At 73.0% G+C, this 57,325-nt stretch carries 47 protein-coding genes, 2 pseudogenes and 1 riboswitch (1 of these 50 cut by a window edge); of the genes and pseudogenes, 18 read left to right on the plus strand and 31 right to left on the minus strand.

From position 1 onward, the window contains the following. Positions 1-112 precede the first annotated feature (112 nt). Complete coding sequence (locus V6U89_RS10820; protein ID WP_334570723.1) at positions 113-1,177, minus strand: hypothetical protein; 1,065 nt, start codon at positions 1,175-1,177, stop codon at positions 113-115. Between the two features lie 105 nt (positions 1,178-1,282). Beyond that, positions 1,283-1,486 (minus strand): cold-shock protein, encoded by a 204-nt coding sequence (locus tag V6U89_RS10825; RefSeq protein WP_088960044.1) that lies wholly within the window; start codon positions 1,484-1,486, stop codon positions 1,283-1,285. A gap of 221 nt (positions 1,487-1,707) precedes the next feature. Here V6U89_RS10825 and V6U89_RS10830 point away from each other — a divergent pair, with 221 nt between their 5' ends. Further along, the gene (locus V6U89_RS10830) at positions 1,708-2,238 is read left to right on the plus strand and encodes a GNAT family N-acetyltransferase (RefSeq protein ID WP_334570724.1); all 531 of its coding nucleotides are present in this window, start codon (positions 1,708-1,710) and stop codon (positions 2,236-2,238) included. A 187-nt stretch (positions 2,239-2,425) separates the two neighbouring features. On the opposite strand, the gene paaN is transcribed toward V6U89_RS10830, so the two are convergent. From paaN to thrC, 3 genes are all read right to left on the minus strand, one after another. After that, entirely contained in the window at positions 2,426-4,099 is a 1,674-nt protein-coding gene (gene paaN / locus V6U89_RS10835; RefSeq protein WP_334570725.1) for a phenylacetic acid degradation protein PaaN, read from the minus strand. A gap of 67 nt (positions 4,100-4,166) precedes the next feature. Beyond that, entirely contained in the window at positions 4,167-5,186 is a 1,020-nt protein-coding gene (locus tag V6U89_RS10840) for a GNAT family N-acetyltransferase (RefSeq protein WP_334570726.1), read from the minus strand. 472 nt (positions 5,187-5,658) lie between these two features. Beyond that, positions 5,659-6,948, minus strand: a complete 1,290-nt coding sequence (gene thrC, locus V6U89_RS10845) for a threonine synthase (RefSeq protein WP_334570728.1) — start codon at positions 6,946-6,948, stop codon at positions 5,659-5,661. Between the two features lie 10 nt (positions 6,949-6,958). Continuing rightward, a riboswitch (SAM riboswitch) is annotated at positions 6,959-7,091 on the minus strand. 135 nt (positions 7,092-7,226) lie between these two features. On the opposite strand from thrC, the gene V6U89_RS10850 reads away from it, so the two are divergent. Further along, entirely contained in the window at positions 7,227-7,928 is a 702-nt protein-coding gene (locus tag V6U89_RS10850) for a hypothetical protein (protein ID WP_334570729.1), read from the plus strand. A gap of 54 nt (positions 7,929-7,982) precedes the next feature. Here the strand turns inward: V6U89_RS10850 and V6U89_RS10855 are convergent, their stop codons facing one another. The 3 genes from V6U89_RS10855 to V6U89_RS10865 all read right to left on the minus strand — a co-directional run bounded on the left by V6U89_RS10855 (position 7,983) and on the right by V6U89_RS10865 (position 12,329). Next, positions 7,983-8,432 (minus strand): DoxX family protein, encoded by a 450-nt coding sequence (locus V6U89_RS10855; RefSeq protein ID WP_334570730.1) that lies wholly within the window; start codon positions 8,430-8,432, stop codon positions 7,983-7,985. Between the two features lie 121 nt (positions 8,433-8,553). Then, positions 8,554-9,462, minus strand: coding sequence for an ABC transporter permease (locus V6U89_RS10860; RefSeq protein WP_334570731.1), 909 nt, complete (start codon positions 9,460-9,462; stop codon positions 8,554-8,556). Then, positions 9,462-12,329 (minus strand): alpha/beta fold hydrolase, encoded by a 2,868-nt coding sequence (locus V6U89_RS10865; RefSeq protein WP_334570732.1) that lies wholly within the window; start codon positions 12,327-12,329, stop codon positions 9,462-9,464. The genes V6U89_RS10860 and V6U89_RS10865 overlap by 1 nt, the downstream gene beginning before the upstream one ends. A 379-nt stretch (positions 12,330-12,708) precedes the next feature. On the opposite strand from V6U89_RS10865, the gene V6U89_RS10870 reads away from it, so the two are divergent. The 8 genes and pseudogenes from V6U89_RS10870 to V6U89_RS10900 all read left to right on the plus strand — a co-directional run. Beyond that, complete coding sequence (locus V6U89_RS10870; protein WP_334570733.1) at positions 12,709-13,911, plus strand: hypothetical protein; 1,203 nt, start codon at positions 12,709-12,711, stop codon at positions 13,909-13,911. Further along, the gene (locus V6U89_RS10875; protein WP_334570734.1) at positions 13,898-16,666 is read left to right on the plus strand and encodes a sensor histidine kinase; all 2,769 of its coding nucleotides are present in this window, start codon (positions 13,898-13,900) and stop codon (positions 16,664-16,666) included. The genes V6U89_RS10870 and V6U89_RS10875 overlap by 14 nt, the downstream gene beginning before the upstream one ends. Beyond that, positions 16,663-17,133 (plus strand): roadblock/LC7 domain-containing protein, encoded by a 471-nt coding sequence (locus V6U89_RS10880; protein WP_154941519.1) that lies wholly within the window; start codon positions 16,663-16,665, stop codon positions 17,131-17,133. Before V6U89_RS10875 ends, V6U89_RS10880 begins: the two co-directional genes overlap by 4 nt. Next, on the plus strand, positions 17,130-17,618 hold the full coding sequence (locus tag V6U89_RS10885) for a DUF742 domain-containing protein (RefSeq protein WP_334570735.1): 489 nt from the start codon (positions 17,130-17,132) through the stop codon (positions 17,616-17,618). Before V6U89_RS10880 ends, V6U89_RS10885 begins: the two co-directional genes overlap by 4 nt. Further along, positions 17,596-18,339, plus strand: a complete 744-nt coding sequence (locus V6U89_RS10890; RefSeq protein WP_334570736.1) for a GTP-binding protein — start codon at positions 17,596-17,598, stop codon at positions 18,337-18,339. Before V6U89_RS10885 ends, V6U89_RS10890 begins: the two co-directional genes overlap by 23 nt. Before the next feature lie 45 nt (positions 18,340-18,384). Beyond that, positions 18,385-18,897, plus strand: coding sequence for a hypothetical protein (locus V6U89_RS10895; RefSeq protein WP_334570737.1), 513 nt, complete (start codon positions 18,385-18,387; stop codon positions 18,895-18,897). Between the two features lie 46 nt (positions 18,898-18,943). Next, positions 18,944-19,570 (plus strand): annotated as a pseudogene (locus V6U89_RS30175) (AAA family ATPase); the annotation flags it as partial. A 156-nt stretch (positions 19,571-19,726) separates the two neighbouring features. Then, positions 19,727-21,292: pseudogene (locus V6U89_RS10900) on the plus strand (AAA family ATPase); the annotation flags it as partial. Positions 21,293-21,429: 137 nt separating this feature from the next. Here V6U89_RS10900 and V6U89_RS10905 read toward each other — a convergent pair. From V6U89_RS10905 to V6U89_RS10980, 16 genes are all read right to left on the minus strand, one after another. Beyond that, entirely contained in the window at positions 21,430-21,798 is a 369-nt protein-coding gene (locus tag V6U89_RS10905) for a gas vesicle protein K (protein ID WP_334570740.1), read from the minus strand. Next, a complete protein-coding gene (locus V6U89_RS10910) occupies positions 21,795-22,055 on the minus strand; it encodes a gas vesicle protein (protein WP_334570741.1) in 261 nt (86 codons plus the stop codon). Before V6U89_RS10910 ends, V6U89_RS10905 begins: the two co-directional genes overlap by 4 nt. Further along, positions 22,049-22,867, minus strand: coding sequence for a GvpL/GvpF family gas vesicle protein (locus tag V6U89_RS10915; RefSeq protein ID WP_334570742.1), 819 nt, complete (start codon positions 22,865-22,867; stop codon positions 22,049-22,051). The genes V6U89_RS10910 and V6U89_RS10915 overlap by 7 nt, the downstream gene beginning before the upstream one ends. Then, a complete protein-coding gene (gvpJ, locus tag V6U89_RS10920; protein WP_154941509.1) occupies positions 22,851-23,219 on the minus strand; it encodes a gas vesicle protein GvpJ in 369 nt (122 codons plus the stop codon). Before gvpJ (V6U89_RS10920) ends, V6U89_RS10915 begins: the two co-directional genes overlap by 17 nt. A gap of 1 nt (position 23,220) precedes the next feature. Then, positions 23,221-23,571, minus strand: a complete 351-nt coding sequence (locus V6U89_RS10925; RefSeq protein ID WP_334570743.1) for a gas vesicle protein GvpO — start codon at positions 23,569-23,571, stop codon at positions 23,221-23,223. A gap of 5 nt (positions 23,572-23,576) precedes the next feature. Next, positions 23,577-23,951, minus strand: coding sequence for a gas vesicle protein GvpG (locus V6U89_RS10930; protein ID WP_334570744.1), 375 nt, complete (start codon positions 23,949-23,951; stop codon positions 23,577-23,579). A 3-nt stretch (positions 23,952-23,954) separates the two neighbouring features. Further along, positions 23,955-24,731 (minus strand): GvpL/GvpF family gas vesicle protein, encoded by a 777-nt coding sequence (locus V6U89_RS10935; RefSeq protein WP_334570745.1) that lies wholly within the window; start codon positions 24,729-24,731, stop codon positions 23,955-23,957. A 1-nt stretch (position 24,732) separates the two neighbouring features. Beyond that, on the minus strand, positions 24,733-25,164 hold the full coding sequence (gene gvpJ, locus V6U89_RS10940; protein WP_247656775.1) for a gas vesicle protein GvpJ: 432 nt from the start codon (positions 25,162-25,164) through the stop codon (positions 24,733-24,735). Further along, entirely contained in the window at positions 25,161-26,369 is a 1,209-nt protein-coding gene (locus tag V6U89_RS10945) for an SRPBCC family protein (protein ID WP_334570747.1), read from the minus strand. Before V6U89_RS10945 ends, gvpJ (V6U89_RS10940) begins: the two co-directional genes overlap by 4 nt. 2 nt (positions 26,370-26,371) lie before the next feature. After that, a complete protein-coding gene (locus V6U89_RS10950; protein ID WP_334570749.1) occupies positions 26,372-26,797 on the minus strand; it encodes a hypothetical protein in 426 nt (141 codons plus the stop codon). Positions 26,798-27,084: 287 nt separating this feature from the next. After that, positions 27,085-27,594, minus strand: coding sequence for a GNAT family N-acetyltransferase (locus tag V6U89_RS10955; RefSeq protein ID WP_334570750.1), 510 nt, complete (start codon positions 27,592-27,594; stop codon positions 27,085-27,087). A gap of 153 nt (positions 27,595-27,747) precedes the next feature. Further along, the gene (locus tag V6U89_RS10960) at positions 27,748-28,647 is read right to left on the minus strand and encodes a hypothetical protein (RefSeq protein WP_442933906.1); all 900 of its coding nucleotides are present in this window, start codon (positions 28,645-28,647) and stop codon (positions 27,748-27,750) included. 90 nt (positions 28,648-28,737) lie between these two features. Next, positions 28,738-29,202, minus strand: a complete 465-nt coding sequence (locus V6U89_RS10965) for a DUF3263 domain-containing protein (RefSeq protein ID WP_334570751.1) — start codon at positions 29,200-29,202, stop codon at positions 28,738-28,740. Between the two features lie 135 nt (positions 29,203-29,337). Further along, entirely contained in the window at positions 29,338-30,360 is a 1,023-nt protein-coding gene (locus tag V6U89_RS10970) for an ABC transporter permease subunit (RefSeq protein ID WP_334570752.1), read from the minus strand. Beyond that, complete coding sequence (locus V6U89_RS10975) at positions 30,357-31,367, minus strand: ATP-binding cassette domain-containing protein (RefSeq protein WP_255541338.1); 1,011 nt, start codon at positions 31,365-31,367, stop codon at positions 30,357-30,359. The genes V6U89_RS10970 and V6U89_RS10975 overlap by 4 nt, the downstream gene beginning before the upstream one ends. A 121-nt stretch (positions 31,368-31,488) precedes the next feature. Continuing rightward, positions 31,489-32,274, minus strand: coding sequence for a DeoR/GlpR family DNA-binding transcription regulator (locus V6U89_RS10980; RefSeq protein WP_334570753.1), 786 nt, complete (start codon positions 32,272-32,274; stop codon positions 31,489-31,491). Positions 32,275-32,473: 199 nt separating this feature from the next. Between V6U89_RS10980 and V6U89_RS10985 the strand changes: the two genes are divergently transcribed. Genes V6U89_RS10985 through nagA form a run of 3 tightly spaced genes read left to right on the plus strand, consistent with a single transcriptional unit; the run spans position 32,474 to position 35,441 of the window. Then, positions 32,474-33,403 (plus strand): SIS domain-containing protein, encoded by a 930-nt coding sequence (locus V6U89_RS10985; RefSeq protein WP_334570754.1) that lies wholly within the window; start codon positions 32,474-32,476, stop codon positions 33,401-33,403. Then, positions 33,400-34,329: an ROK family protein gene (locus V6U89_RS10990; protein WP_334570755.1), complete on the plus strand. Its 930-nt coding sequence runs from the start codon at positions 33,400-33,402 to the stop codon at positions 34,327-34,329. Before V6U89_RS10985 ends, V6U89_RS10990 begins: the two co-directional genes overlap by 4 nt. 2 nt (positions 34,330-34,331) lie before the next feature. Beyond that, positions 34,332-35,441 (plus strand): N-acetylglucosamine-6-phosphate deacetylase, encoded by a 1,110-nt coding sequence (nagA, locus tag V6U89_RS10995; RefSeq protein WP_334570756.1) that lies wholly within the window; start codon positions 34,332-34,334, stop codon positions 35,439-35,441. A 351-nt stretch (positions 35,442-35,792) separates the two neighbouring features. On the opposite strand, the gene V6U89_RS11000 is transcribed toward nagA, so the two are convergent. Beyond that, positions 35,793-37,004 (minus strand): DUF4032 domain-containing protein, encoded by a 1,212-nt coding sequence (locus tag V6U89_RS11000; protein WP_334570757.1) that lies wholly within the window; start codon positions 37,002-37,004, stop codon positions 35,793-35,795. Between the two features lie 110 nt (positions 37,005-37,114). Here V6U89_RS11000 and V6U89_RS11005 point away from each other — a divergent pair, with 110 nt between their 5' ends. Together V6U89_RS11005 and V6U89_RS11010 are read left to right on the plus strand one after the other, a co-directional pair. Then, the gene (locus V6U89_RS11005; RefSeq protein ID WP_334570758.1) at positions 37,115-37,882 is read left to right on the plus strand and encodes a phosphatase PAP2 family protein; all 768 of its coding nucleotides are present in this window, start codon (positions 37,115-37,117) and stop codon (positions 37,880-37,882) included. A gap of 10 nt (positions 37,883-37,892) precedes the next feature. Further along, a complete protein-coding gene (locus V6U89_RS11010) occupies positions 37,893-39,164 on the plus strand; it encodes an APC family permease (protein ID WP_334570759.1) in 1,272 nt (423 codons plus the stop codon). On the opposite strand, the gene V6U89_RS11015 is transcribed toward V6U89_RS11010, so the two are convergent. From V6U89_RS11015 to V6U89_RS11040, 6 genes are all read right to left on the minus strand, one after another. Further along, entirely contained in the window at positions 39,124-39,477 is a 354-nt protein-coding gene (locus V6U89_RS11015) for a hypothetical protein (RefSeq protein ID WP_334570760.1), read from the minus strand. The genes V6U89_RS11010 and V6U89_RS11015 overlap by 41 nt on opposite strands. Further along, positions 39,474-39,947 carry a hypothetical protein gene (locus tag V6U89_RS11020; RefSeq protein ID WP_334570761.1) on the minus strand — a complete coding sequence of 158 codons (474 nt, stop codon included), beginning with the start codon at positions 39,945-39,947 and terminating at the stop codon, positions 39,474-39,476. Before V6U89_RS11020 ends, V6U89_RS11015 begins: the two co-directional genes overlap by 4 nt. 141 nt (positions 39,948-40,088) lie before the next feature. After that, on the minus strand, positions 40,089-40,661 hold the full coding sequence (locus V6U89_RS11025; RefSeq protein ID WP_334570763.1) for a hypothetical protein: 573 nt from the start codon (positions 40,659-40,661) through the stop codon (positions 40,089-40,091). Between the two features lie 88 nt (positions 40,662-40,749). Then, entirely contained in the window at positions 40,750-52,326 is an 11,577-nt protein-coding gene (locus V6U89_RS11030) for a LamG-like jellyroll fold domain-containing protein (protein ID WP_334570764.1), read from the minus strand. A 117-nt stretch (positions 52,327-52,443) separates the two neighbouring features. Continuing rightward, positions 52,444-52,908 carry a hypothetical protein gene (locus V6U89_RS11035; protein ID WP_334570765.1) on the minus strand — a complete coding sequence of 155 codons (465 nt, stop codon included), beginning with the start codon at positions 52,906-52,908 and terminating at the stop codon, positions 52,444-52,446. Between the two features lie 127 nt (positions 52,909-53,035). Then, on the minus strand, positions 53,036-54,853 hold the full coding sequence (locus tag V6U89_RS11040) for a potassium channel family protein (protein ID WP_334570766.1): 1,818 nt from the start codon (positions 54,851-54,853) through the stop codon (positions 53,036-53,038). A gap of 87 nt (positions 54,854-54,940) precedes the next feature. Here V6U89_RS11040 and V6U89_RS11045 point away from each other — a divergent pair, with 87 nt between their 5' ends. The 3 genes from V6U89_RS11045 to V6U89_RS11055 form a co-directional block, all read left to right on the plus strand. After that, complete coding sequence (locus V6U89_RS11045; protein ID WP_088960012.1) at positions 54,941-55,432, plus strand: MSMEG_6728 family protein; 492 nt, start codon at positions 54,941-54,943, stop codon at positions 55,430-55,432. Positions 55,433-55,471: 39 nt separating this feature from the next. Continuing rightward, positions 55,472-56,998: an FAD-dependent oxidoreductase gene (locus tag V6U89_RS11050; RefSeq protein ID WP_334570768.1), complete on the plus strand. Its 1,527-nt coding sequence runs from the start codon at positions 55,472-55,474 to the stop codon at positions 56,996-56,998. Positions 56,999-57,091: 93 nt separating this feature from the next. Then, positions 57,092-57,325 carry the 5' portion of a hypothetical protein gene (locus tag V6U89_RS11055; protein WP_334570769.1) on the plus strand. It continues 762 nt past the right edge of the window, so 234 of the gene's 996 nt are visible here — the first part of the coding sequence; it begins with the start codon at positions 57,092-57,094; the stop codon falls past the right edge of the window.

Below are 57,325 nucleotides of genomic sequence, written 5' to 3' on the forward strand. Positions count from 1 at the left end.
AGCAGGCGGACAAGTCCGGCCGAAGGCACAAAGGCCAGTCAGACGATGGGTCACGCCCGCTACTGCCAGCTATCAGCTCACCACCACTGAGCCGACCCCGCCATGCTCACAGTCAGCCGAGTTCCGCCGCCAGTCGCGCGGCGTTCACCGGCCCCTCGTGGGCCCGCTGCTCGGCGTACGTCACGATCAGCCCGACGAGCTGGACCAGGTAGACCGGGACGACCAGCACCGCGGTCAGCGTGACCACCACGACGGCGCCCACCGCGGTGCCCGGCGCCGCGAACGGGTCGGCGCCCAGCGGCGCGGTGCCGACGGCCTCCAGCACCGCGCCGACCACGGTCCCGGCGACGACCGCCGCCGCCACCAGCGCGATCCGGGCCGGCACCATGCCGAGCCGGCTGCGGAAAAGGTGGAAGGAACGCCCGATCGGGTTCTGCCGCTCGAAGAGGTAGACCGGGCCGGCCAGGGCGAGCGCGAAGGCGAGGTAGACGCCGGGTATCACGCAGAAGCAGAAACCAACCGTGACGAGCAGACCGACCAGCAGGGTCCAGCCGAACAGACCGGGCGCCCGGCGCAGGCCGTAGCGCAGCGCACCGCCGAGGTCGGCCGGCTCGCCGGCCGCCTGCCGGGTGACCACCCAGGTGCCGGCCGCCCAGCCCACGCTCTGGAACAGGTAGAGCAGCAGGATGGCAACCAGCGTCGTGCCGCCGAAGGTCAGCAGGTCGCCCAGGAAGCCCTCGGGCAGCGAGCCGTCGGCCGGCACCGGCTCCGCGGTCTGGTCCAGCCCGAGCGAGATGATCGACAGCACCGCGGCGGGGAGCGCCTGGGTGAGCAGCATGATCGGCAGCAGCGTGCGCCAGCCGCGCCGCAGCGCGCCGGCGCACCGGGTGAACCAGCCGTCGATACCCGCGTGCGGTGGGTTCACCAGCGGGTCGGCCGGGTCCCATCCGCCGGCGGCCGGCCAGCCGTACGGAAGCTGCCCGGCGTACGGCGGGTAGCCGGCGTACGGCGGGTGGACCGGCGGGAAGCCGGCGTACGGGTCGGAGCTGGGCGGGTAGCCGCCGGTGGGCGGGAAGACCCAACCCGGGTACGGGCCGGCGGGCCCGACCGGGCCGCCCGGCGCGGGCGGGTCCACGGGATCGGGTCCGGGCGGACCCGACGGGGACTGGTCGGACATGAGCGCTCCTCAGCGACGGCTGGATCGGCTCACGATCTTCCCTGGTGCCCGCCCGCGCCGCTGCCCCCTGGGGGGGCCGGCCGACGAGCGAAACCCGGACGCCACTCAGGCGATGACGCGCACCCGCTCGGCCTGCGGGCCCTTCTGGCCCTGGGCGATGTCGAACTCCACCCGCTGCCCGTCGTCCAGCGCCTTGTAGCCGTCCATCTCGATGGCGGAGAAGTGGACGAAGACGTCCTGGCCGCCGTCGACGGCGATGAAGCCGTAGCCCTTCTCGGCGTTGAACCACTTCACGGTGCCCTGTGCCACGGTGCACTTCCTCACTCTGCGCGGCGTTCCACGACCCCGGGGCCGGCGGAGCGGCACCGGAGGACCACCGCTTCGGCGATCGGTGAGGGCCGCTGAATCGGTGACCGAAATCGCACGCTACACGAGGCGTGACGGCGGCGCACGACCACAAATCGGGCATATTCCGGGTGCTCCACGGACCGCCGTCCATTGGCGACGGTCGCTGCGGTATGCATGCGGACATGACACCTGCCCCGGCCCGCCCGGAAGCCCGGAGAGCCACGGTCCGCCGGGTACGCCCCGAGGACGCCGCCCGGATGCGGGCGCTGCGGCTGGAGATGCTCGCGGACGCGCCGCTGGCGTTCCTGGAGACCGTCGCCCAGGCCGCCGCCCGCCCGCACGCCGACTACGCGGCCCGGATCGCGGCCGTCTCCCGGGGCGACCACACCGCGCAGTTCGTCGCCGACCCCGGTGGCCGGCTCGTCGGCCACGCCGGCGGCATCGCCTCCCCCGACGAGCCGGGCCTGACCGTCGTCTACGCCGTCTACGTGACCCCCACCTGGCGGGGCAGCGGCCTGTTGGCCGACCTGATCGACGGGGTGGCCGCCTGGTCCCGCGCGGCCGGTCGCCCGGAACTGCTGCTGGAAGTGGTGGTCGGCAACGACCGCGCCTACCGCGCCTACCAGCGGCTGGGCTTCACCGACACCGGCGTGCGCGTCCCGCACCCCACCGTCCCCGCCATGCGCGAACTCCAGATGCGCCGCCCTGCCTGACCTCCCGCCACGGACACCCCGCACCGGCCGGAGCCCCACCAGGCCAGCACCCCGATGGAGGCGGCGCCCCTCCCAGGGACAGCGGACATGGCAGGCCGGGGGGAGCCACCCGCGGAAGGATCAAGCCTGACCGCCTGGAGCGGGTGGGCTCCCCCCGGAAACCCCGACCTGGACGAACGGCGAAGACCTAGACGTGCCGCCGACTCTGCACGATCCGGAACCGGTTAGCCACGTACGCCCCATCGGTCAGCGCCGCGTTCGCGGCCGGGTTGGCGCCGCTGCCGTGGAAGTCCGAGAACGCGGCCGACTGGTTCACGAAGACCCCGCCGGTCAGGTTGCAGGACAGGTGCACGCCGACGTCGACCGCGGCGGCCTCGGTCGCGTCCAGCACGGCCTCGTCGGTGGAGTAGACGCCGGCGGTCAGCGCGCCCTTCTCCCCCACCGTCGCGCGCATGATCTCCAGGCTGTGCGCGGTGGAGTCGGTGGCGATGACGAAGGAGATCGGCCCGAACCACTCGCGGCCGTAGGTCGCGGTGTCGTCGGCGGCCAGCTTGACGATGGTCGGCGTCCGCACCACCGCGCCGGGCAGCGCCGGGTGCTCGACGGTACGCGACTCCAGCACCGGCTCGCCGACCTTGGTCACCTCGTCGAGCCGCTCCAGCACCCCGTCGTTGACGATGGCGCCGGTGAGCTCGACCCCGCGCGCCGGATCGGCGGTGAGCTTGGCGACCGCGCCGGCGATGCCGGCGGCCACCTCGTCGAAGCTCTTGTGCCCCTGGTCGGTCTCGATGCCGCCGGCCGGAATGAGGATGTTCTGCGAGGTGGTGCACATCTGGCCGCTGTACAGGGTCAGCGTGAAGCCGAGGTTGCGGCACATCCCGACGAAGTCGTCGGTGGAGTCGATGACCACCGTGTTCAGGCCGGCCTTCTCGGTGTAGACGGCCGCCTGCCGGGCGTTCGCCTCCAGCCAGTCGCCGTACTCGGTGGAGCCGGTGAAGTCGACGATCTTCACGGCGGGGTGCAGCGCCAGGGTGGAGGCGAGCTTCTCGCCCGGCCCCTCGGGGGCGAGCAGCACCAGGTTGGGGTCGAAGCCGGCCTCGGCCAGCACCTCGCGGGCGTACCGGACGGTGATGGCCAGCGGCAGCACCGCGCGCGGGTGCGGCTTGACGACCACCGGGTTGCCGGTGACCAGCGAGGCGAAGAGACCCGGATACGAGTTCCAGGTGGGGAAGGTGTTGCAGCCGATCACCAGCGCCACGCCCCGGGGCACCACGTGGAACGTCTTGGTCATCCGCAGCGGGTCGCCCTTGCCGGCCGCCTTCTCCCAGCCGGCCGTCCCCGGGTGCCGGGTCATCTCGGCGTACGCGTAGGCGAGCGCCTCCAGCGCGCGGTCCAGCGCGTGCGCGCCGCCGGCCTGGAAGGCCATCACGAACGCCTGGCCGCTGGTGAACTGCACCGCGTTGGCGAGCTCGAAGATGTGCTTGTGCAGCCGGTCGAGGATCTCCAGGCAGACGCCCACCCGGGTCTGCGGGCCGGCGTCGCGCCAGGCCGGCAGGGCGGCCGAGGCGGCGGCGACCAGCTCGTCGGCGCCGGCGTGCGGGTAGCGCACGTTCAGCTCCAGCCCGAAGGGGCTGGTCTCGGTGGCGACCCGGTCGCCCGAGCCGGGCTGGTCGAGGGGGAAGTCGCCCTTCAGGTACGCCTCGAAGGCGGCCTTACCGTCGGCGGCGGCGGTCTCGCCGTACACGCGGGGGCTGGGTGACTCGGGATAGGCGGACCAGTATCCCCGCTCCGTGATGGCGGTCAGCGCACGGTTCAGGGTGTCGGCGTGCCTGTCGTACAGGGGGTGCGGGGTCTCCGTCATGCCCGCCATCATGCAACAGGTCGGTCCCAGATCAGTAGAGCAGTGTCACAAGTGGGATCGTCACCGGTCAGAGCGTCAGCTGCCACTCCGTCGAGGCGTCGACCGGCCGGAAGCCGAGCTGCTCGTTGATCCGGATCATGTGCCCGTTCTCCGCCGCGTTGAAGGTGTCGATCGCGCGCAGCGCCGGCTCGTACGCCAGGGCGTGCCCCAGGTTCTCGATCTTGGTGAGCAGGCCCAGCCGGTGGCCGCGGTGGGCCGGGTCGACGATGGTGATCTGCTGCCAGGCGTGCCAGTCCGCGCTGGCGCCGAGGCTGAGCATGCTCCAGGCGACCAGCCGGCCGGAGCGCTCGTCGACCGCCGCGACGTGGTAGCGGCGGCTGCCCCGGAGGTCGAGCGCCCGCTCGACGCCCCGGATCCGGTCCGCGTCGACCCGCTCCTGCTCCCACTCCAGGTCGCCCAGGGGCGCGTCGGTCATCAGCCGGCCCTCCAGGTAGGCGACGTCGTCGACGTACTCCTGGGGGGTGGCCTGCTGCCAGCGGACCGTGCGGTAGCCGGCGGCCGCGCTCCGGGCGCCGGCCAGCAGGGTGTCCAACGCGGACCGGTCGAGGGTGGTGGTGTCCAGCCGGCGGCGCACCGCCGCCAGCGCGGGGCGGGCGCCGACCACGGCGGCGAAGGCCGCTCCGGCGGGGTCGCGCGCGGGGCCGTCCGGCAGGGCCGAGACGACCTCCCCCACCACCCGCTTGCGCCCCGCGTCGCGCAGCAGCCGCACCCCGTGCTCGTGCAGCGCCCGGCCGACGCCCCGCCGCCGGTACGCCGGATGCACCACCAGCTCGGCGGCGGCGTTGTCGGTGTTGTCCAGTTGCGGCAGCTCGAGGCGGAGCCAGCCGGCCGGCACCCCGTCGAGCCGGGCCAGCGCCCAGTGCACGACGAGGCCCGGCATCGGGTGCCGGACCAGCGCCTCGAAGCGCCGCCGGCAGTACGGCGGGAGGTCCGGCGCGTCCGCGTCGGTGACCGCCGCCCCGATCCGGTACGCCGCGTCGACGCCGGTCTGGTCGGTCGGCTCCAGCGGCGTGAGGGAGATGCCCATGCCGGTGAGCCTGCGGCCCGGAAAGCGAACGGGCCAGCGATTTTCTCGCTGGCCCGTTCGAACGTTGGTCGGGAGGGACGTCCACACAACGCCTCCGGCGTTGGGTCGTAAGAACTCAAAGTCTCCGGCGGATCGCCCTCCCGCACGGAGCATCTTGCGCCGTCCGGTTCCTGTCGTCAAGTCCTTGTCGGCGGGTTTTCCACACTCACAGCGAAAAGCCAGTTACCCGGCGGATCGACCCGATCCCCCGTCCGGGCGATCCGCCCTCCCCCGCCCGGCCGACCTCGCCCCGCTCCGACCGCGCCGCCACCGCCCGCCGCCCCCCTCGGTTTGCGGCGTGTCGCGGTGTCCCGGCGGCGGGAGGGCGCGACACGCCGCAAACGGGGTCACCCCGCCGGCCGACACCCCGTGGGTGGCGCGCTCGATCAAGCGGGCCGACCGGCGGGCGCCGAAGGCGGCGGGGCGGCGGGCGTCAGGCGAGGAGGCCGGCGTCGCGGGCGGCGCGCAGCGAGGGCTTGATCCGGTGGGTCGGGCCGACCTGACCGGCGACCGCGTCGATGGTCTTCAGTCCCTCGCCGGTGTTGAACACGACGGTCTCCGCGGTCGGGTCGAGCCGGCCGGACTCGACCAGCTTGCGCAGCACCGCCACGGTCACCCCGCCGGCCGTCTCGGCGAACACCCCGGTGGTCCGGGCGAGCAGCCGGATGCCGGCCCGGATCTCCTCGTCGTCCACGTACTCCATCCAGCCGCCGGTGCGGCGCACCGCCTCCAGCGCGTAGAGGCCGGCGGCCGGGTCGCCGATGTTCAGCGACTTGGCGATGCCGGTCGGCTTGACCGGGACGATGGTGTCGCTGTCGCCGTGCAGCGCGACCGCGATCGGGTTGCAGCCGGCGGACTGGGCGCCGAAGACCTTCCAGCCACCGGCCGGCGCCTCGACCAGGCCGATCTCGACCAGCTCGGAGAACGCCTTGTCGATCTTGGTGAGCAGCTCGCCGCTGGCCATCGGGATGACCACCTGGGCCGGGATCCGCCAGCCGAGCTGCTCGGCCACCTCGTAGCCGAGGGTCTTGGAGCCCTCCGCGTAGTACGGGCGGACGTTGACGTTGACGAACGCGGTGTCCTCGAACTCGTCGGTCTCCACCAGCTCGCCGCAGAGCCGGTTCACGTCGTCGTACGACCCGTCGATGGCGACCAGTTCGCCGCCGTAGACGGCGGTGGTGACCACCTTGCCCTGCTCCAGGTCGCCGGGGATGAAGACCACCGAGGGCACGCCGGCCCGGGCCGCGTGGGCGGCGACCGAGTTGGCCAGGTTGCCGGTGGAGGCGCAGGCGAACCGGGTGAAGCCGAGCGCGCGGGCGGCGGTCAGCGCCACCGAGACCACCCGGTCCTTGAACGAGTGGGTCGGGTTGGCGCTGTCGTCCTTGACCCAGAGCGGCCCGGTGATGCCCAGCTCGGCGGCCAGGTGCGGGGCGGCGACCAGCGGGGTCAGCCCCGGGTCGAGCGTCACCCGGGTGGCCGGGTCCTGGCCGGCGGGGAGCAGGGCGGCGTACCGCCAGATGTTCTGCGGGCCGGCCTCGATCCGCTCCCGGGTGACGGCGGCCAGGGCGGCGCTGTCGTAGTCGACCTCCAGCGGCCCGAAACACTCGTAGCAGGCGTGCTGGGCGGCGAGCGGGTAGCGCGCGGAACAGGCGCGGCAGACCAGGGCGCGGGCCGGGCTGGCGGTCGTGTCGATGCCGGGGGCGGCGGGAAGCGTCGACGTCATGTCGAGAGTCCTCTCATCTTTCCCCGCATCGCACCCTGCGGCGGGGACGGAATTGGCACCTGCCCGCGTCCGCTCGTCATCGAGCGTGCGGGTGGTTGCCGGGGCGTCGTCGGGCCGTATCCCTCAGCCCCTCTGGATGAGGTATGCAGTTGTGCCACCGAGTCTAGAAGTTCCGCGGCCCGAACCCGACCCCGGTTCCCACGCTGTGAGCGGAGGCCGTGGGCGGCGGGCGGTCAGTACGGTGCGGGCGATCCCGTCGAGAGAGGAACCTTCCGCCCATGCGCCGGACCCTGCCGAGCTTCGCGGCCGTCACGCTGGTCTGCCTGCTCACCGCGTGCGGAGGTGACACCGGGACGACCGACACCGCGTCCACCACCGTCACCCCGTCCGCGGACGCGTCCACCGCCGCGGCTCCGGCCGCCATCGCCCCCAGCGCCACGCCGACCACGGCGGCGCCGGCCGCGCCCGCGCCGGCGGAGACCCTGACAATGAAGCCGAAGCCGCCCGCCGCCCCCGCGCTGACCTGCAAGCAGCTCGCCGGTGCGCACGTCGGCAGCGCCAAGGTGCCCTACAACGGCTACCCGGACCACCTGCCGCTCACCGAGGGCCAGTGGTCCGGCGAGGACGGCGCGACCGTGCTGTTGCAGAAGCCGTGCGGGATCGGCGACCTCGACGGCGACGGGGCGGCCGACGCGGTCGGCGTGGTCGCGCTGAACGGCGGGGGCAGCGGCACCTTCTTCACCGTGCTCGTCTGGCGCAACAGCGGCGGCAAGCCGGCCTTCCGGGCGCTGGCCGATCTCGGCGACCGCACCCCGGTCCTGTCGGTCAAGGTGGCCGGGCAGCAGGCCACCGTCGTCTGGCTGACCCGCAGCGACGGCAAGAGCATGGCCGAGCTGGACATCAGGCGCACGTCGACGTACAAGCTCACGGGCCCGACGCTGGCCGAGGTGGGCCACACCGACGCGCCGTACACGCCCTGACCGCATCGCCGCCGGAGCCGTGCCGAACGGCTCCGGCGGCGGGCGGCCGGCGGGTCAGGCGGGTACGGAGTTCCGGCCCGCCGGCGCCGGGGTGGCCACGCCGGCGCGCCGTCGACCGACCAGGCGGTCGAGCGCCCAACTGCCCGGACCGAGCACGACCACCAGGGCGAACGCCCAGCAGAACAGGGCGGCGAGTTCGCCGTTGTTGTGTATCGGCAACAGGCCGTCCGGCTGATGCACGACGAAGTAGGCGTACGCCATCGAGCCGGAGGCGAGCAGCGCGGCCGGCCGGGTGAGGAGCCCGAGCAGCACCAGCGTGCCGCAGACCGCCTGGATCAGCGCCGCCCACCAACCCGGCCACTGCCCCACGGGCAGCGATTCGCCTGTGCCGCGCGCGCCACCGAGCACGCCGAAGAGCGACGACAGGCCGTGGCAGAGGAAGAGCAGGCCGATGACCATACGGAAGAGGGACAGGGCGGGTCCGTTGAACCGGTCGAGATTCATCTCGCTACCTCCGGGTGAGTGGAACGCTGCACCCAGGATCAGCCAGGAAATATCCGACCTAATGAACTTTTTGTTAACGGACGCGCCGTCTGGGCGATTTAACGCTCAGGCCACCCCGCCGTCAGCTCGTGACATCCTTTCGGGTGAACCGCCAGAAGGCGAGCCCCCAGAAGAGCGTCGCGTAGCTCACCGCCGAGATCGCACCCCCCACCACGTCGTCGGTCTGCACCGGAGTGGAGAGCAGGCCGAGCCAGGCCGTGCTGTAGTGCGTCGGCAGGAGGTTGCGCAGCCCGCCGAGGGCGGTGATCTGGTCCAGGATGCTGGAGAGGATCCAGAGCAGTACCGCACCGCCGACCGCGCCGAGCGCGGCGTCCGTGGTCACCGACAGCAGGAATGCCAGTCCCGCCACCACCAGCAGGACGACCGCCAGGTAGCCGAGCACCGCCAGCAGCCGCAGCAGCCCGTCGGTCGGCGCCAGTTCCGCGGCGACCTGGCTGCGCAGCGGCTCCCAGCCGTACCGGAGGGTGCCGGCGAGCAGGGCGGTGCCGGCCAGCAGCAGCAGGGCCAGCGCCGAGTACGCGAGCGCGACCAGCAGCTTCACCGCGAGCAGCCGGGACCGGGGCACCGGCACCGCCAGCAGGTAGCGCAGACTGCCCCAGCTCGCCTCGCTGGCCACGGTGTCCCCGCAGAACAGGGCCACCACCACGACCAGCAGGAACGACGCCGAGACGAAGATCGAGAAGAGGGTGAAGTTGAGCCCGCCCGAGGTGGCCAGGTCGACCAGGCTGCCGAACTCGTTGCGCCCGTTGTCGTCGTCGCCGCCGGAGTCGAACTGGAAGGCGATCAGGATGATCAGCGGCAGCAGCACCATGAACCCCAGCGCCAGCTGGGTGCGCCGCCGCGACGCCTGCCGGCGGAACTCGGCCGCGAACGGCAGGGTCGCCGACGGCCGGTAGCCGGCCGCCGCCCCGCCCGGGCCGACCCGGCCGACGTCGGCCGGACCCGCCGTGTCGATGGATGAGCCCGCCATCACCGGTCCCCGCTTCCCCGAGAGTTCTCGCCCACCAGGGCGAGGAACGCGTCCTCCAGGCGGCGCCGCGGCACCACCCGGTCCACCCCGATCCCGGCCCGGACCAGCTCCGCCACCACCTCACTGCGCGCGGTGCCGTTGGTGTCGACCACCAGGCCGCCGGCACCGTCGGGCAGCACCCGGACCCCCTTGAGGCCGTCCAGCACGACCCGCGCAGCGGCCGGGTCGGTCACGTCGAAGAGCACGCTCGGCGAATCGCCGACGATCTCCTCGACCGGCCCGGAGGCGACGATCCGGCCCTTGTTGACCACCACCGCGTGGGTGCAGGTCTGCTCCACCTCGGCGAGCAGGTGGCTGGAGACCAGCACCGCCCGGCCGTCGGTGGCGTACCGCTGGAGCACCCGGCGCATCTCGGCGATCTGCGGCGGGTCGAGCCCGTCGGTCGGCTCGTCCAGCACCAACAGCTCCGGCAGGCCGAGCATGGCCTGCGCGATGGCCAGCCGCTGCTTCATGCCGTGGCTGTAGTTCTTGATCCGCCGGTGCACCGAGTCGCCCAGGCCGGCGATCTCCAGCGCCTCGTCGAAGTGCGCGTCGGCGGCCGGCCGCCCGGTGGCCCGCCAGTACGCCCTCAGGTTCTCCAGCCCGGACAGGTGCGGCAGGAAGCCGGGCCCCTCGACCAGCGCGCCGATCCGGGACAGCACCGGCGAGCCCGGCACCAGCCGGTGCCCGAAGACGTAGATCTCGCCGGCGGTGGGCTGGGTCAGCCCCATCAGCACCCGCAGGGTGGTGGTCTTGCCCGCGCCGTTCGGCCCGAGCAGCCCGACCACCTGGCCGGGGTGCACCTCGAAGTCCACGTTGGAAACCGCGACGAAGCCGTCGGCGTACTCCTTGCGGAGCTGGCGGACGGCGAGCGGGACGCCCGCGTACTCCGGGTGGATCGAGCTGTCCTGGCGGCGGTGCCGGCGGCGGGCGACGGCGACGACCACGGCGAGCCCCACCGCGATCGCGGCGAGCAGCCCGACCAGCACCCAGCGCCAGACGGTGGCGGTGGTGGGGATCGGCTCGGCGTCGACCGTCGGCAGGCTGACCGGGGCGTCGCCCGCCGCCACCGTGTAGACGGTCGGCTCGGCGGGCGTGGTGTACGCCTGGTCGGAGGTGGCGACCACGACCCGCAGCCGGTGCCCGGCCTCGATCCGGCGGACGATCGCCGGCAGCGTGACGGTGACCGGCCGCGCGCCGTCGAGGCTCTTCGGCAGGCCGGTCAGCCGCACCGGGGCGACCAGTCCGTCGGGAAGCGTCGCGGCGCCGTTCGGGTCGACGTCGTAGAGCTTGACGAAGAGCACCGCCGCACCGGTCGGCGAGGCCGCCCGAAGCGCGAAGGTGGGTGACCCGGCGACGTCCACCGCGTCGGCCAGCGGGGCCGACTCGAACCGGGCGTGCTGGCCGGGAACGTCGCCGGCCACCCCGCCGAGCAGCGAGCCGAGCGCGCCGGCGAAGGGCACCGAGGAGATCGCCGCCGGGTTGCCGTTCGGCGGGTTGGCGATCGGCTGGGCCGGACCGGTGACGGCGATCTCGCGCCGGGCGTCCCCGGCGACGCCCGGGTAGTCGGCGGTGCGGTAGCCGGTGGCCACCAGCCCCCGGTCGAGGGCGTCGAAGCCGGCGATCCGGGAGAAGGTGAAGCCGTCGCCGGGAGCCGCCCCCTCGCCCTTGACGTAGTGGTCCAGCCACTGCGCGGTCAGGAACTTCACCCGGTCGGAGTCGCTGGTCGGCCCGGTGCCACCGTCGTGTCCGCCGGTGAACCAGGCCACCCGCACCGGAGTGCCGGCGGCGGCGATGCCGCGCGCGTTGGCGTCCGCCTCGGTCAGCGGGAAGAGGCTGTCCGCCTCGCCCTGCACCAGCAGGGTCGGCGCCTTGATCCGGTCGAGGACGCCGGCCGGGGAGGAGCGGCGCAGCAGGTCCACCGCCGCCTGGTCGGCCCGCCCGCTGGTGGCGATCCGCAGGTACGCCGCGCAGACGTCGGCGGCGAACCGACCGCAGGACGGGTCGGCGGCCGGTGCGGGGCCCGACCCTGGGCCGGTGCCCGGTCCCGCGCCCGGCGCCGGGCTGGCCGGTCCGGCCGAGGCGGGAGCGCCCTCCGGCTGGGCGGCCGAGGTGCCGGAGAGACCGGCCGGCCCGGAGCCCGCGTTGCCGCCGCCGCCGAAGAAGATCCCGGCCCAGCCCTTCTTGAACACGCCGTCGGTCGCCGGCCGGCCGGTGCTCTCCGGGAGGAAGGCCCGGGAGAGGTCGTTCCAGGTGATCATCGGAACGATCGCGTCGACCCGCTGGTCCTGAGCGGCCAGCAGCAGGGCCAGGCCGCCGCCGTACGAGCCGCCGACCACGCCCACCCGGGGGTCGCCGGCGGCGTCGGTGCGGATCTCCGGTCGCTCCGCGAGCCGGTCCAGCAGCCGCTGGGCGTCCCGGATCTCGTAGTCGGGGTGGTCCAGGTGGATCTCGCCGCCGCTGCGGCCGAAGCCCCGCGCGGTCCAGGTCAGCACGGCGTAGCCGCGGGTGACCAGATCCTCCGCGTCGGACCGGACCGAGTCCTTCGTACCGCCGAAGCCGTGCGCCAGCAGCACCGCCGGCACCCTGCGGTCGGCCGAGGCGCCCTCGGGCAGCCAGAGCGTGGTGTCCAGTTCGACCGGCTGGTCGCCGGCCGGTCCGGATCGGACGGTGACCAGAGCGGACTCGGTACGGAAGCCGGGCCGGTCCGGTCGGGCCGCCCAGACGGCGGCGGCGACCAGCAGCACGACGACCACCGACGCGACTGCGACCCGGCGACGGCTGGCCAGGATGCGCCGCAGCCACGCGGCCGACAGCGGTGATCTCATGTGGCTCACGGTACGGCCCGGTTCCTGAGCGTTGGCTGGGATCCTCCGTACGTCCGTCCGGTTCGTCCGATCGACGAACGGGATCGATCGACCGCGCGCCGTCCAGACCATGACCGGGGGGACGACTTCGGATCGCGTGAATTCCGATCTTCGCTCCGAAATCGACTCGGATCAGACCATGACGGCGTCCCCGACGGCACTTTCCGTGGCGATCAGCAAACGGCATGTGACATCGCTCGTAGTGACGTGAAACTGACTGAACAACCACGGCATGAGCCAGGGCCGGGTCGGTTAGTTTTCCGGTCCGGTGTACGGGACTCCATCGGCGACCCCCGACACCCGGAGGAGATCCCCCGCCGTCGCCGGAGGAGACAGACCCATGACCGTCCCCGCGCAGCGGGTCCGTCGACGGCCCTCCGGCCGCGTGCTGCCGCTGCTGCTCGTCGTGGCGATGCTGGCGCCGGTGGCCTTCCTCTTCGCGCAGCACCACCGCCTCACCGACGACGACCGGGACCTGGCGGTCCGGGAACGACTCGGCGTCGAGTACCTGCGCGCGCTCGGCCCGGTGACCGAGGCGCTGGTGGACGCCCAGTCCGCCGCGGTGGCCGGCCGTCCCGCCGGCCGCGACGCGCTGGACCGGGCCGTCCGGGACGCCGCCGGGGTCGACGTGCGCATCGGCGACGAGCTGCGCAGCCACGAGCGGTGGGCCGGCCTGCGCGCCAAGCTGGAGGCGCTGCCGGACCGGCCGCTCACCGACCCGGAGGCCGCCTTCGTCGCGTACGGGGAGGTCACCGACCTGCTGCTGGCCCTGCACCGCAAGGTGCGGGAGAGCTCCGGTCTGGTCCGCGACCCCCGACAGGACTCCTTCTTCCTCCAGGACAGCATCGGCCTGGACCTGCCGACCGCGATGGTCGCCGCCGGCCGGCTCGCCGACCTGAGCGTGCTCGGCGCCACCCGGCCGGCCGCCGAACGCCCCCGCACCCAGGGTGAACTGGCCGAACTGAGGGTCGGCGCGCTCGCCTCCGCCACCGACCTGGTCGCCGACCTGCGCGAGGCGGTGGACAGCTCGGAGAGCACCGACCTCGGCGCCAACGTGCTCACCCCGCTGGACACCTACCAGCGTGCCGTCGAGGCGCTCGCCGCCTTCTCCGTGCCGAGCGCCGGGTCGAAGACCGGGCTCGCCGACCCCGGCCAGGTCGCCGCCGCCCGGCTCAACGCGCAGTCCGCCGCCCGGCAGCTCCAGCCGGTCATCCTCGACCAGCTCGACGCGCTGCTGACCGAGCGGATCGACTCGTACGACCGGGACCGCCGGCTGGCCGCCGGGGCTGCCGCCGCGGCGCTGCTGCTCGTGCTGGTCCTCGCCGGCCTGCTGATCGCCGCGTACCGGCGGGCGCGGCGGCACGCCGCCGAGGCCCGGCGCGCGGGCGACGGCGACCCCGGCACGGTGCCCGAGCCGCAGCGCTGGGCGCCGCCGGCGGCGGAGCGGGGCATCCGCCCGGAGGACCACCGGCTGCTCCAGCCGGCCGGCTCGGGCCGCGACGGCGGATCCGGACGCTGGGGGCCCTTCGATGCTGCTCGGTAGGCTCCGGATCCGGGGAAGGCTCGCCCTGCTGGTCTTCATCCCGCTGCTCAGCACGGTCGGGCTGGCCGTACCGGTGGTGCTCGACCGGGTCGCCGCCGCCCAGCGGGCCGGCGAGACCGCCGACACCGTACGGCTGGCCAGCCGGATCGGCAGCCTGGTCCAGGACCTCCAGCAGGAACGCGTCATGTCGGTGGGGCTGCTGCTCGGCCGGGTACAGCGCAGCGAGCTGATCCAGAAGGCGGCCACGGTGGACGACCGGGTCGCCGACCTGCGCGCCGAGTACGCCGGCCGGCTCTCCGCCGAGACCACGGCCGCCCTGGACGGGGTGCACGAACTCGCCGGGCTGCGCACCCTGGTACTCACCCGGGCCGCCACCCCGAACCAGGTGATGGAGGCGTACGGGCCGATCGACATGGCCCTGATCGATTCGTTGAAGCTGCCGTCGAAGGTCGACACCAGCACCTCGGCCGGCCGGCAGGTGCTGGCGCTGGACGCGCTGCTGCGGGCCGACGAGGGGCTGGGCGCCTGCGCCACCCTGATCGTGCTGGTCAAGGCGACCAGCAACCCACGGGTGTCCGCCTCCTACATCGCCTGTATGGCCGCGCTCCAGGTGGACAACCTGCGGTTCCGCAGCCTGACCACCCCGGAGCAGTACCAGCTCGCGCTGCTGGACGACGCGGCGGTCGCCGCCCGGACGAGCCCGACCTTCCTCGTCGACAGCGTCCAGGACCCGATCGCGGCGATCCGGGACGTCCCGCTGGACGCCCTCTTCCCGTCGGTCCGTTCGATGATCACCCTCGGCCAGTTCGTGGAGAAGAAGGTCGTCGCCGACGTCATCGCCCAGACCACCGCCGACAAGCGCTGGGCGCTCACCACGGCCTGGCTGGTGGCCGGGGCGGCCGGCCTGGTCCTGCTGACCGTGGTGCTGCTCAGCGTCGCGGTGGCCCGTACGGTCGCCCGGCCGCTGACCCGACTCACCCGCTCCGCGGACCGGGTGGCCCGGGTCGCCGAGGCCGAGCTGGTGCGGGTCGCCGACGACGAGTCCGACAGCGGCCCCCCGGTACGCCTCGACCCGGTCGACGTCCGGGCCCGGGACGAGATCGGCGACCTGGCCCGCGCCTTCGAGCGGGTGCAGAGCACCGCCGCCCGGCTGGTCGAGCGCCAGGTGGCCGGCCGGCGCAACGTGGCACAGATGTTCGGCCACGTCGGACGGCGTACCCAGAACCTGGTCGGCCGGCAGATCGCGCTGATCGACCGGCTGGAGCGGCAGGAGACCGACCCGGGCCGGCTGGCGCACCTGTACCGGCTGGACCACATCTCCAGCCGGCTGCGCCGCAACGCGGGCAGCCTGGTGGTGCTCTCGGGCGCGACCGGCAGCGACGGACACGTCGCCCCGGTGCCGCTGGCCGACGCGGTACGGCTGGCGCTGGGCGAGATCGAGGACTACACCCGGGTCGACGTGCAGGTGCCGGCCGAGGTCTCCGCCACGCCCGCCATCGCCGGCGACCTGGTGCTGGCGCTGGCCGAGCTGATGGAGAACGCCACCGTCTTCTCCCCGCCGCACACCCGGGTGGTGGTCTCCGCCGAGCTGACCGGGACCGGCGCCCGGATCTGCGTGGTGGACCGGGGCATCGGCATGACCGAGGACCGGCTGGCCGAGGAGAACGCCCGGCTGACCCGCCGGGAGCGGCTGGACCTGGCCCCCACCGAGGTGCTCGGCCTCTTCGTGGTGGGCCGGCTGGCCCGCCGGCACGGCTGGACGGTGCGCCTCGCCCCGACCGCCGGTGGCGGGGTCACCGCCCGGCTGGACGTGCCGCACCCGCTGCTGGTGGTACGGCAGGCCGACCCGGCCGGCGCGACCGTGGCGCGGGCCGCCGTACCGACCCGGGACCGGCGGTCGCCGGCCGCCGCGATCGACCCGGCCCGGTCCGGCCGCGCGCTCACCGCGGCGCCGGCCGGGAGCCCGGCCGCCGCCTTCGATCCCGCGCTGCTGAGCCGGGCCACCCGCACGATGGCGGCCGGCGAATCCTGGGACGCGTTCGGCACCGGGGCGGCATCGACCGGGGGCACCGCGTTCCTGGAGATCCGGCAGCCCGACGCGGACGCCGCGGAGGGCTGGGCCGTCCCCGGCGGGTTGCCGCGACGGCGCCGGCCCGACGAGATCGCCGGCCGGCCCGCGCCGACCGGCGCGGACGTGCCGGTCGCCGGCCGGCCGCCGGCCCCCGCGCCGCAGTCGGTGGAGATGTCGCTCGCGCCGTCGCTCTTCGCGCCGCCGGCCGACCCACCGTGGGCGGAGGCGCCGCCCGCCCCGGCGGTGCCCGCGCCGTCGCTCTTCGCGCCGGCCGCCCCGCCGGCCTGGCCACCGACCGGCGGGGCCGGGGCGCCGACGGTCCGGCAGCGGGTGCCGGGGGCGACCCTGCCCCCGGCCGAGCCGGCGGTCGGTCCGGTGGACGCCACCGGCGCGGACCCGGACGCCGCCCGGACGCTGGTCGAGCAGTTCCAGTCCGGGGTACGCCGGGCCGAGCAGTCCGGCTGGGCCGACCTCGGCGCCACCCCGGACCGGCCACGGCTGAGCCGACGGGTGCCCGGGGCCAATCTGGCGGTCACCCCGCCGCAGCAGGCCCCGGTGAGCCAGCCGCCGCAGGACCCGACCGAGGTCCGGGAGCTGATCAGCCAGTTCGAGGCGGGCGTCGCCCGGGCTCTGCGTGAAGTCAACACCGACCACCGCCACGACGAAGAGGAATCATCACGGTGACCAGCCCCTTCCTGCACGACAACGTCGACCACCCGACCCACGCCGGGCCCGACCTCAGCCCGGAGGCGCGCACCTTCAACTGGCTGCTGGACTCGTTCACGTCGAGCACGGCCGGGGTCCTGGAGGCGATCGCCGTCTCCTCGGACGGGCTGCTGATGGCCATGTCGGCCATCAAGGACCGGTCCAACGCCGAGCGGCTCGCCGCCGTCGTCTCCGGCATGACGAGCCTGGCCGGCGGCGCAGCGAGCTGGTACGCCCTCGGCGGCCTGAACCGGGTGATCGTGGACATGGCCGACGGTTACCTGCTGATCAGCGCGATCAGCAGCGGCTCGGTGCTCGGTGTCGTCGCCGACCGGTCGGCCAACCTGGGCACCGTGGCGTACGAGATGACCCTCTTCGCCGGGCGGGCCGGCGGCGCCCTCAGCCCGACCCTCATCGCTGAGCTGAAGAACGCCGTTCAGCAATGACCCCGCAGGCCGCCGGCGAGGAACCGGACCCGGACCCGACGGTCCGGATCCGTCCCTACCTGCGGACGCCGGCACCGACCGGCGAAGGCGTACCGGCGACGAGGCCGGCGCCCGGGCCCGATCCGCAGGCCGAGCGGCCGGCCGGCCCGCGCCCGTTCGTGCTCACCGCCGGGCGGGTCACCGGCACCGACCCGGCGATCGGGCTGGAGACCCAGGTGACCGCACGACCGGGGGGCGGCCCGTGGACGGCCACCCCGGCGGCCCGGCTCGCCCCGGAGTCGCAGGCGATCATCGCGCTCTGCGCTGATCCGATCTCGGTCGCCGAGATCTCCGCCCGGATGCGGATGCACTTCGGCGTGGCCTGCGTGCTGGTCAGCGACCTGCGGGCCGCCGGCCACCTCGACGTGCACGTCGGCGACGTCGACGATGCCCTCGACCCCGACATCATCCTGCGAGTGATTGATGGACTCCGTGCGATCTCCTGAATGGCCGGTCGCCCCGCTGGGCGGGGTCTCCTCGAACAGCGCCTCCGCCCGCTACGGCAGCCCGGCCGGCGGTGGTCAGGACGTACCGCCCACGGCCCCGCCGCCGCCGTACCGGCCGCCGGCCGTCCCGGGCGCGGCGGGCCGGACCGCACCGGGTGGCCGGCCGCCGATCCCGGTGAAGATCCTGGTCGCCGGGGGGTTCGGCGTCGGCAAGACCACCACGGTCGGCGCGATCTCCGAGATCGCCCCGCTGACCACCGAGGCGTCGATGACCAGCGCGGGCATCGGCGTGGACGACCCGGGCGTACGGAGCACGAAGACCACCACCACGGTGGCGATGGACTTCGGCTGCGTCACCATCGACCGCAGCCTCAAGCTCTACCTGTTCGGCACGCCCGGGCAGGCCCGGTTCGGGTTCATGTGGGAGGACCTGGCCCGGGGCGCGCTCGGCGCGCTGGTGGTGGTGGACAGCGCCCGGCTGGACGACTGCTACCCGGCCATCGACTTCTTCGAGCGGGCCGGGCTGCCGTTCGTCGTCGGGGTGAACGCCTTCGACGGACGGCTGGCGCACGACCTGGGGGCGATCCGGTGGGCGCTGGCGATCGGCGACCAGGTGCCGCTGGTGCGGTTCGACGCCCGGGACCGGCTCTCGGTGCGGGACGCGCTGCTGGTCGTCCTGGACCGTGCGCTGGACCGCGCCACCCAGGAGAGGGGGACGTGAACCTCCTCGCCGGTACGACCCGTTCATCAGGAGAAGGGGGACGTGATGAGAGGTGGTCTGGACGAGACGCTGGCCCGGTTGGCCCGCCGGGAGGAGGCGCTGCGGCGCCGGGCGGGCGAGCCGGGCGAGGAGGCCGGGGAGTCGACCGTCGCCTTCGAGGCGACCGGCCACCCCGGGCGGTCGAACGGCCCGGGGTGGGCCCCGGCCGGCCGGCCGGAGGTGGCGCGGACCGACGTGGGACGGTCGACCGCCGACGGGCGCGACCCGGTGGAGGAGGTCGCCGAGGCGGTCCGCCGGGTGGTGGCCGAGCACCCCGGGTTGTCCGTCGTGGTGCGGGTGGAACACGAGGGCCGGACGTACCCGCTGCGGGTCGACTGGGCGGACACGGCGGTGACGGTCGCCGCGGAGAACACGGTTACGTCCCCGCCGCCCTGGCCGAGGCCGGTCAACACCGGGCCGGTGTGGTCGGCGGGCCGGGACGGGACCGGCGCCGACCAGGCGGCCCGGCTGGCCGAGATGATCCGCCGGGACCCGTCGCTGCTCGCCGACGACCGCTGACCGTGACGGCCCGGCGGGCCGTGTCGGAGGCCGCTACTGTCGGGCGGTGGCCGAACCGGACCTGACCCTCACCGCGAGCCTGCGGCCTGCCGCGCTGGACGCCCGACGGGGCATCGTACGGCTGCACCCGGAGGTGCTGACCGCGCTGGCGTTGCGCCCCGGTGACCCGGTGCGGCTGGCCGGCCGGCGGGTGACCGCCGGCATCGTCGCGCCCGCCGAGCCGACCGCGAGCGCCACCCTGCTCTACGCCGACGATCTGATACTGGGCAACCTCGGGCTGCGGGACGGTGGCCGGGTGACGATCGGCCCGGCGGCGGTGGTCCCCGCTCGCCGGGTGACGCTGAGCGGCCCGGTGGCGGTGGTGGCCGCGGTGTCGCCGGAGATGCTGCGGCTCGCGCTGCTGGGCAAGATGGTCACCCCCGGCGACGACGTCTCCCTGCTGCCGCAGGACGTGCTCCCGGACGCCTCGGTGCGCAGCCTGGTCGAGGCCGCGCGGCGCAGCCTCGCCAACACCGTCGGGTACGCCTGGACCAGCACCCTGCTCACCGTCGTGGCCGCCGAGCCGGACGCGGGCGCGCTGGTCACCATGGACACCGTGGTCGGCTGGGAGCACGGCCCGGCCACCCACGGCTCGCCGGGACCGGCCCGGCCCACCACCGCCCGCCTCACGCCCGGCTCGGCGCCGGGCGGCCACCCCACCACCGGGACGGGCCGGAACGGCACGGCCCACGCCCCGGGCGGGCCGCTCCGGCACCGGAGTGGCGCCGGGCTCGACGGCACCGGGCTGGACGGCGGATTGGACGGCAGCGGGACGGTCGTGGCGGACGAGGCGCCGCACGTGGACGAGCTGCCCGGGCTGCGTACCCAGGCCGAGGAGTTGACCGAGCTACTCGACCTCGGCTTCCACCACCGCGAGGTGCTGGGCCGGCTCGGCACCACCGTCTCGCTCGGCGTGCTGATCAGCGGGCCGGCCGGCTCCGGCAAGTCGGCGCTGGTCCGGGCGGTCGCCGCCGCCGTCGGCGCACGGGTGCGCCCGCTCTGGGCACCCGAGCTGGCCGCGCTGAGCAACGACGCGGCGGCCCGCCGGCTCCGCGAGGCCGCCACCGAGGTACGCGCCGGCGGGCCGGCCGTGCTCCTGGTCACCGACGTGGAGGCGCTGGCCCCGGCCGAGGAGCCCGGTCCCCTGGCCACCGTGTTCCGCCAGGCGATCGCGGAGACCGTCCGCGCGGGGGCGGCCGTGGTCTGCACCACCTCCCGCCCCGAGGCGGTCGACCCGGCGCTGCGCGCCCCGGACCTGCTCTCCCTGCGGATCACCGTCCCGCTGCCTGATCCCGCGCTGCGCCGCGAGCAGCTCACCGTGCTGACCCGGCAGGTGCCGCTGGCCGAGGACGTCCGGCTGGACGAGGTCGCCGGCCGTACCCCCGGTTTCGTCGCCGCCGACCTGGCCGCGCTGGTGCGCGAGGCCGGGGTGCGCGCGGCCCTGCGGCAGAAGGCGGTCGAACGGCCGACGGTGGCGATGGCCGATTTCACGGCGGCGCTGGAGGTGGTCCGGCCGACCACCATGGCGGCGTCCACCCTGGAGCTCGCCTCGGTCACCCTGGACGACGTCGGCGACCTGGTCGAGGTGAAGCAGAGCCTCACCGAGTCGGTGCTGTGGCCGTTGACCTATCCGGACACCTTCGCCCGGCTGGGCGTGCAGCCACCCCGGGGGGTGCTGCTCTACGGCCCGCCCGGGTGCGGCAAGACCTACCTGGTGACGGCGCTGGCCGGGTCGGGCCGGGCGAACGTGCTGTCGGTGAAGGGCGCGGAGCTGCTCTCCAAGTGGGTCGGCGAGAGCGAACGCGCCGTCCGGGAGTTGTTCCGCCGGGCCCGCGAGGCCGCGCCCACGCTGGTCTTTCTCGACGAGGTGGACGCGCTGGCCCCGGTGCGCGGGCAGGCCAGCGACGGGGGTACGACCGACCGGGTGGTCGCCGCGCTCCTCACCGAGCTGGACGGGGTGGAGGCGCTGCGCAACGTGGTGGTGGTCGCCGCGACCAACCGGCCGGACCTGGTCGACCCCGCACTGTTGCGCCCCGGCCGGCTGGAACGGCTGGTGTACGTGCCGCCGCCGGACGGTCCCGCCCGGGCGGAGATCCTGCGCGCCGCGTCCCGGACCGTGCCGCTCGCGCCGGAGGTGGACCTCGCCGCGCTCGGCGGGGAGCTGGACGGCTTCTCGGCGGCGGACTGCGCCGCGCTGGTCCGGGAGGCCGCGCTGGCCGCGATGCGCGAGTCGCTGGCCGCGTCCACGGTCACCGCCGCGCACGTGGCCACCGCCCGGAAGCGGGTGCGCCCCTCACTCGACCCGGCACAGGTGGCCTGGCTGGTCGCGTACGCGGAGAAGCAGGCGGCACGCTGACGGGCGGCTCGGCTGCGGACCACACCCCGCACGAGCGTGATACCTCAGAGGTATCAGGATGACTCTGCGGTATCACGCTCACGGTGGTGTCCGCCGCCGGAGCTGCCCCCGACGAATGGGGTGGCCGCCGGGGGGCCTCAGTCGGTGGGCAGCAGTGGGCCCAGCGGGCCAAGGTCGAGGTTGAGGTCCTCGGGGGCGAGGCCGAAGTACTCGCGCAGCTCGGTCATCTGCGCCTCCAGTGCCATCAGCGTGGCGCCCACCCGTTCGATCTGCTCCTCGCTGAGGTCGCCGAGGTCGACCCGGCGCAGCGCCTGCCGTTCCATCAGCTGCCGCAGCAGCTCGATCACGGTGAGCACGAGGCTGGCCAGCCCCCGCTCGACGGAGTCCCGGTCGACGGCGAGCCGTCGGTCCAGCGGCGTCACCCGGGGCGCCTGCCAGGCGGCCGTCTCGCCGAGGGCCGCGGCCAGGTCGGCCGCCTCGTCCCGGCGCGGCCCCGGCCGGGTCACCCGACCTCCCCGGGCAGCACCACGACACCGGACGACCCGAGCGGATCGGGCAGCTCGGGCGGGGTGAGCGCGCCGACCGACGCGACCAGCGCGCGCAGCGAGATGCGGACCAGGTCGATGTCGGCGATGGCCAGGGTGATGTCGCCGGAGATCACCACACCGGTGGCGAGCACCCGGTCGAGGAGGTCGACCAGCGCGACCGGGCGGTAGGCCAACGGGTCGTCGGCACTGCTCGGGGCGAGCGAGGTGGTCACCACGCCGACTCCCGGACGGTGTGCGCGGGCTCCTCCGGACCGTTCGCCACGAAGGAGTACGGCGGCCACGGGCCGGTCAGCTCCAGCCGGATCTCCGGGTGCCGGTCGGCGAGTTCCCGGACCAGCGCGGCGAAGCCCGCCACCCCGGCGCTCTCCACCAGGTACGCGCCGTTGAGCACCATGGCGGTCGGGGCGCCGGAGAGCCGCCGGTCCTGGGGGGCGTGCCGGCGCGCCGCCGCGGCGTACCCGGCGAGGGCGGCGTGCACCGCCGCGGCGGCCTCGCCGGCGATCCGCTGCCCCTCGTCGCGGGCGGTCAGCTCGGCCCGGCGCCGCCGCAGGTACGCCGCACCCGCCCCGCCCCCGCCGTCGGCCGCCTCGGTGCGGGGCAGGGCGCCCGGCACCACGTACCCCTTGACGCCCCACTCGCCGCGACCGGTGAGCCGGTGCAGCGTCGCGGTCAGCTCGGCCTGCCGCTCGGCGAGCATGGCGGCGACCCGGGTGTCGTCGTGGTGCACGGTGGCCAGCCGGGCCGGCACCACCGCGCCGGCCCGGCTGAGCGCGTCCACCACCGCGTGGTGCGCCCGCGCCGCGCGCTCCAGCCAGGCCAGGTCCTCCAGGTTGCGGCGCAGCGCCTCCTCGCCGTACTCGGTCAGCGGCGCGGCGCTGACCACCGCCGCCAGGCCGGCGGCCCGGACGGCCCGCACCGGCCCACCGTTCATGCCGGGGACCGCGGCCAGGGCGGCCGGGTCCGGGTCGCGGACCACACCGTGCAGCCAGGCGCCGACGGTGACCGCCGGATCAAGTGCCGTACTCATTCCACCCCTCCCTTGCGGCCGCCCGCCGGGCCACCCTGGGCCGGCGTTCCGCCTCCACCTGCTCCGGGTCGCGCGGCCCCGGCTCGACCGGCGGGCGGGCCTTCGAGCTGAGCCAAGGATCGTGCTCCCACCAGTCGATGCCGATCTGCCGGGCGGTGTCCACCGAGGCGATGACCAGCCGCAACTTCAACGTCAGCAGCTCGATGTCGAGCAGGCTGACCCGGATGTCGCCGGCGATCACGATGCCCCGGTCGAGCACCCGTTCGAGGATGTCGCCGAGGTTGGCCGGCTCGTGCCCGGCGCCCATCACCTGGCCGGTGTTCTGCACCACCGCTGGCCGCGGACTGGTCATCTCAACCCCCGTCGCCCTTGCCCCGCTGGTAGCGGCGCGTCCGCCGGTAGCCCAGCAGGCCACCCGCCATGTCGAGTTCGACCTCGTAGAGGCCGAGCAGGTCGGTGGAGGCCGGGATGCGGTGGTCCTCCACCACCTCCACCCCGACCAGCCAGCCGTCGTCGGTGGGCTGGATCGAGGTGACGCCGAGCGGGTCCTTGCCGGTCAGGCCGACGAGCTGGCGCAGCCCCTCGCGGGCCGCCTCGGCGGCCGAGACCGGCTCGTAGTCCTCGTCGTCGTACCGGTCGTCCTGCCGCACCGGCTCCTGCCGGCGCTCGCGGTCGCCGTCTCCCCGCACCCGTCCTGGGGCCATCCCGCTCACCTCCCTCGCCGTCGTTCGGGGTCGTCTCGCCGGTCCACCCGCCGTACCTGGCCCGCCGCCCTTCGACGGGCGGCGGGCCGCCGGGGCGGGCGGGCCGGCGCGGCGGTGGTGTCCGCCCCGCCGGTGGCGCTGTCCGCCCCGGCACCGCCGACGCCGGTCAACCGGTCCAGGACCCGCTGCTGTCCCCGGTCCCGTTCCTCCGGGGTGATGTCGCCGGCCTCCGCCGCCCGGTCCAGCTCCTCCAGCTCGCGCCGGATGTTGGCCGGGTCGTACTGCCGCGACTCGGCCTCCCGGGCGATCACCTTGACCACCGAGGTGAGCCCCCGCACCGGGGCGTACGGCAGGGTCAGCAGCGTCCAGAGGATGTCCACCGGTCACTCCACCAGCTGGTGCGCGCTGACGAAGTCGTACGGGGCGAGCGGCCCGAGCAGCCGCATCCGGATCAGGTCCCGACGCTGCTCGGCGAACTCCTCCAGCACCCGGACGAACTCCTCCTCCTCGTCGGCGTCGACCAGGAAGGCGACGTTCATCGCGTCCAGCTCGCTGCTCGGCGGGCGCGGCGCGTGCGCCACCGCGTACGGGGTGAGCGTGTCGATCAACGCCCGGTTCTCCGCCTCCCGGCGCAGCTCCACCCCTTGGCTGATCATCTCGCCCAGCCGGATCCGCTCTTCCCGGCTCTCCGCCTCCGGCCGGCCGCGCACCTGGTCGGCGAGCGCCGCGGCGGAGCTGTTCTCGGTCAGGAAGTCGCTGATCATCTCCTCCTCGTCGAAGCGGCCGTGCACGGTGTACTGCACCCGGTCCTCGAACTCGTCGAGGGCGGCGGCGAACCGGTCGTGGTGGGCCTCCAGCAGGTCCTCGACCGCGTCCGGCCCGGTCACCACCGTGCCGAACCGGACCGGCAGCACCGGCGCGACGGCCGCCGTCCCGTCCAGCAGCGTCTGGTACGCGGTCAGGTCGGCCGGACGGCCCATCGGCTCCTCCAACCCCACCTCGCTGACCAGCGCGGCCAGCTCGCCGTGCCGGATCGCGGCCACCTCGCCCGGCGGGTCGCCGACCCCTTCCGCGTCCGGGGTCGGCTCCACGTCGGACGGCACGATGCCGTAGATGAACAGCCCGAGCTCGCCGCCCGGCTGAGCCTGCTCGTCGGTCATCTCACCGCTCCTCGTCCCGGCGTCGGCGTGGCCGTTCCCGCTGTCGGTCCCGGCCGCGGTCGCTCAGCGAGTCCGCCACCGCACCGCTGATCTCCTGGGCCGCCTTGCCGAGGCCGGAGATCGCCTTACCCTTGGTCGCCGCACCGGCCGCATCCCCCACCAGGTCGGGCAGGCCCTTCTGGTTCTTCGGGGTGATGCTCAGCCGGTCGACCGCCTCGGCGAACCGCAGGTACGTCTCCACGCTGGCGATCACGATCCGGGCGTTGATCTCCAACAACTGGATGCCGACCACGGCGACCGAGACCTGGGCGTCGATCACCACGCCCTTGTCCAGCACCGTCTCCACCACGTCGGCGAGGTTGCTCCCGCCGGCACCGCCTCCGCCTCGTTCCAGGGCGCCACCGGCCTGTCCACCGGTCGTCGCGATAGTCACTCGCCACGCTCCTCACGGCGGCGGCGGACCACCGGGCGACGCGGGGCCTCCGGGGCACGTCGGGCCGCCGGCCGAGGGCGCTCCGGCTCCTCGCGCGCAGGCTGGGGTCGGCGGGCCCGTTCCGGTCGCCGGCGTGGCGGGGGCGGCGGCTCCTCCTCGGGTTCCGCCTCGTCGTACCCCTCGTCGTAGTCCTCGCCCTCGTCGTACTCGTCGTACTCGTCCGCCGGGGGCCGGCGGCGCTCCGGCGGTCGACGGCGGCCGCGCTCGGCGGGCCGGCGCTCCTCGCGCTCCTCCTCGGGCTCCTCCGGCTGCTCCTCGGCCTCCTCGGCCCGGCCCCGCTGCTCCTGCTCCTCGCGGGCCTCCTGCTCCTCGCGCAGCGCGGTCTCGTGGTCCTTGACCACCTGGGAGTCCTCGATCTCGCCCCGCCAGCCCTCGACGGAGTCCGGGGCGAGCACGGTGCTGGTCATCACGTGCCGGACGAAGTGCTTCAGCTCCAGCCGGACCCGTCGGCCCTGGGCGCGCCAGAGATTTCCGGTGTGCTCGAAGAGCCCCTGCGGGTGGTACTCCAGGACCACCAGGATGCGGGTCAGCTCGGGGGCCAGCTCGTGGAAGCTGACGGTGCCGTCCACCGAGCCCTTCTCACCCTTGGACCGCCAATGGATGAGCCGGTCCGGGATCTGCCGGACGATGGTCGACTCCCAGCTCCGGTGCGACCAGAAGACCTGCGCCTTCCAGGTCATCTTCTCGTCCGACTCACAGTCGGCCTGCTCGACCTTCTTCATGAAGCTCGGGAAGTCGCCGAACTGGGTCCACTGGTTGTACGCGACCCGGACCGGCACGCCGACCTCGATCGTCTCGACGATGTTGGTGACCTTGAGCTTCTTGCCGCCGCCCTTGCCACCCTTGCCGCCGCCACGGCCCAACGCCGACATCACCTTCTCCTTACCGCCGGCCAGGCCGGCCCGGATCATGGCCTTCATGGGGGATTTGCCCTCGGCTAGCTGCTGCGCGCCGGTGGCAGCGGCGATCAGGCCGGGGCCGCCGCCCTGTTTCGCGTACTCGCTGAGCCGGCCGGTGGCGCCGGTGATCCGCTCGGTGACCACCGAGACGGCCCGCTCGCCGATCGCGGACGCCAGGTCCCGCAGGTCGGCGCCGAGCTGCTCCTTCGCCCGGCTGGCCAGGGCGCCGGGAACGTTGGCCGCCATGGTCACCGCCCCCGCTTCGACGTCGCCGGGTCGGCGCCGCCCTCACCCGGCTGCGGCTGGTCGCCCAGCTCCTGCTCCTCGTCGGGCGCGGACCGCTGCCCGTCGTCGCTGCCACCCCCGCCCGACCTGCGGCGCAGGGCGTCCGCGCTGCCGCGCAGCTTGCCGCTGATGGCGTCGATGCCGCTGCCGGCGGCCGCGCCCGCGGCGGCCTTGCCGGCCGAGGCGAGCGGGCCGCCCAGCTTGCCGAGGCCCGCCAGGTGGGGGGACGAGGTCAACAGGTCAGTGCCGCGCTTGAGCAGGTGGGGATCACGGCTGGCCCGCCCGGCGGCGACGGCGGCGGCCAGGGTGAGGGCGGTACGCAACTTCTTCCGCCGGCCGAGGACGTATCCGAGGCCGACCGCGAGGCCGACCCGCATTCCGCTCTTCATCGGTTCTCCTTCACTCCCCGGTGTTCGGGACGACCCGATTCCACCGAGGGCCGGAAACCAGCACCGGGGAAATGCGCACGGCGGTCCTGCGTCGGGACGTCCCGTTGTTACGGACCCGGCCGGCAGTACCCGACCGCCCCACCGCAAAACATTTCCCGGCAATTCCTTGACCCATCACGGGGAGGAGGGGAAGGAGTCGTCCAGGCGGCGACCAAGGCCGCAAACCGGACAGTCAGAGCGCGTTGACCAGGAAGGACGCGAGATGGACCAAACTTCGCGAAGAATTGTCAGAATGCTGGCGGGGTGGCGTCGAGGCAGATTTCGGCGTGGACCTTGTCGCCATTTTCGAGCAGTTTTGCGCCGCATTTCTTCAGCACCTGGACGGCGCCGATGTTGTCCCGGGTGGTGTCCGCGACCACGGCGTGCATGCCGGCCGCGGCGGCCTCGTTGAGCAACTCGCGCAGGGCGCCGACACCGAGGCCCTGGCCGCGCGCCGAACGCCCGAGCCACATCCCGGTCTCCACCACGCCGGGCTCCTCGCAGCGGCTCATCCGCACCATGCCGACCACCTCGCCACCGGCGACGATGGCGTACATGCGGGTGCGGGTGGGACCGTCGAGCCCGGCGAAGCTGGCCCGGTGGAACTCCCGGAACGCCTCGCGACGGGCCAGCGACCAGCCGGCGGGCGCCTCGACCGGGGGCATCACATCACCCGGCTCCGCCTCGGCCACCGCTACGGAGAGCAACGGCTCCAGGTTCCGCTCGTCCAGTGGCTCCAGTCGTACCGCACCCGTCACAGTGCCGCAGTCTGCCGGTACCGCCGCCGGTCGTCCAGCCCTTTGGACCGCGAATGGCCCTCCGGTCGGAGGTACCGGCCGGTCGTCCCATCGGAGTGTTCCGCGTCACGCTCCGCTGTCGACCCAGCGCCGGCACCGGCGGGCCGTGCGGGCTCAGGTGCGGGACGGGAACTCGCAGAGCACCGCCGAGGCGTCGTCGGCGCGCTTGTGCCGGCGCAGCAGTTCGGGATGGTCGCGCTCCGCGGCGCGTACCCGGTCGATGAGCGCGCCGGGCCCCTGCGTGGTCACCAGGTCGAGCAGTCCGGCCCAGTCGAACAGGCCGAACTGCTCCACGGCACTGGACGCGCCGTCGGAGAGCAGCACCGCCCGGCGGACCGCGTCCGGGCCGCGCAGCGGCAGGGTCCCGGTGACCGCGTGGTACGCGGCGTCCGGGTCCGTCGCGGCCACCCAGTAACCGTGGGTCCGGTTCATCCGTTCCCGCTGCACCTGCACCGCCTGCCGGAACCGGGTTTCCGCGTCGATCTCCCCGGCCGGCAGTCCCGCCGCGATCCGGCGCAGGTCGGCCAGCGCGTCGTCCAGCCGGTCGTCGGAGATCACCTCGACCCGGCCGCCGACGTCGAGGACCAGCGGGCTGTCACAGAGCACCAGGTAGTCGACCTCGTCGCCGCCCTCCCGGAGCAGGCAGACGGTCGCCGACGGGGTGCCCGGGTGGTCCAGGTCGCAGGCGTCGCCGTGGTCGGCGCGGACCGCCAGCAGCGCCGCGGCGAGGCTGCTCACCAGGGTCGCCGCCGGCCGGGCGGCGACGGCCAGCCCGATCCGGGCGGCCAGGTGGCGGACGAACCACGCGGGCCCGTGCACGCACCCGGTGTCGAAGCCCTCCGGCACGGTCGCCCCGTCGAGGACGCCCACCAGCGGACCGAACCGGAACACCGCGTCCTCGTTCTCCGGGCGGCCGGGCGCCGCCACCGAGGCGGACCGCACCCGCATCGCGTACGCCTCGCCGACGGTCCGCACCGTGTGCCCCGCCGGGTGCCGCGCCTCCGGTCCCACCATCAGCCCGCTCCCCTCGCCGTCGTCCGAGCCCGGCTACCCGGCCCGGCGCACGCCATGCCCGTCCCCGCCGCCGCCTGGACGGGGAAGCGATCAGCGCCGGCGGTTGCGGGCCCGCGAGGAGCGCAGCCGACGCAGCCGCCCGACCAGCACCGGTTCGGCGGCGAGCGCGGCGGGCCGGTCCAGTAGGGCGTTGAGCAGTTGGTAGTAGCGGGTGGCGGAGAGGCCGAAGGTGTCCCGGATGGCCTGTTCCTTGGCCCCGGCGTGCTTCCACCACTGCTGTTCGAAGGCGAGAATCCGCTGCTCCCGCTCGGTGAGGGTGTCCGCCGTGCCCGGTCCGCGCTGTGCGGGCACCGGTTCGGCCGACGACCCCTCGACGTCCGGCGCGTCGTCCGCCACGGCGGCGAGGACGGCGGCGGCGTCGGCGGGCTCCGGGGCGTCCTCGACCGGCGGCGCGCTGCGCGGCGGAGGGACGACGGCCGCGGGCCGCTGGTCGGTGACGGCCTGCCCGGACGGCTCCGGCCGGTCGCTGGCGGCGGCGGACGCGTCGGCGGGCATGGTCGCTCCTCACACAGCGCGGTCGGCCGGCGACTCCTGACGCCGACCGGGGGGACCCCAGCGTAACCAGGGCCGCTGTGCGGCGCACCCGACGCGCACCGGGCCCCGCGCGGTGCGCGGGACCCGGCCGGCGGGTCAGGAGATGTCGCGCCGCCGCATCGTCCAGAGGGCCGCGCCGAGCAGCAGGACCAGCCCGCCGATCAGCAGGGTGGACGAGTGCTGCCAGGTGATGTCGAGGGTCTCCGGCTTGCACTCCCCGGAGAACGAGACGTTGTTGCAGGAGTCCCAGTCCTCCAGGGTCACCTTCTTCTGCATCCAGGCCAGCGCGTAGGTGGGCAGCAGCCACGCCTCGACGAACGTCACGTTGGCCATGCTGAGCAGGATGCCGACGCCGAACTGGCCCACCACGGCGAGCGCGATCGCACCGCCGAGCGCCATCGCGGTGTGCCGGCCCAGCGAGGCCAGCGCGAAGCCGATCGTCGCGGCGGTCAGCACCAGCAGCAGCCCGCGCAGCCCGGTGAGCGCGAAGGACTGCCACGCCCCGGACGTCGTCTTCGCGGTGGTGCCGCGGAAGGTGCCGACCAGCCAGAACCCGACGGTCCAGACCACCGCCGAGGTCAGGGCCAGGGTGAGCAGGCCGGTCAGCAGCGCCGCCAGCTTGGTCAACAGTACGGTGAGCCGCTTCGGCCGCCAGAGCAGCAGGTTCATCATCCCGCCGGTGCTCCACTCGGCCCCGACGAAGGAGGCGCCGACGACGAACCCGACCAGCGCCAGGATGGCGGTGAAGGGCACCAGCGTGTCGTCGAACGTCTTGCGGAAGTCGAAGCTGGACGGCAGGAACCACTGGGCCTGGAACGCGTCCCGCGGCGGCGGGCTGATCATCTCGCAGTCCGGCGGGAACCGGCCCTCGGTGTTGGGCGTGCCGGCCGCCTGGGCCTGCACGCAGGCCGCCTTCTCCTGCTCGGCCCAGCGGACCTGCTCCTGGTACTGCTGCTCGGCCTGGCGCTCGGCGCGGGCCCGCTCGGCCGGGCCGATCTTGTGGTTGGTCAGGAAGACGCCGGCGAGCACCGCCAGCAGCACCAGCACCCCGGCCAGGGTCATCCAGCGGGTGAAGCGCCGCTTGGTCAGCCGGCGCAGCTCCGTACGGTAGAGACTCATGCTCCCCAACCTCCTCCGGCGGCGCCGGCCTGCTCCGACCCACCGACCTTCGTGGACTGGTCGACCTGGCGGTGCTGACCGGGAACCGGTGCGGTCGCGGTCAGCTCCAGGAAGACGCTCTCCAGGTCCACCGCGACCGGCGCCAGTTCGCTGACGTACAGGTGCTGCTCGGCGAGGAGCCGGCTGACCGAGGCGGGCTTGTCCACGCCGGCCAGCATCAGGTGGTCGGGGTGCCGGGTCACCGACACGCCGGAGCGGTCCAGCAGGTCGGCGGCGGCGGCGAGGTCCTCGGCCGCCTCCAGCCGGACCCGGACCCCGCCGTGCGAGTGCGCGGCGAGCACCTGGTCGACCGGGCCGAAGGCGACCCGTCGGCCCAGCGAGATGATGGTGACCGAGTCGCAGATGAGCTGGATCTCGCCGAGGATGTGGCTGGAGAGCACCACGGTCATGCCGGATTCGGCGAGGGTGCGCATCAGCGTGCGCATCTCCCGGATGCCGCCGGGGTCGAGGCCGTTGGCCGGCTCGTCGAGGATCAGCAGCTTCGGGTTCTTGAGCAGGGCCGAGGCGACCGCCAGCCGCTGCTTCATGCCGAGCGAGTACGTCCTGACCCGCTCACCGGCCCGGTCGCGCAGGCCGACCAGCTCCAGCACCTCGTCGACCCGGTTGACCGGCACCTCGCCGGCGCCGGCGAGCAGCGACAGGGTGTCGCGCGCGGTGAAGTGCGGGAAGAACTGCGGGCTCTCGACGATCGCGCCGACCTGACCGGCCACGGTGGGCAGCGCCGCGGGCACCTCGTGCCCGAGGATGGTCATCCGGCCGCCGTCGGGCCGGATGAGGCCGAGCAGGGTCCGCAGGGTGGTCGTCTTGCCCGACCCGTTGGGGCCGAGGAAGCCGTGCACCTGGCCCGCCTCGACCCGCATGTCGAAGCCGTCCAGCGCGTTGCGGGTGCCCCGCCGGCGGCTCTTGTACGTCTTACGTAGACCTTCGATCTCCAGGACAGCCGACAAGCTGCGCCTCCCCCGATGGTTGGCTTATGACAGCGGTCACCATACTCGGTATGCCCGGGAGGGCAATACCCGGTATGCATCGGGGCGTCGAGCCGCTACCGACGGTGTATCAACGAGGGACTCAGGCGCAGATGACGTTGACCCCGGCGGCGCGGAACGCCTCCACCACGTCGGTCGACGCGCCCGAGTCGGTCACCAGCGTCTCCACCCGGTCCACCGGGCAGATCCGGGCAAAGGCGTGCCCGCCCAGCTTGGACGAGTCCGCGATGATCACGACGCGCTTGGCCCGGGCCACCATCAGATTGTTCATCGCCGCCTCGCCCTCGTGGTGGGCGGCGGCGCCGAGCTGCGGGTCGACGGCGTCCACGCCGAGCAGGGCGACGTCCAGGGTGACCTCGCGCAGCAGCGCCCCGCCCAGCGGGCCGACCAGCTCGAACGACTTCGGGCGCACCACCCCGCCGGCGACCACGACCTTCATCCGGGAGCGGACCAGCAGCTCGTTGGCGATGTTCAGGGCGTTGGTCACCACGGTCAGCTGGGCGCCCTCGGCGCTGGTGTTCAGGTCGGGGCGGACGGCCAGGGCGCGGGCCACTTCGGTGCTGGTGGTGCCGCCGTTGAGGCCGACCACGGTGCCCGGGGAGACCAGGGCGGCGGCGGCCGCCCCGATCCGCTGCTTCTCGGCGGAGTGCTTCGCGGTCTTGTAGCGCAGCGGCAGGTCGTACGAGACGCCGTTGGCGACCGCACCGCCCCGGGTACGGGTGATCATCTGCTGCTGGGCGAGCTGGTCGAAGTCACGGCGGATGGTGGCCTGCGAGACGTCCAGCCGCTCGGCCGCCTCCTCGACGCTGACCCGACCACTGTCGGTCAGCATCTCGAGCAGAGCGTTCCATCTGGCGTACCGGTCCACCGCGGGGGCCTCCGTTGACTCTGCACGAACGGTGATTGATTGCGTGCACAGTAGTGCGCGAAACTACGAGGGCGCAAAACCACCAGCTGCGCGATCTGGGAGCTGGTTGCCACGGCCACCCGGGTTCGCGCAGAATAACGCGCGAAAGACGGCCGTAATGAGCCGTATTGCGCACCGCCGCCCTGTGCGAGGAGTTCTCATGGCGTACGTCGACGCGGAGATCGCGAGCCAGCCCGACTGCTGGCGGGAGGCGGCACAGCTCGCCGGCACCGTCGCCGTCGACCTGCCGCGCCCCGGCGAGCGGGTCGCCGTCGTCGGGTGCGGCACCTCCTGGTTCATGGCGGCGGCGTACGCCGGGCTGCGCGAGCGCGCCGGCCACGGCGAGACCGACGCCTTCCAGGCCAGCGAGTTCCCCACCGGCCGCCGCTACGACCGGCTGATCGCGATCACCCGCTCCGGCACCACGACGGAGGTGCTCGACCTGCTCGCCGCGCTGCGCGGGCGGACCCCCACCACGGTCCTCGTCGGCGACCCCGCCTCGCCCGCCACCGGGCTGGCCGACGCGGCGGTGACCATGCCCTTCGCCGACGAGCGGTCGGTGGTGCAGACCCGCTTCGCGACCACCGCCCTGGCGCTGCTCCGCGCCCACCTCGGCGACAACGTCGAGGCGCTCGCCGCCGACGCCGAGGTGACCGTCCGGGCCCCGCTGCCGATCGACCCGGCCCGCATCGAGCAGGCCACCTTCCTCGGCCGGGGCTGGACGGTCGGGCTGGCCCAGGAGGCCGCGCTGAAGTGCCGGGAGGCGGCCACCTTCTGGGCCGAGGCGTACCCGGCGATGGACTACCGGCACGGCCCGATCTCGATCGCCGCACCGGGCCGGCTGGTCTGGGCGTTCGGCGAGCTGCCCGAGGGGCTGCCCGAGGACGTGGCGGCCACCGGCGCGGCGTTCGTGCACAGTCGCCACCACGGCTGCCGCACGGTGCTGGGCAGCTGGGCGGCGGGGCGTACCCCGGTCGACCCGATGGCCGACCTGATCCTGGCCCAGCGCTTCGCGGTCGCCCTGGCCACCAGCCGCGGCCTCGACCCGGACGCGCCCCGGCACCTGAGCCGCTCCGTGGTCCTCGCGTGACCGACGCCCCTGACGGTGCCCCGGTCGTCGTCGCACTGGACGTCGGCGGCACCGGGATGAAGTGCGCGCTGGTCCGCCCGGACGGCGCCGTGGTGCACGCCGAACGGCACCCCACCGGCGCGGAGCGCGGCCCCGCCGCCGTGGTCGACACCATCCTCGACGTGGCGGAAGGGCTGGCCGGCAAGGCCCGCGCCGACGGCCTCACCCCGATCGCCTGCGGCATCGGGGTGCCGGGGCTGGTGGACGAGGTCGCCGGGGTGGCGGTCTGGTCGTCCAACATCGGCTTTCGGGACGTACCCCTGCGGGAGCTGGCCGCCACGCGGCTCGGACTGCCCACGGCGCTCGGCCACGACGTGCGCGTCGGTGGCCTCGCCGAGAGCCGGCTCGGGGCCGGCCGGGGCGTCGGCCACATCCTCTTCGTCGCCGTCGGCACCGGCATCGCGGCCGCCCACGTCGTCGCCGGTTCGGCCGCCGCCGGGGCGCACGGCGCCGCCGGCGAGCTGGGCCACATCCAGGTACGCCCCGACGGCCCCCGCTGCGGCTGCGGGCGGCCCGGCTGCCTCGAGGCGGTCGCCTCGGCCTCGGCCGTCGGCCGCCGGTACACCGAGCTGGCCGGCACCCCGCTGACCGCCGCCGAGGTGGCCGACCGGGCGGCGGCCGGTGACGAGCTGGCCGGGCAGGTCTGGTGGGAGGCCGTCGAGGCGCTCGCCGACGGGCTCGCCACCGCCCAGGCGCTCTACGACGTGGAGACCATGGTGATCGGCGGCGGGCTGGCCCGGGCCGGCGCGCGGTTGTTCGACCCGCTGCGGGCAGCGCTGCGGGAACGGATGACCTTCCACCGGGAGCCGCGCCTGGTCGCGGCGGCCCTCGGCGACGAGGCCGGCTGCCTCGGCGCCGCCCTGCTCGCCCTCGACAGACTGGAGTAGTGATGGCCCTGCGGGTGAACGGCAAGGTGGTGACCCCGACCGGTGTGATCCGGCAGGGGTGTGTGGAGATCAACGGCGACCGGATCACCGCGGTCGCCGAGTACCCGGCGAAGCGCGACGGGCACTGGATCGTGCCCGGGTTCGTGGACATGCACACCCACGGCGGCGGCGGGCACACCTTCACCACCGGCGACGCCGACGCCGCCCGCGCCGCGGCCGCCTTCCACCTGCGGCACGGCACCACCACCCTGCTGGCCAGCCTGGTGAGCTCCCCGTTCGCGCTGATGCGGGACGCCACCGCCGCGTTCGCCCCGCTGGTGGGCGAGGGGGTGCTGGCCGGCGTCCACTTCGAGGGGCCGTACCTGTCGGCGACGCGGTGCGGCGCCCAGAACCCGGAGTACCTGCGCGACCCCTCCACCGACGAACTGGCCGAGCTGATCGAGCTGGGAGCGGGCGCGGTGCGAATGGTGACGCTGGCCCCGGAGCGGGCCGGAGCGCTGGACGCCATCAAGCTGCTCACCGCGCACGCCGTGGTCGCCGCGGTGGGCCACACCGACGCCACGTACGACGAGACCCGGGCCGCCGTCGCGGCGGGCGCGAGCGTCGCCACCCACCTGTTCAACGGCATGCGGCCGCTGCACCACCGCGAGCCCGGCCCGATCGTCGCCCTGCTGGACGCCCCGAACGTGGTCTGCGAGCTGGTCGCCGACGGCGTGCACCTGCACGACGGGATCCTCACCTTCACCACCGCGACCGCCGGCCCGGAGCGGGTCGCACTGATCACCGACGCGATGGCCGCGGCCGGCATGCCCGACGGCGAGTACGAGCTGGGCGGCCAGGCGGTCACCGTGGCCGACGGAGTGGCAAGGCTCGCCCGCGACGGCGCGATCGCCGGCAGCACGCTGACCATGGACGCCGCGCTGCGGCACGCCGTGGACGCCGGCATCCCGATCGCCGACGCCGTCCGCCTGGTGGCCACCACGCCGGCCCGCGCGATCGGCCTCGGCGACCGGCTCGGCGCGCTCCAGGTCGGACTCCGCGCCGATCTCGTCGTGCTCGACGACGAGCTGAACGTGGTCCGGGTGATGCGCGGCGGCTCCTGGCTGGAGTGAGCCCTTTCCCGGGCCGCTCTTCGGGTATCAGCCGCCCGAGCCCCAACCGCTTCCCCCGACCACTACGGACCTGATGTCGTAGATGAATCATCCGCCGTCAAGGTGGTGATCCCTCCTCGTCGTCGACGAGGAGGGATCGACCCCCGGGACACCCCGTATCGCCGACCGGCGTCGACCACCGCGAGGTGCGGGTACCGCCGCAACGGGCTGGGGTGGGCCGACGGCTCGCTGGTCGGCGTGCGCAGGCACCGCGATTCGTTCGCGACATCAGCTCTGTAGCGTCCGCCCCTCACCCCGGGGGCCTTGCTGGGCGACATCGCCGGCCACGCCTCCGACGAGGCGATTGGCGAGTCAGCCGGAAGCGGGGACCTCGACGCCCAGCACCGCCTGCTCGTCCGGGCGGTGCACCAGCACGTCAGCCAGGTACGACTGCACCGCCGGGCCCATGCCGACGTCCCGGCCGGCCTGCTCGGAGAGCAGCCACTTGTGCTCGATGATCTGCGCGAACAGCTCCTGCGGCTCCAGCTTGCGGCGCAGGTGCGCCGGCACCGCCCGGACCACCGGCTCGAAGACCTCGGTCAGCCAGCGGTGGGCCGCCTGCTGCTCGTCGGTCAGGTCGCTCTCCACCCGGTAGGCGTCCAGGTCGTTGAGCAGCCGGCGGGCCTGGTTCTCCTCGGCGTCCAGGCCGGTCAGCCGGAGCAGTCGCCGGGTGTGGTAGCCGGCATCGACCACCTTCGGGCGGACCAGGTACCGGCCGTTGTCGACCGTCGACAGGGCCACCTCGGCCACGTCGAAGCCCAGCTCGTTGAGGCGGCGGATCCGCCCCTCGATGTCGTGCCGGGCCTCCCGCTCGACCTGCTGCTCGTAGGTGATCTCGTGCCAGAGCCGCTCGTAGCGCTGCACGACCTCCTCGCAGACCACCTCCGGGTCGATCGACTCGTGCAGCAGTCCGGCGGCCTGGAGGTCCAGCGCCTCGCCGAAGATGTTGACCCGGGCGATCTCCAGGTCCTCGCCGCGCTGGCCGTTGGAGAGCGAGCTGTGCAGCGCACCGGTCTCGGCGTCGACCAGATAGGCGGCGAACGCGCCGGCGTCCCGGCGGAACAGGGTGTTCGACAGCGAGCAGTCGCCCCAGAAGAAGCCGGTCAGGTGCATCCGCACGATCAGCGCGGCGAGCGCGTCGAGCAGCCGGCTCATCGTCTCCGGGCGCAGGGTGTGCGAGAAGAGCGCCCGGTAGGGCAGCGAGAACTGCAGGTGCCGGGTGATCAGCACCGACTCCAGCGGTTCCCCGCCCTCGGTCTGCCGGTCGGCGACGATCGCCACCGCCTCGACCGACGGGAAGTCGATCCGCTCCAGGGCACGGAGCAGGTCGTACTCCCGTTCGGCGATCCGCTCGCGGGTCTCCTTGAACGCGTACACGTAGTCACCGAGCCGGACGAACCGGACGATGTGCCGGGAGATGCCCTGGGGCAGCGCCACCAGGTGCTGGGCAGGCCACTGCTCCAGCGGCGTCGACCAGGGAAGGTCGAGCAGCGCCGGGTCGACGAGGGCCGAGGTGATCCGCACGGGGACAAGTGTGAAGGGTGCCCCCGCCCAACGCTTCCCTTCGTGGCTCGGCACACAGCCGCCACGGCCCGCGCCGGCCGGTCGCCGCCCGCGGCCGGTAGCGTGATCGCGTGCGGGAGACCACGACGGTACGCGGCGCGTCCCGACCACCGCGGGTACGCCCCGCCGGCTGGTGGTGGGACGCCCTGTTGCTGGCCGGGCTGGTCGGGCTGACCGTGGCGCTCGCCGCCGACCACTTCTTCGGCGTCGACCGGGCGGTGGCCGACTGGGCCGGGGAGCACCGGCCGGCGGCGGCGTACTGGGTGGCCCGGGTGTTCAACTTCCTCGGCCAGGGCACCCCGTTGACGCTCCTCGCCGCCGGGCTGGGCGTGCTGCTGGCGCTGCGGCTGCGGTCGGTCCGCCCGGTGCTGCCCCCGGTGGTGGCCTTCGCGCTGACCTACCTGACGATCGGGCCGCTGAAGGTGTGGACCGCCCGCCCCGCCCCCAGCGCGAGCCTCAAGGAGCCCTTCCTGCCGCCCGAGCAGACCCTGCCGCTGTTCCAGCACGACTTGCCGGTGAGCTACGCGCAGTCCTACCCGTCAGGCCACGTCGCCAACGCGATCGTCTGGTACGGCGTGCTGGCGCTGCTGTTCGCGCCGCTGCTGCGCAGCTTCGGCCGGCAGCTGCCGACCTGGCTGGTCACGGTCGTCCGGGTGGTGCCGCCGCTGGTGGTGCTGACCACCACCACCTACCTGGGCTGGCACTGGCTGACCGACTCGGTGGCCGGGCTGCTGCTCGGGCTGCTGCTGGACCGGCTGCTGCACCGGGTGCCCTGGGACGACCTGCCTCTCCCCGGCCGGTTGCGCGCCTGGGACCGTCCGTTCACCTCGGTCACCTAGCCTGCCGCCCGTGGAGCGACTGAGGCGCCGGCTGGGCGTACCCGACGCGGTGGTGATCGGGCTGGGGTCGATGCTCGGCGCGGGGGTCTTCGTGGTCTTCGCCCCGGCCGCCGCCGCGGCCGGCGGCGCCGGCCTGCTGGTCGCACTGGCGCTGGCCGGCTTCATCGCGTTCTGCAACGCGACCAGTTCGGCCCGGCTGGCCGCGCGCTACCCCGAGTCGGGCGGCACCTACGTCTACGGGCGCGAGCGGCTGAACCCGTTCGCCGGCTTCCTGGCCGGTTGGGGATTCGTGGTCGGCAAGACGGCGAGCTGCGCCGCGATGGCGCTGACCATCGGGGCGTACCTCTGGCCCGGGCAGGCCCGGCTCGTCGCCGTCGCCGCCGTGGTCGCGGTGACCGCGGTGAACCTGCGCGGCATCGGCAAGACCGCCGCCGCGACGAAGCTCCTGGTGGTCGTGGTGCTGGCGGTGCTGGCCCTGGTCGCGGTGGCCGGGGTGGCGGCCGGCGACGTCCGGCTCGACCGGCTCACCGAGGCCGGCGGCTCGGTCCGGGGCGTGCTCACCGCGGCCGGGCTGCTCTTCTTCGCGTTCGCCGGGTACGCCCGGATCGCCACCCTCGGGGAGGAGGTACGCGACCCGGAGCGGACCATCCCCCGGGCGGTGCCGCTGGCCCTCGGCGTGGTGCTGGCGGTCTACCTGCTCCTCGCCGTGGTCGCGGTCGGCGTGCTCGGGGCCGACCGGCTGGCCGGCTCCGCCGCGCCCCTGGTCGACGTGGTGACCGCCGCCGGGCTGCCCGACCTGGCCTGGCTGGTCCGGGCCGGGGCGACCGTCGCGGTGACCGGGGTGCTGCTCTCCCTGCTCGCCGGCGTCGGCCGGACCCTGCTGGCGATGGCCCGCCGCCACGACCTGCCCGGCGCGCTGGCCGCGGTGCACCCGGTCCACCGGGTGCCGCACCGGGCGGAGCTGGCGGTGGCCGCCGTGGTGATCCTGGTGGTCGCGCTCGGCGACGTACGCGGCGCGATCGGCTTCTCCAGCTGCACCGTGCTGGTCTACTACGCGATCACCAACGCGTCGGCGCTGACGTTGGGGCGGGATCCGGCGCGGAAGCTGCCGGTGCAGGTGCTGGCCGCGTTGGGGCTGGTCGGGTGCGTGGTGCTGGCGGTCAACCTGCCGCCGGACAGCGTGCTCGCCGGGTTCGGCGTGCTCGCCCTCGGCGCCGCCTGGTACGCGTGGAAGTCGCGGTTCACTCCGTCGCGCGCGGGTGGCCGGTCCCGGCGTAGGTGAGCCAGACCGTGCGGCGCTCGTCGTCGATCAGGTACCAGATGCGTCCGCCGCCGGTCACCTCGTACTGCCAGCGCTCCAGCTCCTGACCCTTCCAACTCGCCGTGGCGAGGGAGCCCTTGAGGCGGTGCTGCCGCTCCGGCGACGTCCTCGACCTCGGGTCGGCTCGCAGGGCGTCGTAGGCGCGGCGCAGGTTGGCCGGCGCCTGCCGGGCCAGTTGCTCCCAGCCGTCCGCCGCCGCGGACTCGGCGAAGCGCAGCTCGTACTCCCCGGCCAGGGCCGGCGGAGCGGCCCGGTCGCCGCGCTTGGGGGTCACCGGGCGAGGTCCGGCGTCGGCACGGGACCGAGGTCGCCGCTCGGCTCACGGGTGATCATCTCGTGCAGGACCGGGTCGGCGTGGATCTCGGCGGTGTGCCGCCACTGGGCCAGCAGGACCGCGACCGGCGACAGGTTCTCCAGGGAAGCCGCCCCCTGGGCCACGGTGATCAGCTCGGTCAGCAGCTGATCCACGTCCTCCTCGGGAAGGAAAGCCACCCAGGGCAGTGCCTCCCCCAGCACCCGCCGCACCACGTCCGTCGGTTCCGACCGCACGAGGCCGGCCAGCAGCCGCGCGGTGAAGCCGATGACGACGGCGTCCTGCTCGAGCTGGTCAGCTCGGGTCAGGGCCAGGTCGCCCGCGTCGCGGCGACGCAGGCGCAGCGCGCGGACCCGTTCCAGCCGCTCGGCGGCAGCCGCCGGCCGGTGCAGGAACTCGCTGAAGGGCACTTCGTCGTACAGGGCGGCCATGACATCCACACTACCTTGGAAGTCCGGCGGATCGGTCTCGTTGACAATCAGACCGAGCTCTGGCGTCGAGCAGGGCCGAAGCCCTGCTCGACGCTCGCCAAGAGCCGCGGTCCGCAAGCAGTGCCAGACCGCGCCGTCGTCTCAGTTGCTTTCGGGCTCAGCCCCCTCGTCTCCTTGCAGTACCCGCTCCAAATTCTTGATATCAATGCGCACTTCTGCACCGTCAGGAACGTGCGCAACCGCCTGGGCGAGGCCGCCGTAGAAACGCATGGCACGAACTTCCGGCGCCGCTCTTAAGTTTTCCACGATGAAGTCACCCCCCATTACGAAGGGCATCAGCGGAACCAGTCGCGTGCCGGGCGGCAATGGGCCATACGCGCGCTGCCACAAATGAGCAAGGGGATACCCGGTCAACGCTTTGTAGTCATCGATTACCTGGGCAGCCCATTGCTCGATGCTCTGCGCAAATTCCCGAACTTCCGCAGTTTCGGGGTTGAACGTCACCACGTGAGGGCCGCGCAAGCCAAACTGACATCCAAAGATATCCTCCGCGAAGAAGAACACGTCATCGACCGTCCCCGCGTACGACGACTTCCAGAGTTCCGCTCGATTCCACTCCTGGATGTCATGAACAGAAACCCCAGGTTCGCCGGCAGGGCGCACCAGCAAGGCCGACTCGAAGGCGAAAAAGCCGTTCCTGTCCTCAAGAACCATCGCAAGCTCGTCTCCCAGCGGGCCGGGGGGAAGAACCCCGCGGTCCGCCACACAGCGAGACAAGGCTGGCGAACTGGCTGACAGCAGCTTAGCGACGGCGCCTGCCACGAGCCTCCACCACCCCAATCAGATCAAGGTTCTCAATGTTGAGGATGAAAGTACCACCATCCGGTACGTCCTTGACCTGGGCCTTGATGACCGATCCCGCTCCTCGGTTATCCCTCGGATTGATGTACTTGACATGTGCACCACTGCCGCCTTCTCGGGTCATCGCCGGCGGAAGCTCGTCCCGATCGAAGCCACTCATCGTCGGAATCCCGCGCAGCGACTCCTTCCTACGGTCGTCTGCACCGGGACGGTCCACGGTCAGCTTCGCACCGTTTAGCCCCTGCTCGTGGGCGTGAATGGCGAAGTCCGGGTGCTCAACCGCGTCTACTTCGGCCGCAATCGGTCGCGGGCTCGAACAGGCACAGGCATCACCGTTCGCGTCCACGCCTCCTCCACAGTTGTGGACGAGAACCGGCTCGTCGTCAGCCACCACGTAGTACGTGTGGGTGCCTTCGACCGTAAGGTCGCGCATCTCCTCGGCGCCGAACCTGTTGGCTACCGCCACGACGGTGACCGCACCCTTGCCGCGGACCAGGAGCGCGGTGCCGGGCTTGAGGTCCTTGGCGTCATCCCACTTTCGATCGGAGGCGTTCCAGAACGGGTGGTGCTGGGTGGTCTTGATCTTGCTGGTCTTGCCCTTCTGATCGCGAACGACCAGGTCGGTCAGGTCCTTGTCGATGTTCCGGTGCAGCTGGGTGACCTGCTTCGGCTCCGACTTACCGGTCTTCGGATCTGTCGCGATCACCTTGTCGCCGACGTTCACGTCTTCGATCGGTCGACTGGTGCCGTTCGCCATCAAAACCCGGGTCTTCGGGTTGAAGCTGTGCCGACGGGGGCTACTGCGACGCTTGCTGGAACAGGAACTTCCGCCGCCGCCGCCGATCAGGTTCAGGCCCGGGACCATGTTCTCCACGGCGGCCCGCGGGTTGTACCGCCCCGACGTGGCGACCTGGTCGACCGCGTCCTCGACGGTGTTCTCCGCCGCCTCGGTGGCGAGCCGGCCGGCCAGACCGGTGCCGACCTTCTTGGCGACGATCGCGCCGACGCGGCTGGCCAGGGCGCCACCGGCGCCACCGATCATGCCGGTCACCGCGCCCGTGCCGAGCGAGCCCAGGGCGTCACCGATGCTGTGGATGTCGCCCTGCGCGGCGTCCTTGGCCAGGTTGATCAGTGCGGCGGTACCGGCCATGCAGGCGATGGCGCCGACGCCGGCGGTGACCGCGGTGCAGGCCATGCCGGCGAGGATCGCCCCGCCGATCGCGGCCACCTCGATCAGGACGTCCTTATGCTCCTTGACCCATTTCTTGGTCGCGTTCGCGGCGTCCTTGACGTGGCTGACCGCCTTCTGCGCGACCCGGTGGGCCTTCGCGGCGATCTTCTTACCGGCCTGCTTGGCCTTGTTGTAAAGGTGTTTCGCCCGTTTCTTCGCGGCCGCGATCTTCTTCGAGACGTACTTGCGACCCTGTTCGTACTTCTTCTTCACGTACCGCTTGGCCTGGTGGTACTTCTTCTTGGCGTAGCGCTTGACCTGGTTGTACTTCCGTTTGGCCTGGTGGTACTTCTTCTTCACCGTCGCCTTGGCCCGGTGGTACGTCTTCTTCACGGCGCTCTTCGCCGCCTGGTACCGAGTGCTGACGTACGAGGAGGCGTAGGAGTAGTAGCTCGACGTGTACGACGACGCGTACGAGTAGGCCGACGAGGCGTACGAGCGCACCGAGCTGACCGTCGAGGTGAAGGCCTTCTTGATGCTGCCCCAGCCCCAGTGGCCGGTCGGGTCGGTGACCGTCAGCGGGTTGGCGTCGCCGTACTGGTAGCGGTTCGCGTTGATCGAGTCCGGCACCGGGCTGTTGTTGGCGGTGTCCCGGGTGTCGAACTGGCCGGTGTCGGTGTTGTACCAGCGGGCGTGCATGTTGACCCGCGAGGTGAGCGCGTCGGTCCACTCCGACTGGTAGCCCAGCGAGCCGAGCAGGCCGTTGGCGTTGACCACCTTGCCGAGCGGGTCGTAGGCCATCGAGCCGGCCAGGGCCGTCCCGGTCGCCGTGAACTGCCCGACCACGTCGGTGTGCAGGTCCGTCCAGACCATCCGCTGGGTGCCGCCGGCGGCGGCGCCGACCACCTCGCCGGAGGGGCCCCGCACGTAGGTGGCGGCGCCGTCGCCGGCCAGGTCGTTGGCGAGACCGGTGTACGAGAAGTTGGGGCGGATCGCCCGACCCAGACCGTCGTACGTGTAGGTCTGCGTGCCACCGGCGGACTGCTGCGACACCACCTGGCCGAACGCGTCGGTGCTGGTGGTGTTGCCGCCGGCCGTCGCGAGCGTGCCGCGGGCGGTGTAGCTGTAGCTGACCCCGTCCGCGGTCTGGAGCCGGTTGCGCTGGTCGTACGTGAACAGCTTCGAGCCGTTCTGCACGCGGTTGCCGGACTTGTCGTAGGCGTACACCGTCGTGTCGGCGCCGTTGTTCCACGACGTCAGCCGGTCGGCCAGGTCGTAGGTGTAGGTGTTGGCCGCCGAGCCCGCGAAGCCCGTGGTGGTCTTCGAGGTGATGTTGCTGTTGGCGTCCCAGCCGTAGGTGATCTTCGCCAGCGAGGTGCCCGTCGACGACTTCAGCTCGTCGCCGGTGAGCCGGCGCAGCGGGTCGAAGGTGAAGTTACGGGTGTTCCCGTTCGTCCCGTAGGTGATCTTGCTGACCTGGGAGAGCGAGTTGTAGGTGTACGCCATCTGCACGCCCGCGGTCGGGTTGTCCAGCTTCGAGAGCCGGCCCGCCTGGTCGTAGTTGTACGAGGTCGCACCGGCGGCGTCCTGGCGGGAGGCCAGCCGGCCGTCCGGGTCGTAGCCGAACGAGGTGTCACCGGACGGGCCGGTCACCGACAGCGGCAGACCACGGTCGTCGTAGCTGATCGTGTTCGTGCCGCCCGAGCCGGACAGCGAGGTCATCCGGCCGGCCACGTCGTAGTCGAAGACCCGGTCCTCGGTGGCCGCCTCGGCGCCCGTGCCGCTCTGCCGAATCAGCCGACCCATGGCGTCGTACGCGTTGGTGACCGACACGCCGCCGGGCAGCAACTGCTTTGACGGCCGCCCGCCCTGGTCGTAGACGATGGTGAAGGTCCGGTCCGCGGCGTCCGGGTGGGCCGCCGTGGCCGGCTCGATCTGCGACTCGGGCAGCCCCCACGTGTTGTACGTGGTGTAGAAGGCGTTGCCCCGACCGTCGGTGAACCGGGTGCGGTTGCCCTCCAGGTCGTAGCCGAACGTGGTCTGGATCGAGTCCGACCCGGAGATCGGCTGGATCTCCTTGATCAGCGCGCCCGTTGCGTCGTACTCCATGGTGGTGGTGGTGCCGCGGGCGTCCGTGGTCGCCACCATGTTGCCGGCCCGGTCGTACTTCGCCGACTGCGACGACAGCAGCGTGCCGGTCGGGCTGTACTCCGCCGTGTTGGTCGCCCGGTCCGCCATGTCGTAGGTGACCGTGGCGTACGAGTCGTCCGGGCGGATGCTCCTGGTCGTCCGGCCCTCGCTGTCGTACTCGTAGCGGGTGGTGTTCCCGGCGCCGTCGACCACCGCGACCGGCTCGCCCGCCTTGTTGTAGCTGGTCGAGCTGGCCACCCCGGCGGCCGAGGTGACGGTGGTCTTCTGGTCGGCGGCGGTGTCGTCGTAGGTGTAGCGGGTGGTGTAGTTGGTGCTGCTCTGCCGGACCACGTCGGTCGAGGTGAGCGGCCGGCCCAGGTAGTCGTACGTGCTCGTGCTGACCGCGCCGGACGGGTCCTTCGACGAGAGCAGGTTGCCCGCCTCGTCGTAGGTGTAGGTGGTCACCCCGTCGTTCGGCGCGGTCTCCTTCGCGAGCCGGCCGAGCTGGTCGTACTCGTAGCGGGTGACCTTGCCCAGCGGGTCGGTCGCCGCGGTGACCTGCCCGGTCGGGTCGTACGTCCGGGTGCTCTCCGGCACGATCGGGACGCTCGAGCCCGGCGGGGTGTAGGCGGGGTCCTTCTGCGAGACGACCCGGCCGGCGGCGTCGTAGCCGGTCACCGACCAGTTGCCGTTGGCGTCGCGGGCGTCGGTCAGCTCGTCGAAGGTGTTGTAACCCGCGTAGCTGACGGCGTTCGCCAGCGCCGGCAGTTGCCCGGCCTGTTCCACCATCGCCGCCGGCGCGGTGGAGCGCGCCACCCGACCTTCCTCGTCGTAGCCCTGGTAGGTGGTGTTGCCGTTCGAGTCGGTGATGGCGATCGGCAGGCCGTCCTGGTCGAGCACCTGCGAGGTACGGATGACCTGCGCGTCGGCGGCCGGTGCGGTGCCGGCGTTGACCTGCGACACCTCCGTGGCCGACAGCGCCTTTTGGTAGACCTGGACGTCGCTGATCTTGCCGGACCACCCGTCGGCCAGGTCAGAGTCCCACCTGGCGCCACCGATGACGAGGGGTCCGTCCGAGCGGATCGACTTGTCGACGGTCGTGCCGCCGGCCTCGACGCCGTTGACGTAGATCTTCACGGTCTTCGCGCTCGCGTCGTAGACGCCGGTGAGGTGCGTCCAGGTGTTCAGCGTCGCCGCCGTGGTCGACAGCGCGGAGATCGAGGACGTGGGGGTGTTGTTGATCAGCATCCGCCACTTGCCCCCCACCCGCTCGTATCCGAGCAGGAAGGAGCTGCGCGGGTCGCTCTCCTGCGACACGGCGGCCCGGTTCCGGTCACTGGCGGCCAGGTTGACCCAGGCGGAGACCGTGTAGGAGCGGGTGGTGTCCAGGACGGGCCCGGTGGTGGCGAGCTGGTTCCCGTCATTGCCGTCGAAGGTCGCCGAGCCACCGCGGTCGGTGGACCAGGCGACGTTCCCCTGGACGCTGGCCGGGCTGTTGCCGACAGAATCGGCACCCTTCGTGCCGGTGGTCTCGGCGAGCTTCCACCGGCCGACCGGGCTCAGCTGCGACGACGGATACGTGGTCTCGGCGATCGCGCGGCCCGACCTGTCGTACAGCGCCTCGGAGCTGCTGGTGACCCGGTTGCCGTTCGCGCCGTCGGTGGAGACGCTGGAGATGACGTTGTCGTCGGCGTCGTAGGTGAGGGTGGTGGTCCGCTTCAACCCGCTCGGGTCGACCGTCGAGGAGATCGTCCGGCCGGCCGCGTCGTAGCTGGTGGAGGTGACGCTGCGGCCGTTGTTGCCGACCTCGGTCAGCTCGTTGCCCGCCGCGTCGTAGGTGTGCTCCTCCACCACGAAGGTCCGACTACCGTCGGTCCGGACGACCTTGGCCTCCAGGCCGTTGTCGGTGTAGGTGAACGACGTGGTCCAGCCCATCGCGTCGGTCTCCGACGCGAGCCGGCCCGCCGGGTCGTACGACCGCCGGCTGGTGACCAGGTCACGCGGCGCCGACGGGTTGTTCGGGTCGCCGGTCCAGCCGACCACCGTGGAGGTGAGCAGGTTGCCCTCGGCGTCGTACGTGCTGGTGGTGACGCCGCCGTCCGCCTCGATCTCCTTGACCACCCGGCCGTACAGGTCGTACTCGAGGTTGGTGGTCTCGTTCGCCGCGTTGGTGGTCGCCGTCTCCTGGCCGTACGCGTTGTACGTGTGCTTCTCGGTGCGCGGCGCGTCACCGCCGGTGGTGTCGCTGACCGTCTGCTCGACGACGTTGCCGTCCAGGTCGTAGCTGGTGTCGGTCTTCGCCGTGTGCACCGCGCCGGTGACCCGGTTGGTCACGCCCGGCTCGGTCTCGCTGACCGGTCGGCCCAGCTTGTCGAAGGTGCGAACGGTGGTCAGCCCCGACGGGAAGGTGTCGGTCACCTCCGTCTCGCTGACCGGCCGACCCAGACCGTCGTAGGTGTACCGGGTGATCTTGCCGGTCGGCTCGATCACCTCGGCGATGTCACCGCTGGCGAAGTAGACGACCTGCTGGACCTGCCCACCCGGCGTGGTCACCGTCGAGGCCAGGCCGGCCGGGGCGAAGCCACCGTCCTTGGCCGCCACCGTGGTGCCGTCGGTGTAGGCGGTGCGGGTGACCCGGCCGAGCGGATCGGTGATGGTGGTCTGGTTGCCCTTGGCGTCGTAGTCGTAGCTGGTCTTGTAGGTGTTGTCGGTCTCCGACGCCGACCGGCCGTCCCGCATCGTCAGGATGACGTCGTTCCGCGGGTCCGGCTGGCCACCGATCAGGACCGAGGCGCCGGTGGCCCAGCCGCCGGTGCCGTTGCCCGAGACCAGGTACATGTCGTTGTCGGTCGACTTGCGGTAGACGACGTCGGCCTTCTTGTCGCCGTCGAAGTCGCCCGAGGTGAGCAGCGCGTTCGCCGAACCCCAGCCCGACCCGATCTTGATGGACGTACCGGTCGACCAGCCGCCGGTGCCGTTGCCGGCGACCATGTAGAGGTTCTTGTCGGAGGAGTTGCGGTAGACGATGTCGTCCTTGCCGTCACCGTTGAAGTCCCCGGGAGCGGCCAGCAGGTCGGCGCTCTGCCAGCCGCTGCCGATCTGCGTCGCGACGGTGCTGATCCAGCCGCCGGTGCCGTTGCCCTTGAGCATGTACAGGTTGTTGTCGACCGAGCTGCGGAAGATCAGGTCCGGCTTGCCGTCACCGCTGAAGTCGCGGGACATCACCATGAGGTTCGCCGAGCCGACCGCCGGGCCGATCTTCACCGAGCTGCCGGTCACCCAACCGCCCTTGCCGTTGCCGGCGAGCAGGTACATGTTGCTGTCGGTCGAGCTGCGCCAGAGGATGTCCGGCTTGCCGTCGCCGTTGAAGTCCTTGCTGCCGACGATCAGGTTGGCGGAGGCGATGCTCGTGCCGATCTTCGTCGGGATGCTGGTCAGCCAGCCGCCGGAACCGTTGCTCCGCACCATCTGGATGCTGTTGTCGGTGGCCTCCCGGTAGACGATGTCCGGGTAGCCGTCGCCGTCGAAGTCGCTGAACATCACCGGCAGCTGGGCGGTGGACCAGTCGAGCGGGTCGGCCGAGTTCGCGTAGTAGCTGTAGTGGACCGACGAGCACTTGTTGGCCGACTGGTCCTGGCAGGTGATGACCTGCTTGGTGTTGCCCCGGACGTCCTGGAGCTCCTGCGTCCACACACCGTTCGGGTCGTAGGTCAGGTTGCCGAAGCCGCCGACGTCGTACCCGAACTTGGTGGTGTTCCCCAGCGCGTCGGTCTGCGCCACCATCCGGTTGCCGTTGACCACGTCGTAGCTGTAGGAGAGCTGCTCGCCGGTCGGGCCGGTGACCGTGACCGTCGAGACCGGCATCGCGACGGGCGTGGTCTGCCCGTTCACCATGGTCACCGCGAGTGGAACGGTCTGCTTCGACGCCTGGAAGTGGGAGCTGACCTGGGCGTCGCTGAGCTGCGTGCGGTAGAACGCCACCTCGGCGATGGAGCCCGGGAAGTACGCCACCCCGCTCGTCGGGGACGCCGGCCACGACTTGGTGTAGCCGGCGCCGAGGTAGGCGTTGACGGCGGTGGTGGTCTCCCCGGCCAGGGCGAGTTGGCCGACGGTCGCCCCGTCGAGGTAGAGCTTCTGGGTGGAGCCGCTGAGGGTGAGTGCGACGTGGTGCCACTTGCCGTCGTTCACCGCCGCCGTGGTGATCGGCGGATTCGTGGTGTTGCTGCCGCAGTAGCACCACTTGCCGCGCAGCTTGCCGTCGATGCCGACGTAGAGCGCGGGCACCCAGTTGCCGGTGAAACCGCGGGTGGCGATGTCCTCCGTTTGGAAACCGAAGAGCGTGCCACCGGCGGTGCTGCCGGACGGCATCTTGAACCACATCTCGACCGAGTTGGGTCCGGTGGTGGGGACGTCCTCCGGCGGCAGCTGGAGGTACGAGCTGGAGCCGTCGAACGAGGCGGCCTTGCTGTCGCTGAACGGGCCGGCGACGCCGAGCGTGGTGTTGTTGAAGGTGGCCGTGCCCCCCTCGACCTCGTTGATCGCGTCGGTGACGTCGACCTCGCCGAGCCGCCAGTAGTCGACCGGCTTCGCGCCGAGCACCGAGGCGGCGTACACGTCGCTGTCACCGGAGACGGTCGGCGTACCCATGGTCCAGGTGCCGCCGTTCTCGTCCTTGACGCTGGCGACCCGACCCGTGGTCTTGTCGTACGAGATCTCCGCGGTGACGCCGCCGGAGGGGCGGACCACCCTGCTGAGCACCGGATGGCTGGTCCGGCCGGCGCTGTTCAGCGCGGCGATCGTGGTGCCGGTCAACGCCTGGTTGAAGAACGCCACGTCGGAGATCGAGCCGGAGAAGTAGTTGGCCACCGCCGGGGAGGCGCCGGTGTTCTTGTGGCTGGGCCACCCGCCGCCGACGAAGCCGGCACCGATCTGCACGTTCGCCGAGCCGTTGGGAACCTGGGCGATGGTGCCGGCCAGGGGGGTGCCCTGCTGGACGCCGTCGAGGTAGAGGTACTGGACGTCACCCATGCCGGTGAGCACCACGTGGTGCCAGGCGCCGTTGTTCACCACCGAGGTGGATGCCATGGCCTGCGTGGCGTTGCCCTGGTACCACTGGCCGTGCAGCTTGCCGTCGCTGCCGATGTAGAGCGCCGGGGTGTAGTTGCCGGTCGTGGTGCCCTTGGTGATCGCGTCGCCGTTGTAGCTGAACAGCACGCCGTTGAGGGCGGTGGTCTTGAACCACATGCTGATCGACTGGTACTGGCCGTCGGCGACCAGCTTGCCGGGGAGCTGCACGTACGAGCTGGTCCCGTTGAAGCCGGCGGTGGTGGCGGTCGAGCCGGCCAGGCCGGCCGGCTGGCCCAGGGTCACGCCGTTGTAGCGGGCGTTGTCGACACCGGCGTTGCTGAGCACCCGGCTCCCCGCGATGGTCGCGCCGCTCGCCTCGTTCAGCGGCCAGTACGAGTACGGGCCGGCGTTCAGCACCGCGTTGGCGTACTGGGAGGTGGTGTCCGTCTGGTAGGTGGTGCAGTTGGCCCAGTCGGTCGGCGGGCAGACCTTGCTCAGCGTGTCGTTGGGACCGTAGGTGTACTGCCAGGTCGCCGAGGTGTTCCAGTCGCCCGCGACGGCGGGGTCGGTGTAGACCGTCGCGACGTGCGCGGCACTCGACCCGGCCGGGGTCGACCAGGTGACGTACAGCGACCGGCCGGAGGCCGAGGTGAGCTTGGTCAGATTCCCCGAGGTGTCGTAGGAGAAGCTGAGCGAGCGGCCGTTGGCGTCGGTGATCTGGGTGACCTTGTAGACGCCGGTGCCGGCCGGCTGGCTGAAGACGTAGACCGTGCCGTCCTTGTCGGTGAGCGTGTAGCCGGTCACCGCTCCGGCGGTGTCCCTGTTCTCCTTGAACACCGAGTACCGGCCGGAGGTGGAGGTGAAGCTGCCGTCGGCGTTGCGCCCCATGGCCACGTCCTGGCCGGTGGGGTAGGTGACGAGCACCGACTGGATGCTGCCGGCCACGTCCTTGACCTGGGCCGCGCGCACGTCCAGCAGGCTGGACCAACCGGCGCCGAAGGCGTTGCCGCGCCGGGTGTCGAGGCTGTTGTAGCTGCGGGTGACCGAGAGGGACGGGCCCACCGTGCTCACGCTGGCGTCGGTGGCCGAGGTGGTGTAGTTGCCGACGCTCGGGTCGTAGCCCTTGCCGGCGTTCTGCGCGAGGTTCGCGGTGAGCAGCGGCTGCGGTACCGAGGTGGTGAAGGCGTACGCCGGGGAGACGGCGCTGTACGCGGCCTTGTCGTAGACCTGGACCGTGTAGAGGTAGGTCTTGTTCCAGGTCAACTTGCCGGACGGCACCGTCCAGCTGGGGCCGGTGATCCAGCCCGAGCTGACCACGGTGGCGTTGGTCCCGGCGTCCTTGACCACGTAGTTGTAGGTCAGGCCCTTGGCCGGCCAGTTGTCCGGGTCGACGGCGCGGGAGAGCAGCTCGGGGGTGAGCGTCTGCACGACCGCGTTGTTGGCCGGGTAGCGGAGGTTGACCTGCGGCGCGACGTCGTTGGTGTAGGTGAACTCCAGGTACGGCTTGTACGCCCCGGCGCCGAAGTTCGCTGAGGTGAACCGCTTCCAGGCGTACGAGTCGGTCTCCGACGCGGTCAGCGCGAGACCCTCGTTCGCGCCGCCGGTCGACCAGTCGTTGAACGTGTCGACGTTGAGCGGGACGCTGACCCACTTGCCGACGGTCCGGTCGGCCGAGCTGTTGGTGCAGGCCGGGTTGTTGTCGCTGATGGTCAGCGAGCCGATCGACGACGAGATCGCCGGGCCCGGGTAGCTGCCCGCGCTGAGATCCGCGACGGTCCATGCCTGGGTGGCCCGGTGCACGTAGAACGGCTTGTGGGTGGCGCAGTCGTACGACCACGTGTGGTACAGGAACAGCTTCGCCGCGCTGAACCGCTTGCCGACGAAGCCGTCGTTGTCGAAGTCGTCGAGGTGGATGAACGAGCGAGCCTTGGTCGTGCCGCCGTTGTAGGTGCCGACCGGCAGGTTGTCGCCGTTGTTGGTGGTGGTGCTGTCGTTGTCGACGAAGACGTCACCGGTGGTGCCGGTGGTGGCGGTCGGGTCGATCCGCACCGGGTACTGCCGGGCGGGGTCCCGCAGCCAGGCCTGGTCGGCGGTGACCTTCAGCGCGGGAGCGCCGTCGACGGTGACCAGCTCGAAGGTGACCTTGTCGGACTCGGCCGGGGCGCCGGACTTCGGGTCCACCTTCGAGTCGCTCATCGAGCCGTGCGGGAACCAGGCGACGGCCTTGCCGTCGGCGTTGAGCAGTTCCACCGAGCCCTGCGCGGTCAGCCGCGGGGTGAGGCCCTTGAGCCGCAGCGGGAAGACCCAGCTCGACGCCGCCTCGGGCGAGCGCAGGACCAGGGTCTCCTTGACGCCGGCGTCGAAGGTGGTCAGCTCCAGGTCGGTCTGCCCGAGGATGTCGCGGTAGCGGGCGGTCGCGCCGTCCACGGTCGGCGCGGTGACGTTGGCGCCCTGGAGCTGGTACCCGACACTCTCACCGGTCGGCAGCGTGAGCTGTGCCAGCTCGGGTCCGGTGGTCGCGGTCGCGTCGGCCGACGGGGCGGCGCCCGCGGCGGGCCGGGTGGCCGGCGCCGCGCTGCCGGCGACGGAGACATCGAGCCGGTTCGCCTTCACGTGCAGCCGGCCGTCGGCGCGCCGGGTCAGGTCAGAGTCGATCTTCTGCCAGGTGCCGTCGGCCGCGCGGTAGTTGACCGGGCGGTTGTAGGTCCGCCTGGTGTACGAGCCGTCCGCGTTGGCGAACACGTCGGACCGGGCGCTGGAACGGGCGGCGACCCGCTTGCTGGTCCGGCTGTCGAACCCCTGCTCGGCGGGGCCGGTGGTGTCCGGCGTGCTCTCGATCTCGTGCGGCTGGTACGACTCGAGCGTCCCGGCGGCCGGCTTCGGCGTTCGCCCGGCGCCCTGCCGGGCGTCGGTCGCGGCGGCGGGGACGTGGTGGTCGACCGTGACGGGCCGACCCTTCTCCTGCACGGGAAGGCCCAGGAAGGCCGCGGTGGCCGACCAGGCCGGCCGCTGAGCGAACCAGGTCAGCCAGGTCAGCGGAAACTCGCCGCCCGGACGGACTACATCAGCTGGCACCGCGACGCTGAGCCCGAAGACCACCGCAACAACGATGGCCAGCCGGCGCGCAGCACTGGTGACGGATCGGCGCACGGCCGGTCCCCTCCCCGTGAAGTGAAAAATTTCCTCGGGAGTGTGGGGTCCGACCGACGGATGCGACAAGTCATCCGTTCAGACAATCCTGAGAGGAACCTGGGAAGACGGCTCCTCTCAGGAGACGAGCGCGGCGATCAGCTCTCGCGATTTCTGCTGCGCGACTTGCGGGCTTTTTGCCTCCACAACGGACACGTTGCTTGACGCGTTTCCACCATTGATTCCCACGAAGCGGACAGTTGGGAATCTTGCCGCTCCAGCCCGCAATGCGCCCACCGGCGCCGCGCCCACGGTGAGAATAAGATCACAACGGCTCTGCACCAGACTGGCGAGGTACGTCTCGGCGTTCTCGGGCGTCTGCGGGCCGCTCACCTCGAGGTACTGGATCTTGACGTGGGTGGCCAGCGACGCCTCCTGCATGCCGGCCCAGACCGGGGCGGCCTCCGGCGCCGCGACACCCTTTTCTCCCGTGAGCAGGCACGCCGTCTCCGCCCGGTACTCGCGCTGGCGCGGCGGCGGCGCGGCGGCCGGCCACAGCGCCCACGCCAGCACACCGGCGACCACCACGAGCACGGCGACCATCGCCCACCACGGCGGGCGCGTCCTCAACCACGACGGGAGAGCGCCCACCCGCCCGGCACGCTGCTGTTCCCGGATCCGACGTCCCAAGCCTCCACCAAGCACGGCGAGAGACTACGCGTCGCGGAATTCAGTCCTGGCCCTCCCGGGGTACCGGCGCGGCCGGGGCGGCCGGCGCGGCCGGGGCGGCCGGCGCGGGCGGAACCGCCGGCGGTGGCGGGGTGGACTCGCGCAGCAGCGCGGCGAGCCCGGCCCGGCGGGCCACCACGGTCAGCCGGTCCCCCGCCGAGATCACCATCCGCGGGTCGGCCTTCCAGTCGGTCCGCTGCCCCAAGCGGGTGTGCGCGAGCAGGCGCACCTCGCCGGGGCGGGCCACGGCGGCCAGCGGCCGGCCGTCCAGCGGCGCGCCCGCCACCACCGGCACCTCCACCACCAGCAGCGCGTGCCGGTCGACCGGAATGGTGGCGATCACCGCCCGGTCCAGCAGCGCCGCCGCGAACGCGGGCGCTGCCAGGTACGACACGCTGCGCGAGATGCCGATCCCGAACGCCTGCTGGATCCGCTCGGCGAAGTCGCCGTCGAAGAGCCGCAGCACCACCCGCAGCTCGGCGTTGAGCGCCCGGGCGTTGAGCGCGGCGCGCAGGTTGACCCCGTCGTCGGTGGAGACCACCACCAGCGCCTGGCAGGTCTCCACCGAGGCGGAGCGCAGGGTCTCCTCCCGGGCCGCGTCCCCGACGATCAGCGGTACGCCCAGCCGACGGGCCAGCGCCGCGCCGCGCGCCTCGGCGGTCCGGTCGATCGCGACCACCTCGACGCCGAAGTCGCGCAGCTGGGCCATCACCCGGGTGCCGATGTTGCCCAGCCCCACCACCACGACGTGCCCGGTGCGCTGCGGCTGGATCCGGCCGGCGTGCAGGGCGAGCCGGGCGTTGACGATGCCGTCGACCACCACGGCGGTGATCAGCGGGATCAGCGCCAGCCCGGCGAGGTTGAGCACCACCTGCATGATCTGCGCGGCGGCCGGCTTGGTGACGTCCGGGTCCTGGCCGCTGAGCGTGGTGACCAGGGTCAGGTAGAGCGCCTCGGTCCAGCTCACGTCGACCGCGCGGGAGTTGAGCCAGCCGAGTACCGCGATCACTGCCAGCAACACCATCACCGCGATGCCGATCTTGCGGGTGGCGAAGCTGCGGACCGCCCGGAGCAGCACCGCGAGCGGCTGCCGGCGGCGGCGGGCCCGGACCAGCCGGCGGGCGGCCAACTCGGTGCCGGCCGGCTGGCCGGTCGCCTCGGCGAGCACCACGTCGGCCGCCGGCTCGTCGGCCGGCAGCACGCGGACCAGGGCCGGGTCCGTCGTGACGGCCAGGCCGCAGACGACGTCGCCGGCGCGTACGTCCTCGCGGCGGGCCACGTAGAGGGTGCGCCCGGCGTGCCGGAAGTGGGTGGGGGCGACCTCGCCGAGGGCGGCGGCCACGAACGCGGGGGCGGCGATCGAGGCGTCGGAGAGCACCGCCGAGTCGGGGAAGAGCTCGCGCAGGCCGTTGGCCAGGCTGGTGTTGAACATGCGCACCACCAGGCGCAGCCGGGGCTCGACCTCCTGGGCGCAGAGCGCGGCCTGCATGTTGCCCACGTCGTCCTGCTGCAGCAGGGCCAGCCCGGCCGCGCCGGCCAGGCCGGCCCGGCGGAAGGCGGCCTCGTCGAGCCGGTCGGCGCGGACCACCTGGATGCCGTCGACGTCCCGGCCGTCCGGCCCCTCGGAGCGACGGCGCTCGGGCACGACCAGCGTGATCCGGACCCGGCCCTGCGCCAGTTCGGTGGCGAGCAGCGCCTTGACCACCCAGTAGGCGAGCGGGTCGTTGCCGCAGACGACGTAGTGCGGCCGGGTCTCGCCGTTGGCCCGTAACCGCCAGCCGGTCGCGCGGCGTGCGCGGTCGCGCAGGGGTTCCGCCATGACCGGATCGTAGTCAGCCGGTCGCACCGGGCGCAGCCCCGCTGATCATGAACGCATGTCGGGGCGTACGGCGGGTAGTGCACCGGCATGCAGACGTTCCTCCCGTACCCGGACTTCCTGGCGAGCGCCCGGACGCTGGACCAGAAGCGGCTGGGCAAGCAGCGGGTGGAGACCATCCAGGTGCTGCGCGGGCTGACCCGGCCCACCTACGGCTGGCGCAACCATCCGGCGGTGAAGATGTGGGCCGGCTACGAGGAGGCGCTCACCCGGTACGGGCTGGACATGTGCGCCGTCTGGTGCGAGCCGGGCCGGGCGGACACCTGCGCCGGCACGATGACCACCGACCTGGCCGCCGCCTGCGGGATCGAGCGGATCCGGACCCAGGCCGAGCTGGCCGGGGCCGGCGAGCTGCCACCCTGGCTGGGCCGGGAGGACCTGCACCTGAGCCACCGCTCGTCGCTGCTGCGCAAGGACCCGGAGCACTACCGGCCGCAGTTCGGCGACATCCCGCCCGACCTGGAGTACGTCTGGCCCGCCTCGGACCGGGAACGGCGCTGTCTGCTGCCGTCCGAGGGCTGACCGGGCAGACTGAAATTTCTTCGGCCGGGGAAGGTGCGCATGACGCTGTCACAGATGCTGGGTCGGCTGATCGGCGTACGCCGGCGGGTGGTCGACCCCGGCGGCGGTGCCGCCCCCCGCGTGCCGCGCCCGGCCGAGGCCGTGGTGGTCGGCGGCGGGATCGCCGGCATCTCCGCGGCGGTGGTGCTCGCCGAGCGGGGCGTGGCGGTGACCGTGCTGGAGGCCGCGCCGACGCTCGGCGGCCGGCTCGGCGCCTGGCCGGAGGTCCTGACCGACGGCACCCAGCTCGTCGAGCACGGCTTCCACGCGTTCTTCCGGCAGTACTACAACTGGCGGGCGATCCTGCGCCGGGTCGATCCGGGCCTGGACTTCCTCAAGCCGATCCCCGGGTACCCGATCCTGAGCGGGCAGTGGCCGACGGAGGAGTTCGGCAGGCTGCCGCCGGCCCCGCCGCTCAACCTGCTCGCCCTCCTGCTGCGCAGCCCCAGCCTGCGCCTGGCCGACCTGCGCCGGATGGACTCCGACGCCGCGCTGCCGCTGCTCAGCTACCACCCGGAGCGCACCTACGCCGAGTTCGACACCACCACCGCCGACCAGCTCCTGACCTCGCTGAAGCTGCCGGACCGGGCCCGGGCCATGCTCTTCGACGTCTTCTCGCACTCGTTCTTCAACCGCGAGGCGGAGATGTCGGCCGCCGAGATGATCGCCCAGTTCCACTTCTACCTGCTCGGCAACCCGGAGGGGCTGACCTTCGACTGCCCGGACGAGGACTACGCGACGGCGATCTGGCAGCCGCTGACCCGGCACGTCGAGAAGCACGGCGGCCGGGTGGTCACCGAGGCCGCCGCCACCCGGCTGGACCGGGAGCCCGGCGGCTGGCGGGTGCGGACCGCGGACGGGTCGGCGTACCGCGCCGCGCACGTGGTGCTCGCCGTCGACCCGCCCGCGCTGGCCGCCCTGATCGCGGCCTCCCCCGGCCTGCCCGGGGCGGCGCCCCGGCTGGTGGCGCGGATGCCCGCGTTCGGCCGGCCCGGTCCGCCGTACGCGGTGGCGCGGTACTGGATGGACGGGGATGTCCGCGCCGACCGGGCGGTGTTCAGTGGGGTGTCCCGGCAGTCCACCCTGGACTCGGTGACCCTCTACCACCGGCTGGAGAACTCCTCCCGACGGTGGGCCGAGCGGACCGGCGGCTCGGTGGTGGAGTTGCACGCGTACGCCTGCGACGAGGGCGTGCCCGCCGAGGAGCTGGCCGAGCGGATGCGGGTCGAGCTGACCACGCTCTGGCCGGAGGCGGCCGGGCTGCGGGTCCGCGAGCTGCGCGCCCGGGTGGAGGCCCAGGCCCCGGCGTTCACCCCGGGCAGCCACGCCGAACGGCCGGGGGTACGCACCGACGCGAACGGCCTGTACCTGGCCGGCGACGGCATCCGGACGGAGTTCCCGAGCGCGCTGATGGAGCGCGCGGCGGCCACCGGCATCATCGCCGCCAACCACATCCTGCGGGCCGAGGGCGCGGCTGCCGAGCCGGTCCGGTCCGTCCGGCCGCGCGGGCTGCTGGCCCGACGCTGAACGCCCGGCCCCGTCGGCACTCCCCGGCCGGGTCCGCCGACGGTCGGCAACCGGACAGCGTCCCCGGTCGCTCCGGACCGCACCATGATTTCCATGACCGGTCAACGAAAGGTCTTCACGCTGCTCGGCCTGGCCGGCCTCGGGGTCGCGCTGCTGGCCTGGGGAATCGGGGTCAAGAGCACCAATGACCTGGTCGGGCTGGTCGGGGCCTGCATCTCGGCCGCGGTCGGAGTGCTCTCCCTGGTCGAGGCCACCCGTCGGGGCCCGGGCGCGGACGCGTCCCGCACGGGCGACGCGACCGGCCGGACCGGTGGGCCGGCGACCGGC

Origin of the sequence: Micromonospora sp. CPCC 206171 (assembly GCF_036906755.1) — a bacterium.
In the GTDB taxonomy this organism is placed as follows: Bacteria; Actinomycetota; Actinomycetes; order Mycobacteriales; family Micromonosporaceae; genus Micromonospora; species Micromonospora purpureochromogenes.

Excerpts from the sequence above, each read along its gene's own strand:
- V6U89_RS10870 (WP_334570733.1), top strand. The coding sequence starts at position 12,709 with ATGACCGTCCCCGCGCAGCGGGTCCGTCGACGGCCCTCCGGCCGCGTG.
- V6U89_RS10830 (WP_334570724.1), top strand. The coding sequence starts at position 1,708 with ATGACACCTGCCCCGGCCCGCCCGGAAGCCCGGAGAGCCACGGTCCGC.
- V6U89_RS10865 (WP_334570732.1), bottom strand. The coding sequence starts at position 12,329 with ATGAGATCACCGCTGTCGGCCGCGTGGCTGCGGCGCATCCTGGCCAGC.
- V6U89_RS10960 (WP_442933906.1), bottom strand. The coding sequence starts at position 28,647 with ATGGTGGGACCGGAGGCGCGGCACCCGGCGGGGCACACGGTGCGGACC.
- V6U89_RS10945 (WP_334570747.1), bottom strand. The coding sequence starts at position 26,369 with ATGGCGGCCAACGTTCCCGGCGCCCTGGCCAGCCGGGCGAAGGAGCAG.
- V6U89_RS11050 (WP_334570768.1), top strand. The coding sequence starts at position 55,472 with ATGACGCTGTCACAGATGCTGGGTCGGCTGATCGGCGTACGCCGGCGG.
- V6U89_RS11035 (WP_334570765.1), bottom strand. The coding sequence starts at position 52,908 with ATGGTCGCCGTGCTCGTGGTGGTCGCCGGTGTGCTGGCGTGGGCGCTG.
- V6U89_RS10950 (WP_334570749.1), bottom strand. The coding sequence starts at position 26,797 with ATGAAGAGCGGAATGCGGGTCGGCCTCGCGGTCGGCCTCGGATACGTC.
- V6U89_RS10895 (WP_334570737.1), top strand. The coding sequence starts at position 18,385 with ATGAGAGGTGGTCTGGACGAGACGCTGGCCCGGTTGGCCCGCCGGGAG.
- V6U89_RS10935 (WP_334570745.1), bottom strand. The coding sequence starts at position 24,731 with ATGACCGACGAGCAGGCTCAGCCGGGCGGCGAGCTCGGGCTGTTCATC.
- V6U89_RS10855 (WP_334570730.1), bottom strand. The coding sequence starts at position 8,432 with ATGAATCTCGACCGGTTCAACGGACCCGCCCTGTCCCTCTTCCGTATG.
- thrC (WP_334570728.1), bottom strand. The coding sequence starts at position 6,948 with ATGACGTCGACGCTTCCCGCCGCCCCCGGCATCGACACGACCGCCAGC.
- gvpJ (WP_154941509.1), bottom strand. The coding sequence starts at position 23,219 with ATGACCAGTCCGCGGCCAGCGGTGGTGCAGAACACCGGCCAGGTGATG.
- V6U89_RS11020 (WP_334570761.1), bottom strand. The coding sequence starts at position 39,947 with ATGGCCGCCCTGTACGACGAAGTGCCCTTCAGCGAGTTCCTGCACCGG.
- V6U89_RS11040 (WP_334570766.1), bottom strand. The coding sequence starts at position 54,853 with ATGGCGGAACCCCTGCGCGACCGCGCACGCCGCGCGACCGGCTGGCGG.
- V6U89_RS10985 (WP_334570754.1), top strand. The coding sequence starts at position 32,474 with ATGGCGTACGTCGACGCGGAGATCGCGAGCCAGCCCGACTGCTGGCGG.
- V6U89_RS10875 (WP_334570734.1), top strand. The coding sequence starts at position 13,898 with ATGCTGCTCGGTAGGCTCCGGATCCGGGGAAGGCTCGCCCTGCTGGTC.
- V6U89_RS11045 (WP_088960012.1), top strand. The coding sequence starts at position 54,941 with ATGCAGACGTTCCTCCCGTACCCGGACTTCCTGGCGAGCGCCCGGACG.
- V6U89_RS10890 (WP_334570736.1), top strand. The coding sequence starts at position 17,596 with ATGGACTCCGTGCGATCTCCTGAATGGCCGGTCGCCCCGCTGGGCGGG.
- V6U89_RS10860 (WP_334570731.1), bottom strand. The coding sequence starts at position 9,462 with ATGGCGGGCTCATCCATCGACACGGCGGGTCCGGCCGACGTCGGCCGG.
- V6U89_RS10840 (WP_334570726.1), bottom strand. The coding sequence starts at position 5,186 with ATGGGCATCTCCCTCACGCCGCTGGAGCCGACCGACCAGACCGGCGTC.
- paaN (WP_334570725.1), bottom strand. The coding sequence starts at position 4,099 with ATGACGGAGACCCCGCACCCCCTGTACGACAGGCACGCCGACACCCTG.
- V6U89_RS10820 (WP_334570723.1), bottom strand. The coding sequence starts at position 1,177 with ATGTCCGACCAGTCCCCGTCGGGTCCGCCCGGACCCGATCCCGTGGAC.
- V6U89_RS10925 (WP_334570743.1), bottom strand. The coding sequence starts at position 23,571 with ATGGCCCCAGGACGGGTGCGGGGAGACGGCGACCGCGAGCGCCGGCAG.
- V6U89_RS10850 (WP_334570729.1), top strand. The coding sequence starts at position 7,227 with ATGCGCCGGACCCTGCCGAGCTTCGCGGCCGTCACGCTGGTCTGCCTG.
- V6U89_RS11025 (WP_334570763.1), bottom strand. The coding sequence starts at position 40,661 with ATGGTTCTTGAGGACAGGAACGGCTTTTTCGCCTTCGAGTCGGCCTTG.
- V6U89_RS10970 (WP_334570752.1), bottom strand. The coding sequence starts at position 30,360 with ATGAGTCTCTACCGTACGGAGCTGCGCCGGCTGACCAAGCGGCGCTTC.
- V6U89_RS10965 (WP_334570751.1), bottom strand. The coding sequence starts at position 29,202 with ATGCCCGCCGACGCGTCCGCCGCCGCCAGCGACCGGCCGGAGCCGTCC.
- V6U89_RS10885 (WP_334570735.1), top strand. The coding sequence starts at position 17,130 with ATGACCCCGCAGGCCGCCGGCGAGGAACCGGACCCGGACCCGACGGTC.
- V6U89_RS10915 (WP_334570742.1), bottom strand. The coding sequence starts at position 22,867 with ATGAGTACGGCACTTGATCCGGCGGTCACCGTCGGCGCCTGGCTGCAC.
- nagA (WP_334570756.1), top strand. The coding sequence starts at position 34,332 with ATGGCCCTGCGGGTGAACGGCAAGGTGGTGACCCCGACCGGTGTGATC.